The organism is Halobacteriovorax sp. RT-2-4 (assembly GCF_047085445.1).
Taxonomy (GTDB): domain Bacteria; phylum Bdellovibrionota; class Bacteriovoracia; order Bacteriovoracales; family Bacteriovoracaceae; genus Halobacteriovorax_A.
This window is the reverse complement of sequence record NZ_JBKIXY010000001.1, coordinates 531,965-589,635: the sequence shown is the minus strand read 5'-3', so window position 1 is coordinate 589,635 and position 57,671 is coordinate 531,965. Positions and strand designations below refer to the sequence as shown.

The window sequence follows — 57,671 nt, the reverse complement described above, 5'->3', positions numbered from 1 at the left end:
CACCAATTGTAAATTCTCTGTATGTTCCTGAAACGTAATCACCGACAACTATTGTATTATCTAGGCCATTATCCTTACCCCAATCAATTTGCCAAGAAGCCGAAATACGAGCTGATAGAGCACTTTCACCATCACCTGAAGAAGAAAATTGACCTGCTAGGGTAACGATATTACCACTGTCATCTAATGTTCTAATTAGCCCGTGATCATTAAAATAGATTTTACCTTGTTGGTTAACAAAGTAACCTTGAAGGTCTATTGGACATGAAGTCGCTGCCGTTCCATCTGCACATGGTGTGCTCGATGTTGAATCAGTACCAAGAACTCTCGTATACGTATTTGTTACATGATCATAGAGCATTAGGTTGCGGCCATGGTTGTAATCAAAATAGATTTTTCCATCAAGGCCTGTTTTGTAAATTGAGCGATAACCTGTATAGATATCATAAGGTGCTGTGGCATTATATGTCGTTGTTGGTGTACCCGATGCGTAGTCTAGTCTAGCGACACGGTAATGCGTATTTCCTGTGACAGGCTTATGAACACTTACATGCATATGCTCAAGAGCCGAGTTTACCGCATTATAGGCGATGGCCATATTCGTCACACTTTTTCCTGACCAACTATAAGTGTCTTCATTGTAGATACCGACACCATCGATTTGGATACGATTGACTATATTTTCGCTTGCATCAAAGTGAAACCAATTGCGATCAGTATTACTTGAAGTACTTCTAAAGTAGAGGTCGCCATTTGGTAGAGGAACTAGAGTACCTAGAAAGCGATGAAAGCTTGCAATGTCGATAGCACTTGGTGCAAAACTTGTTCCTGGATTAGAGTTTGATCCTCCACCTACTAGAGTCGATATTTGCCAAGGAGTCGTATTCATATCAATTCGTCTAATACTGCCCTTATCGACAATGAGAAGCCCATTGTTATAGTCAAGAGTAATGGCACTTGCAAAGCCAATTGTGGCATTCTCAATTGAACCGCCATCTCCACTTGGTGTACCTGTTGTTGGTAATAATTCTTTGATAATCCCTGTTTCCGGATCAACCCATAAGAGTCCTGCATCAAGGTCACGATAGAAAATATCTCCACGATCAGTGACTACCGTTGAGAATAGATCAATCTCATATGTTGAATTTCCATCTTTAAAAATAACAGAACGCCCACTTCCGCCAATACCTTTTTCTGTACTTCCCGCAATGATTCTAAAATTAGATTCATTTAGAGGTGCAGATGTCATAAAGGTTTCACTACCATCGCTATCAAGGGCAACAACTCTGATCTTATAAACAGAGTCGGTAGGAGAAAGTCCTGTAAGTCTGATACAACCTGTTTCTTGGGCCGTAATTGTACAACCACTTCCTTGAATATTTGCAATATTGTCCATAAGAAGCTGGTACTTTTCTTCTGTTCCATCAAGATAAGAGTAGTAGATACTGATAGGGTTAGTTGCTAGTCCTTCATTATCGATGGCCTTCCATTTTACATAAATATCGCTATCTTTAGGGGCCTGAAGTTGTGACAGAGTCGCTGGTGAACTCGGCGTATTTGTATTTGTTGCAATGATATTGAAAATCTCTGGAGGTGTACCAGGCAGATAATTAATTGAATCAGTATCAACACCTACAACTTGTGTATTTGTTGAAATATTTCCTGCCGCATCGGCGGCCCAAGCGTAAACACTATAACTATTTGTAACAAAACCGATTCTCACATATAAATTATCAGCGCTTGTAATCGTTATATTTTGTGCTCTTTTGGCCTCTGGAAGTGTTGTGAAACATTCATCATTGATACTTGATGGTGCAGTTGTATCATCATATTTAAGGCAAATATATGTAATATCAGATGCAGTATCAGCAGCAACGAGATCGACTTGAATATTATTATTTCCTGTTGTCGTCGCACCACCATTTAATGATATTGAAGAGACAGTAGGAGCGCTCCCATCAATAACAAAATTCTTCTGAACCGTTGTGCTATGTCCGGCCGCATCTGTGAAACTAACTTCAAAGATTGCATTATTGACCTCTGGACCTAAGTTAATATCAGCAGAGTAGCTCTTTGAAATATTCTCACTTGTAACAGCTGCTACCGCTGTCAGATTTTGCCAAGCACTACCGTCGTAAAATCTTAGTGAAAAATTATTTGCAACAGAATCAATATGCTTTTCAGTAAGTGTCCATGTGAATGTTTTTGTTGAATTTTGTCCATACGATGTAAATGAGTCATGCGCAATCTGTGGAGCCGTTGAGTCAATCCAAAAGATATTAGATTCGACTGTATTCGTATTACCCGCTAGGTCACTTAGAGAAACTCTTACTTTAGCATCTTCAATATTTAGGTTTGGAACACTCCATGCTTGAGTGAATGTTGTATTTGTAAGTGGGCCTACACTTGCATTTAGTGATGAAGTGATATTCACCCAATTACTTCCATTCCAATAGTCGATTGTATGAGTTTGGGCCGCAGAAATATTATCCTCAGTTACATCCCAAGAAAGTGTTACGCTATTTGATCCAGCTTGATTCGCTATTGTCGCAATTGAGATCGCTGGGGCCTGTGTATCATAAAAAACAGAGATATCAGTTGATGTCGTTGATACATTACCATTCACATCTTTTGACCATGCCTTAAGTGTGTGTAGACCTTGGTTTGTATTGGCCAGTGTGTATGTAATTGCTGAGGCCGTCGTTGTACAAGACTGCCAAGCACTATCTACTTCAGTAGGCTGAGTTCCTTCATTTATTAGGACAAAGTTAATATCACTACATGAGCTTACTGTTAGATTATTACTTGTAGAAGAAGTATAAAGGGCCGAGCTTAGTGCTATTGAAGGTGGCGCTGAAGGTGTTTTATCTGAAACTGTAATTGATACCGTTGCAGTACTTAGAGCATCCGTAGTTGAGTCATTTGCAATGAATGTGAATGAATCTGTACCATTGAAATTCACATTAGATGTATATGTACAAGTCAGATCAGTTCCATAACTTCCTGTCGTAATACAATCCGAAAGTACTCCATTTGTAGGGAGAGAGACAATCTTATAAGTTAAGCTATCACCATCCACATCTGTCGCATTCGATAAAGTAATACTAAGTGGAGTGTTGTCATCTGTTGAATAGCTCTGGTTGGCCGCCATCACTGGTGCATCATTGATTGAATTCACATCAATTGTTACTGTTGCAGTATTTGAATCAGCAGTGGCATCACTTGCTTTATAAGTGAATGTCGTTTGGCCATTGAAGTTTGTACTTGGTGTATAAGTACATGATCTTGAACTTCCTTGGTCGCAAACAAGACTTCCGCTGGCAGTCGTTGAAACGATTGTATAGGTAAGAGCATCGTTTTCAATATCTGTAGCTGCATTTAGATCAAAGCTAATTGGTGTGTCTTCATTTGTTAAAACGCTTTGAGTTGCCAATAACACCGGAGCATCATTAACAGCAGTTATATTAATTGTAACTGTTGCCTCTGTAGGTGAGTCAACTAATGTATCGTTTGCTCGATATGTAAATGTGTCAGTACCATTAAAGTTTAAGTTTGGTGTATAATCGCAAGTTATATCTGTTGTATAGCTTCCAGTCGTTAAGCAATTTGAAAGAGTACCATTTGTTGGTCCTGTAATAAGTTTGTACTGGAGAGTCTGTGTAGGCATATCAATGTCAGTAGCATTGTTTAGTGTGAAGCTTACAAGTGTGTCTTCATTAGTTGAAATCGTTTGATCATTACCTATAAGTGGAGCATCGTTTTCCGATGATATTGTGATTGTAGCGGTTGCTATATTTGAATCAAGATTTCCGTCATTTACTTTATATGTGAAAGAATCAACACCATTGAAATTAGATGCGGGCATATACTGGCAATCTCTTGAAATACCACCAGTACAAGTCAAAACACCGTTTGATGTTGTTGAGACGATACTATAAGTGAGTGTGTCGGCATCAATATCACTACCTGTATTTAATGTGAAGGCCACTAGTGTGTCTTCAGCTGTTGCTAGGGACTGTGTTGAACTCAGAGTAGGAGCGTCATTTACTGGAGTTGTATTAATCGTAACGGTTGCTTGTCCAACTGAGTCGTATTGACCGTCATTGACAATATAAGTAAATGTATCGCTACCATTGAAATCTGCATTTGGTGTATATGTACAAGTTAAGTCTGCAGTATAGCTGCCCGTTGTGAAGCAATTTGAAAGGATACCATTACTTGGTGGTGTGATTAATTTATAACTTAGTTGTGCACTTGAGTTGTCGATATCAGTTGAATCACTTAATGTGAAATTTAAAGCAGTGTCTTCTGTTGCAGTAAAAATTTCATTTGTAGCAATTGTCGGTCTATCATTAACGTTGGCAACATTTAGATTTACTGTTGCAATATTAGAGTCAAGCTCGGAGTCATTGGCCTTATAAGTAAAGCTATCTATGCCAGTGAAATTCAAATTAGGAGTATATGTACAACTCGTAGTCCCTGGATCACAAGTCAGAGTTCCGTTTGTCGGCTGTGACACTATTGAATAAGTTAGCGAGAACGAATCAGGATCAACAGCTTCAGTTAGACTAAAATCGAGGCCTGAATCTTCTGTCGTATTAATTGTTTGAGGCGTTGCTAAAGTTGGCGCATCATTAACTTGATTTATATCGATCTCGTAACTTTTCTCATGGAATGGTAGAGTTGTATCAACGCGATCGTTATCACTTTGTTTTTTTCCAACTTTTAACGTAATAATTGCTTTAGGAAGTGTATTTGATGGAGGAGTGTAATTCCATACGTTTCCTGTTCCACTTGAAACGCCGTCAACAAACCATTCGTAAGCAATTTGATAAGTCGAATCCCAGTGTTCAGCAAGGGCCGAGAATTCAGAAGAAAGGCCTTCATCCATTAATGTTGCGTATAAAATACTCTTTATTTTAGGCTTAGAGCTTTTTAAAATATCTAAGTTTTCACCCTCTGTTAACTCGTTAAAAGTCGACTGTATTTCAGTATCACTTTCAATCTGCGTGTAGGCATCTTCCAAATTAGTAAGATTATCAGCAAGCGTATTTGCTAGGGCCTCTTCTGCTGCTTCTAGTTTCTTAGTAAAGCTTGCATCAGTTGAATAGTTGATACTCGTTGCAGGTAGTTGTGCCAAAATTGTTGTCGCAGCAGTAATATTTTGATTCTTATAGAAACTTGTTACAATCTTTTCTAGCTCAATATCACAGCCTAGTAGTTTGATCTTATAACGAGCAGGAGCAGTCAGGTCTAACTCTAGTTCACTTATATTAAATTCAAATTGAGTCGAAGTTGATATTGTCTCTAGATCAATTGGATTATCTTCTAGAATTGACATCGTTACCGTATCAAATATTGCAACCTTTGGATCCGTACATGTTGTTGCTGCATACGCACTAAATTGTCGTGTAAAGAAAGTCGTATGAGTAATGACTCCATTAAGTGGTGGAACTAGTCCTTGTAGTCTTGGAGTTGGTGGAATATATGGATTCGATTTCGATTTACTAGAAGACGACGAGCTAGAGCTTGCCTTTGTCTCTGTGTCTTCGCTTTGGGCCATCGTAGATACTTGGTTGTAAAAGCTTACTGTACCAGAGTCATTTTCATTTTCTTCTTGTTTGGTTGTATTGTCATAAGATGGACTAGAGTCAAAAGAATTCGAGTCATATGTACCAGTGCTCTTTGATGGAGAGCTTTTAACTGATTCTGAATTAAGCGCTGTATAACCAACAGAAGTATTTGTTTGGTCCTGAGGGCGATTGTTGATGTAAGCGATTTCTGCTTCTTCACTTACATATTCAGGTGTGTTTGGTAATTTTACCTTAGCTGATTCAATATTCTTAATTTGCCCTGTATTTGAAACTTTTGAGCTAGTGGATGCTAATGTACGTTTTGAATTCTTTTCTTGATCATTTACGATTTTATTTGTTGATGTCGGGTTGTTTGAGCTAATAAGACCTTCGTCTTTGGAATTCTTATTTGTTAATATTAAGACCAACGTTAATATGACGATGGCCGAAATTGCCTTTAGTCTCAAACTTGTTCCTATCCTGTTTACGTTCCGCTTTATTAGCCAAGTTCTTATCGGTTAATTTACATACTTTTTTAGTACTTTTTGATCATAGCAGATCAATTAAATCATAAAGAATTCAGTAGGTTAGGTAGCTCTTTTGGCCACTTCCTATAGAAAATAGCCAAGCTTGTAAGGCAGTGGATTAATATCTAAGACAATAGCTCAAATAGCTCTTCAATTTTTTCATTGAGAACACTCTTTTTTTGGTTAAGGCCTGCAATTAGTTGGTTCTTCTCATCATCCATATTAGAGTAATCAAAACGAGAAAGAAGCTCATCAATTTTAGCAATTTGCTCCTCAATATCCATAATTTCGCTTTCAATTTTATCAGTATCAACATTTGGTTTTATTTCACTGATAACTTGTGTTTCAATTACCTGGTTGGCCTTAGGCCTTGTTTCTTCTTGTTGTTGTTTTTCAAGATTTCTCTCAATTTCTCGTGCCTCAAGATAAGGACGAACAAATGTAAATCCGCTTGAAAATTTAGTCACTGATTGATTTTCAATTAACCACACTCGATTAGTGATATTTTCTAAGAAAGATCTATCGTGAGATATGATAATTACAGTACCTTGAAATTCAGAAAGTTTTTGCTCGAGAATTTCAATTGATTCAATATCTAAGTCATTTGTTGGCTCATCAAAAATCCAAATATCGGCTTCATTTTTTAGATTTAGCGCGAGTTGAAGACGATTCAGCTCACCACCTGAAAAGCTTGAAAGTGGGCGATACAGCTCTCCACGATCAAAAAGAAAGTTTTGAAAATAACTTGCGACGTGGATTGAGCGGCCACTTTTGAAATGAATAAAGTCTTCACCTTCACCAAGTAGATCAAATGGTGATTTCGTTAAATCAAATTCATCTCTTTTTTGTGAAAAAAGACAAACTTTCAAATCATCAGCTCTTTTGATTGTACCTGAAGTATTTGTTAAGCGATCAGCAACAAGCTTCATGAGAGTCGATTTCCCAACTCCATTTTCTCCAAGGACACCAACTTTATCACCTTTAAAAATAGATAGGTTTACGTCTTTAAAGAGTGGTTCATGATTTTCAAAACCAAAAGAGACATCTTTGAATTGGACGAGTTGTTTCGTTTTTCGATTACTATCATTCATTGCAAGATCAAGTTGACTACGTGCCTGATCTTTTAATTTTTGTACTGCTTTTGATAGGTCGTTAAAATTTTCGACACGCTTTTTTGAACGAGTACCACGGGCCTTGATTCCTTGGCGCATCCACGCAGTCTCACGCCTAAGAGAATTTTTTAACTTTGTTAAAGAGTTGACTCTCAATTCTTCCTGGGCCGCTGTGAACTCGAGATATTGAGCATATGTTCCCTTAAATGGAGAAACAATTCCAGCGTGAATATGGAAAATTTTTGTTGTAACTTTTGAAAGTAAGTACCTATCGTGGGAGATGATAACGTGAGTCTTATTTGACTTCATGATTTCATCTTCAAATTGTTCGATTGTTTCAAAATCTAAGTGGTTTGTGGGCTCATCCCAAAGAATGAGGTTCTCTTTTGCTGTTAAGCCTAGACTAAGCTGAATCTTTTTTTGCTCTCCACCTGAGAGACCTTTCACTTTGGCATGGAGATCTGTTAGGCCAAAGGCCTTGATATAACTTTCAAAATTATTCTTAAGCTCCCAGTAGTTCCTATGCTCAAGCTCTTCCATTATTTTGTTTTGCTTCGCTAGTCCTTCTTCAGTAGCTAAGTCGAGAGAGACTAAGTCATCATTTAGTTTTTTTAGATCACGATATTGAAAATAAAAATAATCAGCAATGGTGATATCATCACTTGGAATTGTGAAGTTTTGATCGACTTTGAAAACATTAAATTCTAAGGTCGGCCCTTGTGCCTGTGTTGCTTTTTCAAATGTGAAGGGTGGAGTGCACGAATCCGGTGCAAGCTCTTCATTGATAATCTTTAGCAACGAAGATTTTCCCATTCCGTTTAGGCCAATAAGACCTATTTTATCACCATGCTCAATATAGAATTGTGCGTTATTGAAAATGACTTTCTGCCCAAAGGCAAGATTGATGTTTTTTAAGTTACAAAGGATCGACATGTGTCAAATCTAACCTATTTTTAGTCATTTGGCCCAAAAAATTCTCGCCCATTTTCTAGCCGAAATGTGGCCTCTTAGGTATGATAATGCCTTTAATAACACACACTTTCACATATCTCGGGGTAAATATTATGAAGAATTTATTTAAAATAGCATTGGCCGCATTTGGAATGTTCAGTGCACAAGCGAATTATCAATTACTAGCAAGTAGTGGTGAGTTAAATCTTAACCTACCTGATCAAACATTTTGGATTAGTACTTCACTAAGACTAGAGAATTCAGGCAAGGTTTGTTTCTCTCTAAGTGGTGCGGATAATGGAATTTCAAAATATGGAATTCTATGTGGTGACAATAGTGACAATGTAAAATTATTTGCAGGAAATGGTGATGAGGCCATTAGCGAATTTTATCTTTTCAATGATGCAGCTTCTGGTCAAGATCATGTCGTGTTTGCACCTAATAATGGTTATGAGCACACAGGAATTTATACGATTAACCTTGAAACAGGTAAAAGACTTGAGCACGAAAACTTTGAAGGAATGTTTACTGGTGTCTCTGGTGTCGCAATGAATAGTGAAAACACACTTATCTACCGTCATTCTTTTGGGACAAGTAAAGCAAAAGTTGTGATTAAAACTTTAGATGAGCAAAAAGATGTGTTTACAAGTTTTACAAATGATATGGGTTATATCTTCTCTCCTGTGACAGCTGGCAATTATGTTTTAACAAAAGTTAGAATGGGGAAGTCTACTGCTGAGTCTCAACCAGATCGCCTTTACTTATACAATATCAAAAAAGGTAGTCGTCAAATTGTTATGCAAGATAGAGATGGACAACCTTCATCAAAAATTAAAGCGATTCAAAACCAATACACAGTTAATAAAAAAGGTGACATTGCTGTATGGGCGCAAACAAATGAAGGTGTAAAGCTATTTGCTTCTACTAATGGAATCATTAAGCCAATTCTATCTCTAGGTGAGATGATTTCTAAATTTGACGGATTTGCACCAGCAATGAACTCTAATGGTGACATCGTTATTCGTGGATATGATAAAGCAGGTGTTGCTGCAATCTTTAAATATGTAAATGGACAGTGGTCTAAGCTTATTGGAGAAGGAGATGCTCTTTCTATCAATGGTGTTGATTACGAAGTTGTTGATGCAACAACATCTCCATTTGTTCATGCTCCACGTATCAATGATAATGGAACTATCGCATTTATTGTTTATGTAATAAATCCAAAAACAAAAAAATTATCAACAATGGTACTAAAAAAATAATTTATTAAAAGAAAGTTAAAATGGCATTACTGAAAAAGAAAGATCCGATTACAAAATTTTATGACGTCATCATCGTGGGCTCAGGGCTTGCGGGGATGACGGCAGCTAATAAACTGGCCAAGGATGGAAGAAAAGTTCTTCTTCTTGAGGCCCATAACAAACTAGGTGGTTTTGCTACTTGGTTTAGACGACCAACGAATGAAGGTGAAAGGCATATTTTTGATATTTCTCTTCACGGATTTCCTGTTGGGATGATTAAGACTTGTCGTCGTTATTGGTCAAAAGATATCGCCGATTGTATTGAGCGTGTTGATAAAATTCGTTTTATCAATCCACAATTTGAAATTGATACAGATTTCACGAAAGAAGACTATATCAACATCATGGTTGAGAAATTCAATCTTGATCGTGAGTACGTTGTAGGATTCTTTGATGAGCTTCGTGCAATGAATTTCTATGATGATGAGGCCATGACAAACGGCCAGTTATTTGAAAAATACTTTCCGGGAAGAAATGATGTTGTTCGCTTCCTGCTTGAGCCCATTGCATACGCGAATGGTTCGACTCTTGAAGATGAGGCCATTACATTCGGGATTGTATTTTCAAATTTCATGAATAAAGGTGCATATATCTTTAGAGGTGGTACTGATAAGCTTATCGGTATGATGAAAGATGAACTTCTTGCCAATGGAGTGGATATTAAACTTCATGCAAAAGTTGATGAAATCCTAGTCGAAGACAATATTGCAAAAGGTGTTCGTATCGGTGAGGAGAGCGTTCTTTCAAGATCCGTTCTATCTAACTCGGCCCTTTATAATACGATCTTCAAGATGACTCCAAATGCTAAATACTCAGAAAAGTTTGCAAAGGACGCGAAGGCCGTAAGAGTTAACTCATCTTCTTGCCAGGTCTTTATGGGACTAAAAGAAGGAGAGTCGATCCCAAATATTGGTGAGCTGATTTTCTATTCAAGCTCTGACAAATTTGACACTGATCTTCTGTTGTCTCCTAAAGCTTACTCTCAGACTTTCTCTATCTATTATCCAGATATGAGAAAACATATGAAGCAGAAGTATGCGGTTGTATCAAGTATCAATGCTCGATATGAAGATTGGATGCATTTAACAGATGATGAATATAAAGAACGCAAAGAATATCTTGCTCAAAATGCTATTAATACAATGGACAAATTAGTCCCAGGTTTTAAAGATAAGATAGAGCATGTGAATGTTTCTTCTCCGCGTACTGTAGAGAAGTATACACATCATCACTTTGGGTCTTCGTTTGGAACAAAGTTTGAAGGACTTGCTGTTTCTAAAGAACTTCCAAATGAAATAAAGGGCCTATTTCATGCAGGTTCAGTTGGAATTATCATGTCTGGTTGGCTTGGGGCCGCGAACTACGGTGTTATCGTAGGACATGACTTAAATACTTATTTAGATAGTTCAAAAGAATAAAAAGGGAATTATATGTTTGATTTTAAAGATCAGGTTGCAATTGTTACTGGTGGAACACGCGGAATTGGCCGTGGGATCACTGAAGCTTTCTTAAAAAGTGGGGCACGTGTTGTTGCTACTTATGCTGGAAATCATGATGCTGCAAATAACTTCAAAGCAGAGCTTGGAGAGTTAGGAGAAAACCTTTTTCTTGAAGCGTTTGATGTATCTAATGCTACAGATGTTGAAGCTTTCTGGAACCGCATGAACGAGCAATTCGAGCAAATCCATATTCTTGTTAATAACTCTGGTATTAGGAAAGATAATCTTTCTCCAATTATGCCTGATGAAGATTGGGCAAGAGTACTTGATATAAACTTAACTGGAACTTTCTTAATGACAAAGAGAGCAGTTAACCATTTCTTATCTAAGAGATACGGGCGAATCATTAATATGAGCTCTGTTGGTGGTAGTCTTGGTCTTCCTGGACAGGCCAATTACGCTGCATCGAAAGCGGGGCAAATTGCAATGAGTAAATCAATCTCAAAAGAGGTTGGTAAGAAGGGGATTACAATTAATAACGTATGTCCTGGTTTTATCGAAACTGAGCTTATTGCTGACCTTCCTGCTGAACAAGTTAAAGAGTATAAGAAACAAGTGCCTTTAAAGAGATTTGGAAAAGTCTCTGAAGTCGCACATGCAGTTCAATTTTTAGCTTCACGTGAAGCTGCCTATATCACTGGCGCTTCTCTAGAAGTAACGGGTGGACTTTAATGAGTGATTTAAATGTTAAGGACTTAATCCCTCAAAGAGAACCTTTTCTTTTTGTTGATAAGATTATCGAAAAAGAAGGCAATAAGATCGTAACAAGTTATCAGGTGACTGGTGAAGAGGACTTTTTTAAAGGTCACTTCCCTGGGAATCCAATTATGCCAGGTGTCCTTTTACAAGAGGCAATTTTTCAATCAGGTGCATGTTTAATGGCCGCTGGTGCTGATGGTGGGCTTGGTGTTGTTGCTAAAGTTTCAAATGCAAAATTCAAAAATATGGTTCGTCCTGGTGATGAGCTAGTGATGGAAGTTGAGCTTATTGAACAAATCTCTAACGCTTTCTATTTCAAGGGAAAGACTAAGGTTGCTGGTAAGGCCGTTCTTTCAATCGAATTTACATGTGCAAAAGTATAAAGGTATAAAGTGAGTTTTTTAAATTTTGAAAATAAATTATTTCTAATAACTGGTGTTGCAAATAAGAAAAGTGTTGCTTATTTCAGTGCTAAGACAATAATTGATAATGGAGGAAGTTGCGTATTCACTGTTCAAAGTGAAGAGCATCAAGCAAAGCTTACAAAGCTTTTTCCTGATTCAAAAAGCTATATTGTTGATGTGACTGATAAAGCTCAAATCAAAGAATTAGCAATTAACTTAAAAAATGATGAAGTAAAACTAGATGGCATGCTTCACTCAATTGCTTTTGCAAATCTTACTGAGCCAAGGCCATTTCATGAAACTTCATGGGAAGACTTTGCACAGGCAACACAGATTTCTTCTTTTTCACTAGTGCAACTAGCAAATGAACTCTCTGCTCTTTTTGAGCAAGATGCATCGGTGGTAACAATCTCGATTTCTGACACAAAAGCGACTTCATATGGATACATGGGACCAATCAAGTCAATGCTTGAAACAACTTGTTCATATTTAGCTAAGAGCTTTAGTGAGTTTTCGCGTGTACGATTTAATAGCGTTTGTTCAGGTCCATTAAAGACTTCTGCTTCCGCAGGGATTCCAGGCTATATTGATAATTATATCTTTGCTGAAAAGCTAACGATGAGAAAGAAAGCACTTAAGACTCAAGAAGTAGCAAATACAGTTGTTTTCTTACTATCTAATGTATCAAGTGGAATTAATGCTGCAGGGATTTTAGTCGACTGTGGAATGCGCTCTAATCACTTTGATCAATCAGTGGTTTCCGGTAAATAAGTCCATACAATCGATTTAATTTTTTTAAGTTATAATAGGGGAATGAAGTTTTTATTCCCCTTTTTTATTGCTGTAAGTTTATATGCTAACCCAACCTTCAAATCATATTGTAAGAAGGTTAGCTTTGAAAAAGATGAATCTATTTATAATGAAATCGCAAAACTTAAAGTTGATCTTGCTAATTCAAGGCAAATAGCAGCAGTTGCAGATGAGGCCCTCGGTAGTTTAATTGCTAAGAAGAGTCCTGTTGTTACAAGTTGGATCAAACGTCGAAAACTCGATATTAACGATCCTGTAAATGTCGCGAAACAGTGGCGTCTTTATTATATCGAAAATATTGTTCTATCTTCTGGAACATTTAATGAAAGGCCAAAGGCCATTCAAGATCTTTTGGATAAAGAGTTAACTGATGTCTTTTCACAGCTTTATACAAAGAAGAAAGTTCTCCTTTTAGAAGATAGTTTTAGAAGAGCTAAAAAGAGTGCACTTTCTGTTTTGAAAATTCAATTGGGTGATACTAAGGCATTCAAAGAAATAAAAGAGAAAGTGGAAAACATTAAGATTTTCATACCCAAAAAAGTCCTTGGCACTAAAGTTGCCCAAGCTCCTCGCGATTTTTTAGAGTGGGGATTTGCCTATGATCCAAAGAGTAATGAAATTAATATCGGCCTTGAAGGCTTAAATTTTGCTTTTCCCAAGTATCGTGCAAGCTTAGTGAGTTTAATGGCACACGAGATTGCTCATTCTTTTGATAGCTGTCGTTTCTCTGGTTTTTATAATAGTAAAAATCCATTTGATTCGATTCAGAAATGCTTAAGAAATTCAACGAGTGCAGGAGCGCTCTTTAGAGATGATTCTCAATTAAATTTCTTAGTTCAAAATAAGGTTCTAACAAAAGAAGTTGGAGACAATCTCTTGGCAAACCCTACATGCAATCGATCTCTTTATCCTCTACCTGGAAAACAGCGCGATCAACTTGATGAAGTATTCGCAGATTGGTTTAGTGCAGAAGTGGTGGCTCATAGTGGTATTGACGTTGATAGTTTAAGAAGTGAATTATGTTTAGATAAAGAATTAAGAAAAGGATCTTCCTATATTTCTAACGAAAGAAGATTAACCTCAATTTATTTAACTCAACCTACAATTGCTAAGAAGTTGAAGATAACAGAGAATGAATACCGTCATTGTTCTCACTAGCTTTTCTAAGGCTTTTGAAGGTACTTTTCAAAAACCTGAATACGTTGAAGAATTTTGTTTGATAGATCTAAGAGTGACTGATCAATATTCTGCTGCAGATTTCTAAAGTCTGCCTGCATCTTCTTTACATCGTCAGCATGTTTTAATTCAAGTTTATTTAGACGCTCTTCAATAACTTTAAGCCCATCCAAATTAGTTTCTTTATTTTTGAGTTCTTCGATCTGGGCCTTAAGAGATTTTAGCTCCTTGCCCATTTTGTCATCCATGCCACTTTCAATGCGAGTGATTTCTTCTCTAATCTTTTTAACGTAATTTTCAAGAGCATCAATTCTAAATATTTTAGCGTTACCTGGGCCAGAGTCGAATTCTGCGAGTTCGGCATAAGTGTTTGCTGTGACAGAAAATATTAAAAATAAAAGAATATGAAATCTCATGTATAAATCATATAATACTTTGCAATGACTATGCATTATAAAATTTGGTTGAATTATTTACGCCGCAAAAAATCAGTTTACTTCCTAGGGATTATTTCGATAGTAGTCTGTAACTTTTGTCAGGTATTTTACTCACGTGCCATGGGGGATGTGGTGGATTTCTTCACCCATAAAACCATGCCTTCTTGGACAATTGATTACTTCATTACAGGTGACGATCTAAAGCATAAATTCTTTTTTATTTTTACAGTTGTTCTATTTTCTAGAATTATGCTCTACTTTGGCCGTGTTGGTTGGCGTATTTTTTTAGGTCGCCAGACTCATCATGCAGGTGGTTTTCTAAAAGACGATATTTGGCAAAATGCTCAATATTTTTCAATGGATACTCTTGTTAATAAATATCCAAAAGGAATTCTAATGAGTGCCGCCAATAGTGATGTTGGTCAAGCGCGCTTTGTTTTTGGGTTTACACTTGTAGGAGCTGCAGATGTGCTCTTTTTAGGTGTATTTACAATTATCTCGTTATTTTTAATTAATGTACAAATCACGATTATCTCTTTCTTAGCACTATTAATCGTTCCAATTCTTGTTCGCTACATTTCGACTATCGAAATGGAGCGCTACGATGTTGCACAAGATTACCTTTCATATTTTAATGATGAAACATCAAAGGCCATCTCTACTGTAAGATTACAGAAGCTAGGGAATACGGCCTTCTTTTGGTATAAGAGATTATTTGCTGGTGCACAAAAGTATCGAAAAATGAGACTCGATGCCAATAACACTTCAATGCTCTATATTCCTTCTTCGGGAATGGCCTCGTTGGCAACATACGTTATTCTTTTTACTTATGGTTTCACTATTCTTATGAAAGGCGAAATCACAGTAGGAGAGTTCGTTGCAATCCAAGGACTTGTTCATCTTTTACAAGAGCCATTGATGGAGCTTGGCTACATTATATCTGATTGGAGAAAGTCTTTTACTTCTCTAAGACGTCTTGCAGAGATTTATTCTCACTTTAAGGAAGAGTATTTACTTGATAAGAAAGTTGAGCCTGAACTTACTGGTGATACGGTATTTAGTTTAAAGAATCTAAGCTTTAGATATGAAGAAGGAAATGACATCCTTTCTAATATTAATCTTGAAGTTAAGCGTGGAATGCGTATTGGAATTATTGGCCAGATTGGGACAGGAAAGACAACTCTGCTCAATATACTTAGTGGACTAGAGAGAGATGTAAGGGGAGATGTCGCCTTTTTTGGACGTCCTTTTACTGAGTATGGCCATAAATTTCTAAGATCACATATTACAATGGTTCATCAGAAGTCATTCCTTTTTGCGGACTCTATTCGTAATAATATTTTAATGGATCAAAATTTTGATGACGAAATTTTATGGCAAGTTTTAGAAATTGCAGGTTTAAAAAGTGATATTGAAAACTTCGATGATGGACTAGATACACAACTTGGAGAGTGGGGTGTAAATCTTTCAGGTGGTCAAAAGCAAAGACTAACTCTTGCTCGAGCACTTGTTAGAAAGCCTGAGATACTTCTTTTGGATGATTGTCTTTCTGCGGTTGATACAGTTACCGAAGAAACTATTCTATCAAATATTAATAAATACCTGCCTGAATCAACTCTCGTATGGGTTGCCCATAGAGAATCGACTCTCAAATATTGCGAGAAGGTGATTAACTTAGATCGTGCAGAAGCAGGGACTAAATAATGAGTGATGCAAAACAATTTTTAGCACAAGATGATCAAGATGAAGCTAAGCATAAGGAACAAGGACATTCGGCCTTAAAGACGACAGCATTTCTTTTCAGATTTGCAAAAGGTTATCGTCTTAAGATCTTTGTCTCAATACTGATGCTAATTATGTTTACTGTTATATCAATGCTCTCTGGTCATGCACTAGGGGTGCTTGTTGGTGAAGGTCTAGCAAAATCAAAGTGGGAACTTGCAAAAAAGTGGGCCCTTTATGTTTTAGCACTTGAGCTAGGTGGTGTCCTTATTCACTATATTGGCCGTCGTTATCTAATCGTGCAAACAAGTTATGTTATTTTAAAGATTAGAGATCGACTATTTCAAAAGCTTTCTCACTTACCACTTAAATTTTTTGATTCTTGGCCTCAGGGAAGAATTGTAACGAGAATGACTCATGATGTGGAAGGGATTGAGAAGTTTTTTACAAGCTCTCTAGGGCGCCTGGCCATCTCGATCTTAATGATTATTTCATCGGCAACAGCGATGCTTATCACTGACTTCAAAATCGGTTTAATGGTTATTTCAGGAATGATTCCTGCAGTTATTTTTCTAATTGTTACGCGAGATAAAATTGGCTCTCTAAATAGGGCCATCAGTAAGTACTCTTCAAATATTAACTCAAAGCTTTCTGAGTATATTGATGGTATTCACGTGATTCGATCGTTTGGTGTCGAGGACTGGTCTTATGACAATTTCAAATCAGCAGTAAATGAACAGCAAGTAGTTCAGCTAAGTGCCAATACATACTATGCTCTTACAATGCCGATGCTATCATTCTTATGTGGACTACCACTTCTTATTCTTGTTTGGTTTGGTGGAAGCGCTTACTTAGATGGAACGCTTTCTCTTGCCCTGTTTATTGCTCTTTTACGTTATTGTGAGCGCTTCTTTTGGCCTGTTCTTTCTCTTTTTAGAGAAATGGCAAATATTATTACAGCGTTTACAAGTGTTAATCGTGTGGCAAACTTTATTGATGTTGAAACAGAGAGAGAGGTCTTTGATCAACGAAACGATAGACATCATACAATAAACGGTGAAGTAGAATTTAAGAACGTGACGATGGGCTATAATGATATTAGTACGGCCCTAAATGATGTTTCATTCAAGATCAATAAAGGTGAAAAAATTGGAATTGTTGGGCCAACTGGCTCAGGGAAAACGACGGCGGTTGCAGTTCTTTCTCGCCTTTATGACTATCAAAAAGGTGATGTTTTAATTGATGGTCAAAATCTTAAAGATTTAGATATCGATCACTACCGTGATCAGATTGGAATTGTTTCTCAAGATGTCATTATCTTCGATGGGACTCTTAGAGAAAATCTTTCGGTAAACCCTGATTTGACAGATAAAGACATTCTTTCAATTTGTGATAAAACAGGAATGAGTAAGGTTATGGATTACTCGAAGCTTTCTCTTGATAGTGTCTTAAAAGATGGTGGATCGAATTTATCAGCGGGCGAGAAACAGGTTATTTCGTTGACTCGTGTATGCCTACAGAATCCAAATATTCTTATTCTTGATGAGGCCACGGCCCATGTTGATCCTTACTTTGAAAAGATTCTACACGATGGAATTCACAATGTAATGGAAGGTAAAACGTCTTTCTTTATCGCTCACAGGCTCGATACAATTAAAGAGTGTGATAGAATTCTTGTTTTCAAAGATGCTAAACTTGCTGAATTTGATACTCCTGAAAATTTAATACTTCAAAGGGGTATATTCTACAATCTCACACAAGCGACAAACTCTAGTAATGGCCACTAATTTTACTTAGGGCCATTATAAAGTTATCATTAAATTAATTTAATTAGCTCATGCTTTGCAACCATGATCGTTTCAGTTAAACACATTGGAGGCAACATGAGAGTTTCTCAGTTAATGTTCTTACATTTATTAAAAGGCAAGAAAGGTGATACGAGTGATTTTACGCCAACTCAATTAGCTGGCCTCTACACTAATTCGGCACTCTTAGTCACCATTATGGACTTTCTTAAAGATGAGCTCTGGCTCAAGAAACAAGAAGATAAGCGAAATGGACAAAAGACTTCTTATAAAGATTTTATCTCTCCATTATTTGAAGATGAACTGGAGGCAGTTTCTTTTTTAAGAGAATTTCTTGTTGAGAGTGGAGCTGAGAAAATAAAAGAAATTAAGAAGCGCTCTAAGTCGATTGAAGCACACGTAATCGAATCAATCATTGATAAAAGAGGCCATGAACAAAAAGAATTTCTGATTCAATCTTTGAATACAATGAGTACACACTTTATTAAAGAAGAAAAAGATCAGGAAGGCCGAATACAGCAGATGGGCCATCAAGGTCCTAATTTATACCGTACTTTTGATAATCTCGATGACATTTTTGAACTTAATTATCAATTGGATCAAGAAATGACCTATGATTCAACCACGAAAGAACGTCTATATCAAAGGGCCGGAGTAGGAGTTCAATCGGGCTATTCTACAATACTCTTAGCACTCGAGGGAATTGATGCTAGTGCTGGAGATACTGTTGTTGATCTTGGTTCAGGCTATGGACGAGTAGGGCTTGTTTGTTCTCTTCTTAGACCTGATCTTGAATTTGTTGGCTATGAGTATGTAGATCACAGAGTAGAGGTTTCAAATAATGCCTGCCAAAATTTAGGTTTAGATGAGAGCTTGACCTTTAAAGTTCAAGATTTGTCTTTAAAGTCTTTTTCTATACCGAAAGCAGATATTTACTATCTGTACGATCCTTTCTCTAAAGAAACTTATGACTATGTATTAAATCAAATCTTAGAAATTAGTTACGAGAAAAAAATTACAATTGTCACAAAAGGTAATGCAAATAAATGGTTGATGGATATTGCTAAGGAGCAGCAATGGCCTTCGCCGATTATTATCGATGAAGGCAATCTATGTATTTTTACAAATCGTTATTAGAGTTATTCCCAGAAAGTAGGGTTGATTAGAAGTCCATGGGCCATGTTTACTTTGATAGGCTTTACTTCATCAACTTTTAGAGTCTGCATAAAACCTAGAACTAGTGCCATATTTGTCACGTCTGTCGATGCATACTTGCTGTCTATCTCTTTATCAGTAAGCTTTGCTCTTTCCAGAAGTTTGGCCAGGAGAGTTGACTGGTTGTAAACGCGATTCGCTTTCTTAAATTGCCCACCAATGCTGAAGTAGTGAACACCACCAACTCCATAAACCTGATAGTCTTTTAGATTTCCAAAGTCAGATAATTGTTCTTTTGCTGTTACTCTGGCCAGATCCATCGCTTTTAGAGCGCGCTCTTCTTTTAGTGGGTTTGGTGTCTTAGTCCCTTTTGGATAAAACTCTTTTAAAACAAGATTTTTAAAAGTAACAGATGCAACTTTTAAAAGGGCCACCTGTGTTTGTTCACCTTTTTTATCAATTGGCTTTGTGATTTGCATGCTTCCACCACCAATGTCCCAGATGGCAATCGGAGGATTTTGTGAAACATTCATTGACTTAAGTTTTGAAAGAGCTGCAGAGTAAGCAAACTTGGCTTCATCTTCTTGAGAGATAATCTCTAAGTCTACACCTGTTTGTTCTTTTAATTGATCTGCAACATCATCACCGTTTGCTGATGTTCGAAATGCTGAAGTCGCAACAGCTCTAATATCTTCGGCGCCTTCATTTTTTGCTAGATATTTAAACTCATCAAAAACATCTCTTAGACGATTTTGCATCTCTTCATTAAACTTATTGTCTTTTGAAGATTGTAGTTGATCCTTAAGAGGTACTGCTCTTTGTGCTTCAAAGAGAATCCCTTCTACCATCGCTCGACAAGTATCCACGAGTCCTACAACTAGTTTTGTCGAACCTGAGCCAAGATCAATTGCGGCCCTTTTGACGTGGCAATTAGATTGGCCTACTTTTGTTGAATCATTGCTTGTCGCACATGATATGGTTAGTAGAATTAAAAGTAGTGTCGAGATTCTAGCGATAGACAAATGCTCCTCCTCGAACATCTTCAATAATTGATTTTACTTTTGTTTTCTTTTTTACTTTTCCATCTTCTGTCGATTTAAGATGAGCATTGTGCATCTTCTTGATTGCCGTACCAATTGCTTTACCCATTAACGGAGGAACAGCATTTCCAATCTGTCTCCACTGAGCAGAGATTGGCCCACAAAATTCAAAGTCATTTGGAAAACTTTGAATTTTTGCCGCTTCTCTTTGAGTTAGGTAGCGATGCTCTGTAGGGTGGTAATAACTATGACGATGAGTCATGATTGTTGGAGATACACTTCTCGAATCAAGTCTCTGGTACTTTGTTTGTCTAAATCGCCCCTCGCGCATTGTTTTCCAATCAACACCAAGTTTTAGCGATGGAGTAAGATACATTTTTTCGTCTTTTTCGTAACGAATTCCTTTACCTTCTGGAATACGTTTGATGCGCTTTAAATCTAGTTTAGATTTGATCTTAGCACTATCTAGGTCATGATTTAAAACATGGCCAGCTTTCGTTTCAATATCACTTAGGGCCTCACCAACAGTAACTGGTGGGCGATATGTTTTTGCTACAATTGTATCGTGAGTAATTTTTGGAAATTCAACTTTCTCGTTAACTCGACTTCCAATAAAGATTGTACGGCGTCTTTTTTCAGGTACACCATAGTTCTGAGAACTCATAACCTTAACGTCTAGGTTGTATCCAAGGGAATTGAATTTCTTAAAGATTGCCTTTAATGTTGATTCATTCTTCTTAGCAAGTAGTCCTGTCACATTTTCAATAACAACGAATTCTGGATTAGTTAGTTTCACAACTCTTACGAATTCAAGAAAAAGTTTATTTCTAATATCGTCTGGGTTTCCCGGGCCAACAGTTGAAAAACCTTGGCATGGAGGTCCACCAACAACAAGATTAACTTCAGTGTCACCAAGAACTTCTTTAATTTTTTTGTTACTTAGTTTTGAAATGTCGCCGCAATATGGATAGGCCTTTTTGTGATTATGTGCAAATGTATCCATGGCGTGTTTGTTGAAGTCAATTCCCATGACACACTCAAAACCTGCCATTTCAAGTCCACAAGAAAATCCTCCTGCGCCTGAAAAGATATCAATAAATTTTAGCTTCTTGCTTCTTTTACTATTACCCTTACTCGTTTTCATAATTTGTGTTGTGTCCTCGTGTGTTTTTGCGTCGTGAATGAATATTATCTGATTTTGCGTTGAGTTATGTCAATGAATATATGAGCCTTTTGGTGGGATAAAGTTTTTGATAAATTTAAATTTACCCTGTTTAAATTTCTAAAATCACTTATAATTTAATTATGCAATTTGCTAAGAAAGATATGAAAAAAGAGAGGATTATCGTCGGGATGGATGGCGGTATTGACTCGGCCGTTACTGCGCTGCTTTTAAAAAAGCAGGGGCATGAGTGTATTGGAGTCAATATTTCTTTTTTTGAAAAGATCACTAGTGAAGATGAAGCTTTACTGGAGCAGTTTAAAACAAAGCTTACTCCTGAAGGGCAATTGCTAGAAGAGCTAAGGGGCGATGAGGAACAGTTAGAGGCCTTTAGACAATATGAGAAAATTTCGTGGAATAAGAAGATCAATAGAATTTTTAGTCCTTGGGCAAGTGAATCAGAAGAGAAAATCAGGGATATCTGTCGACTAATAGGAATTCCTTTTTATGTTACGAGTGCTTCTGGAGCCTTTGAAGAGCGCGTTATTTCTAAATTGTTAGAGAGTCGTGTTGCAGGTATTTGGTGTAATCCAACAATTGATAAAGCAACTCTCGTTCTTGAGACTCTCTATTCAAAATTATCTGTTCTTAAGGCCACAAAGATTGCGACAGGACATTTTAGTAAGGTAATCCCTGTTCAAAATCGATTTGTGCTAAGTGCACCAAACGATACTGTCAAAAATGACTGTCATCTCTTAACTCAGGTTAGTAATGAGGTAATGTCTCATTTGAAACTTCCTTTGGCAGATCTAAAGACTGCAGAGGTTGATAAGATTGGCCAACTTGTGGATTCAAAAACAATTTCACGAGTTGAACTTGAAAAAAGAGCAGTACTTCGCTCACAAGCTTATTCAAATGAAGAAATTATCGAGTTAACTGATCGTTATATTGCTCGAAGTTTTATCAAAGAGAACACTATCTATCTTCACGATGACGATAGTGTTGTTGGTGAGCATAAAGGCCAGCATCAATATTATCTTGGACAAACACAGTATAAAACTTTTGATAACAAACCAAAGCTTCCAGATAGTAAAATTGTTTCTATCAATATGTCTCGTGGTTTTATTTACGTTGCAAAGGCAAAGGAATTAACGTTTGAGCGTATCGTTGGCAATCACTTTGTTAATTATGAAGTCGTTGACACATCTAGGCCTGTGGAATGTTATTGTCGAATTAGCTCGACAGGTAAAGGATATAAAGGAAATCTCTATATTTTAAATAATGGAAATATATATTTTGATCTCGATGACAAGTCAGAAGGCATATTGTTTAGAGGAGATCATTTTATCTTTTTAACAAAAAATGGACCAAGTGCTAAGGTAATTGGTCACGCAAAAATTTTTCAAACTGGACAATTCATCGATGGTGAATTCTACCGTCTACCGCTAAATAAGAAGCAAAAAGAAGAGCTTGAAGAAGCGCAATCTCGTCCGAAAAAAAGAGAACTAGGGTTTTAAATGAAGTATTTTATTATTGCATTATCGATGTCACTTTCTGTGACAGCAAAAGAATTTAAAAATTTTAAAGACACGTATAAACTTTCTAAAAGTAAAAGGTCTCCTAAGAAATTACGCTCTCTTTATTACGCCGTATCTAAAAATTCAGAAAAAGATATCGATACCCTAATTAATAGCTTTGTTAAAGAGACAAGACCTAATCGTTTTGTGGGAACTAGTGGTCATAAAACGGCACAGGATTATATTATTAGCTATATTGAAACTAATGTTCGAAAAACAAATACATCTCTTAAGACAATTAAATTTGTTCCAGATGTTGAATATGCAAAATCCCTATTTAAAAAGGATTTAGAGGCCACAAAAGATAAGCTTAGTCCAAAAGATTTACGAAAGTGGCAAAAGCTTACGAATGAAAGAGTTCAGCAGGTGGATGGCCTTAAGTCTGTTAATGGATACAATATTGTTTGGGAAAAGAAGGGGCTAAAAAATCCTCAAGATGTTATTGTCATCGGGGCCCATTACGATACGGCCGCTTATGATCTAAAAAACTTTGCAGTTGTAAATAAAGGACGTCAACCAGGTGCTGATAATAATGCTTCTGGAGTTGTTGCGGCCTTGAGTTTAATCAATATTCTTGCCGAGCTCGATCTTGAAAAAACAGTTCGAGTGGTTTTCTTCGATTATGGTGAAAATGGATTCTTAGGTTCATATGACTATGTAAAAAACCTAAATCTTGAAAAGGGTATCAGGGTCTATTCTTATGTAGAATTGGTTATGCTTGGTTACGATACTCTTACTCAAGATAAAGAGCAGAAGCTTGGGAATATGAGACTCTATTATTCTCCTGCTAGCTCAGGTCTTCATAAGGCCGAAAAGTCTATTGCTCAAAGATTCTATACGAAGTCTTCCGAGGGGACATTTCGTGTGGATTTTAGCATCACGCCATATGATTTCGTCTACGGTGATAATACGTCATTTCAAAAGTTTAATATCCCAAGTGTGGTCTTTACCCAAAATTGGGAGAGTGATTCAAATGCTTCTCGCATCCATACTCCGGCAGATCATGTGAACGCACTCAATATTAAGACTTTACATCACGCCACTAACAATATTGCTATGGCCATTGCTTCATGGGCACTAGACCTATAACCCCTAAATGTGCTAAATAAGGCACATGGAAAATGTAGGTAACGGTAAAACAGTCATTGTCGGAATGAGCGGAGGAGTCGATTCTTCTGTATGTGCAGCTTTGTTAAAAGAGCAAGGCTATAACGTCATTGGCATGTTCATGAAAAATTGGGAAGAGCAGGACGAAAACGGAAATTGTAAAGCATCTCTAGAGTTTGAAGATGTTGTTGCCGTTTGTGAAAAGCTTGATATTCCATACTACTCTGTGGACTTTGTAAAAGAGTATCGTGACAACGTATTTGCAAACTTTCTTGAGGAATATGAACAGGGCTTTACACCTAATCCTGATATTCTTTGTAACCGTGAGATTAAATTCAAAGTTTTCTTCAATAAGGCCATGGAGCTTGGTGCAGATTTTCTTGCAACTGGGCACTACTGCCAGACAAAGAAGATTGACGGTAAGTCTAAACTTATTAAAGGCCTTGATAATAACAAAGATCAAACTTACTTTCTCTACACAATCAAATCAAAAGTTCTAGATAAGGTTCTTTTCCCAGTTGGTGCCATTGAAAAGCCACAGGTAAGAGAGATTGCAAAGAAGTATGACCTTATTACTCATGATAAGAAAGATTCAACAGGAATCTGTTTTATCGGTGAGAGAAATTTTAAAAACTTCCTTTCAAATTATATCCATATCAAAGAAGGCGACTTCGAACTTCTTGATGGAACTAAAGTTGGCCGCCACAGTGGTAGCGCCTTTTATACAATTGGCCAGAGAAAGGGCCTAGGCCTTGGTGGGCCAGGTGAGCCTTGGTTTGTTGTTGGTAAAGATACTGAGCGCAATGTCGTTATCGTTGAACGCGGCGAAAAACACGGTGCACTTTATGCTGACTATCTTACTGCCACAGATCTATCTTGGGTTGATGAGGAATTTATGCCTGAAGTTGGAATGAAGCTTAAGGCCAAGATTCGCTATCGTCAAAAAGATCAAGAGTGTACGATCACTGAAGTTTCTGAAGACTTTGTTAGAGTTGACTTTGATACTCCTCAGCGTGCTATTGCCAAACGCCAATCAATTGTCTTTTATACGAATTTAGAAGGTGAGGAAGTGTGTCTTGGCGGTGGAATGATTCAAGAGGCCGGGCCAACTTATTATGAGCAAGGTATTGAGCTGCCAGACTCAAATCTCTAAGACAATTTCATAGCTTCGCTTTATTGCTTTTAAGAAACTAAGAAATTTATCTTCTTTGTTCACCTTCCTATCCTCAAGCATTTGGGCCACATGAGAGCGTACACTCGACTGGAAGCATATAGGAAGCTTTCCGTTTTGCATGAGTATGTAATCAGCGCATAGCCTTGAAGTTCGGCCATTTCCGTTATCAAAGAAATGAAGACTTACGATCCATTGATACAGGTGAAAGGCCTTCTCATAAAAGCACATATCGACATCATTTAACAGGTTATCAATAAGGAGCACTTTTGCTTCCTTTAGATACTGTGGCCTTATAAACTCGATACCACCCCCGTAGATAGGAGTTTCTCTGATTTGTGAATTCTTAGCATTGTAGATGGAGTTAATTTTCGTGATGATCTCAAAGCTAAGCGTCTTTTCATCTTGTATACATTCGCTGATGTAACGATTGGCCTCATCCCATCTTACTAAGCTATTATCAATTGCTCTTGAAGCAGTGTTTGAAGAGAGCAGACGAGATTTAGCAAGCTTGGCCCAATTAGGATTCATCGATGCAATTAAACGAATCTCTAATTGCTCGATCTCACAAATAACTTCTTTAAAGACATCCCCTTGAGATTGATCAAGGGGAGTTAACAAATATTCTAGAACTTCTTTTGAATTCACAAATTTCTTTCTACTTACTTAGTTTGAACGAAGAAAACGTCTTCATAATTATTTTGTGAAAATACATTCTTAAGATTCTTAATGAGAAGAACTTTCTCACCGCCGATATTCTCAAGAATCATTTCTGTATTGGCGTAATCACTTTGGCAATTAAGTGATGAGTCACAGTTATATAGCTTGAACCTTTTACTTGTTAAACGATCAACACGGTAGTCATTTTCAGAGCTCAGGATATATCCATCTTCAAATACTTGATGGAGAACTAAAAAATACTCCATTTTTAATTCATCTTCAGTGTGAGTCATCGTCTCATCGCTATTGTCTCTAATTTCGATTGCCCATTTAAATTTACGATAGTGTTTAGTGGCATCGTTTAGTTCATCGTTATATGTCCAATAATGACCGTCGAAAGACTTATTAGATTCAAATGATAAATTGGCCAGGGTTTCATAACTTGAAAGCATTTGTGTTCTGACTTCAGTAATCTCTTTTGCTTGTAGGTTTGCTACAGGGTTCATCATAATTAATGACGTTAATAGGATCTCTTTTTTCATTTTGCACCTCACATACTTGATTGATGAGGCTTATATATGATGTTTTTATTTATATTAGAAATAATATTATGGAATAGTTGTTATACTAATTTGATATATTTCGATTACCACAGGCTTGGGTCATTAAGATCGTCTAATTTACTCTTTTTCTTCTTTAAGTGTTCTTTTTGTTCAAAGAAGCTGCAATCCGAGCCACTCGATTGGCGAACGAGGATGTAAGGCATACTTGCAGATTTCATATTAAATTTACGACATCCACGAGGAGCATCCTTGTCCCAAGTACTAAAATAATATTTGCATTGCATACAGTTGATTCTTTTCACTTCAATATTGTACCACGCTCATGATATCTCGCAAGTTGGGGACTAAATAAAATATGACTAAGTGATTGATATTGCGAGAGAAATTTGTCTAATGAACACCTTGCCTGACCAAATAATTGACGTTCATTTTTTGTAACCTTCCAAATTTACATAGCTTATCCCAATTATTCTTGGCCTAGGTTATGCTTTATAAATAGCGACGGCAATTGAACGCTATAAATGCTTATTATGAGGAATTAAATTTAATGAAACTAATTGATACAAATCCACAATCAGAAAACGATGTTCTAGTGATGTTCCCTGCTGCTAAAAATTTTCCAGTAGAAGAAGAGCGCACAGCTAAAGCACCAACACCTCTAAATAAGCTTATCGAAGAATTCGAAGAACAGGTCGCTTTACAAAAAGAACAGGAAAAAAGACCAGTTATGAATATCCCATCTAAGGAGGGGATTGAATCTATCAAAACTCGCCGCTCATGTAATACGGCCATTGAAATTCGCCTTGCTGCCCTTGAGGAAATTGAGCAAAGACTAAAGTTCTATCTTGAAGATATTGGGACTGCTAAAAGAAAAGTTTAAATAGAGAAGGCGCGGCTTTCGGTTAGTTGGCAAGTACGCGCTGGACTTGGCCGACTCTCGGCTCCTGCCTTTGTAGCTCTCTTTGTGGTATGCTCTGGCCTTGTTCTTCGGGGTCTCCTGACCCCTCGAATTTGTTCGGCATCAATTTGCCATCGTGGCAATTGACGCCTCCAAAACCATCAAGCTACGCTTGCTTTTAACATCGTGCGAACAAAGGTTGCCCAAAGGCAAGCTTTGGCGAACAGATGTATGTGACTCAAGAAAGCGAGCCGAAGGCGCGGCTTTCGGTTAGTTGGCAAATACGCGCTGGACTTGGCCGACTCTCGGCTCCTGTCTCGTAACTCACTTCGTGGTATGCACTGGCCTTGTTCTTCGTCAGCTCCTGCTGACTCGAATTTGTTCGGCATCAATTTGCCATCGTGGCAATTGACGCCTCCAAAACCATCAAGCTACGCTTGCTTTTAATTAAGCAGTAATATACTTCGAAAAATGTATGGGAGTTTGAATGAATGGTGCCTAGAACTGGACTTGAACCAGCAAGCTCGAAAGCACACGGCCCTCAACCGTGCGTGTTTACCAATTTCACCACCTAGGCACATTGAAATCACTTGAATTCTTTAGATATATTAATCACTTAGAATTTGATTGGCAATGAAAAATCTTGCTCGATATTGACCCGCTGTGGCATCGTCCAGTAAACTAGTTCAGTGAGGATTATTCTAATATTTGTGCACTTTGCACTATCATTTACCCTGAATGCTAAAGAGTATACGAGGCCTATTGATTACGCTGAGTATACAGTTGAGATTAACGCTCCAATTGAAGCTGTGTGGGACTATAACTCAAAAAATGAACACGCACGTCAGTGGTCGACCTACTTCTATAAGATTGTCTCTTGCCCAAATTCGCAGTGTCCGTGGAATCAGAAGTTAAAGCAAAGTGATATTGGTTTCACTCGACGTTGTTATCGAAGAGAGAGTGAGCAGGGGACTTTTTGGGACGAAACGACAACAATGGTTTCAAAAAGTGAAAACGAATACTACAAGCAGATCAGGGCCTATAACTTCAACGAATTTATGGATTTTATGAATTACAACGAGAAGGGAGAGTTTCTTGTTGAACAATTTTACAAGAAGCTTGGTGACAATAAGACGTCATTAACTTTTCGCTCTGGCTATATTCGTCGCCATGAACTTGCAAGTGCTCCGTCAAAATTTGAGTTCTTTTTATGGGAACAAATCTTTCACTTCATCACTAAGCGAAGTGTAACGAATACTTTTAAATGGAATCTTGAAAATATTAAGGCTCATATTGAGCAGGGTGAAAACTATAAGAGAATCCACCCGTATAGCTCAAATGATGCTGATTTTTATTAATTAGATTACTTTGAATACTTCATCAAAAGAGAAACGTACTTTTTCAAGATCCTTGTACTTGTCTTCATCTGATCTATAACCAAGCGCTACTGTTCCAAGAGTTTTATACTTTGTCCCTTCAAGCCCTAAGATCTTATCGTATTCTTCTGGAACGATCCCTTCGATTGCACATGTATCAATACCTTGAATGGCCGCAGTCATTAGAAGCTGTCCCATTGCAATATATGTTTGGCGTTGTGACCACTCTGGAATCGTTTTTGAACGTGGCCCATCAATTAATGCCGCCTTCATAACATCAAAATATCCTTGTAGACTTTCACGTTCTACATTTCTTTGCTCAGCAATTGATTGCACAAACTTTTCAACATATTCTTCATCTAACTCTGTAAGGTAAGTAAGAACAACGTAGTGAGAGGCATCAGTTACTTGAGATTGGCCCCAAGAGTGCTCTCTTAGCTTTTGGCGTGTAGCCTCATCATTTACTAAAATGAACTTCCAAGGTTGTAGTCCAAATGAACTGGCCGCAAGTCTTAAAGATTCATTTAAAACGTGTAAGTCCTCATCTGAAATTTTTTTTGTTTTATCAAAAACTTTTGTGGCATAACGCCAATTAAGTGCTTTTATAATTTCTTCATTCTTCATGTGTACTCCACTGGTTATATATTTTATCTGCTTCAGCCTTTAGCTTCTGTATTTCTTTTAGATCAACATTATTTGAACAAAGAAGCTTTTGCGGAATTGATTTTGCTTTTTTCTTTAGTTTCTTTCCACTTGTCGTTGTTGTGATATAGACAATCCTTTCATCTTCAATACATCTCTTTTTCTCAACTAGGCCCTTTTCAATGAGGCGCTTAATCAGGGGAGTTAGAGTCCCGTTATCAAGAGAAAGCTTTTCTCCAAGCTGAGACATATTCACTTTGTCAGTTTCCCATAAGGCAAGCATGACAAGGTACTGTGGATATGTAAGATTGATCTCATCGAGATATGGCCTATATTGACTAGTAATGAGTTTACTTAGTCGATAGAGGCTGAAACAAATCTGATTGTCGATTAATAGAACTTCATCATTCATTATTTAAAGCTCTTTTCGATATCTTTTTCTAAACTTTCTGGTTTATCAATTGGTGCATATCTCTTAACAGGATGGCCTTCACTATCTACTAAAAATTTTGTGAAATTCCATTTTATTTTCTTGCTACCAAGTAGTCCTGGTAATTCATCTTTAAGATATTGATATAGTGGGTGTGTGTTATCTCCATTAACATCAATTTTTTCAAAAAGCGGAAATGAAGTTTTGAAAGTTAAGTCACAAAATGATTGAATATCCTCTGAGTTTCCTGGCTCTTGTTTGCCAAATTGATTACATGGGAAGGCCAAGATCTCCAGTTTTCCTTGATACTTATCGTATAGCTTTTGAAGTCCTTCATACTGAGGAGTAAAGCCACACTTACTTGCTGTATTTACGATCAATAAGCTTTTTCCCTTAAATTCAGATAGTGATCTTTCATTACCTCTAATATCAATAGCTTTGTAATCATAAATACTCATTTCAATCTCCTTTGATTTATTTGATAAGTAATATGTATCACAAAACTATATTGTGCACAATCTAATTGTAAAAAATAAGATATTGAAAAGATTTCAATATCTTATTTATATTGACGATCATATAGAGGAGGTCTGGCATGGCGCTCCATGTATTCATTTCCTCTGTAATCATCATCATTCATTTCTTGTATTTCTTGCTCAGACGCTGGATTTCTCTGTTTCTTCTCTTCACGAGATTGTTTTCGGTCCTGAGTTGCATTTTGCTCCTCTCCGTGAATCAATCGCTGAACTGAAGGATCATTTTCATCAACAATGGCAGTATACCGCTCTCCATAAACTTCAAAGCCGAAAGCAAGAATTGCAAGTGTGATTATAATGTATGTGAGTGTCTTCATCTTATAACTCTTTTTGCCTCTCTTTTAACCTTGCTCTTACTCGTAGATTAAGTAGTGCATGTTGTTTAGAGAAGCATCTGCTTTTGCATCGCTTGAGGCAGGTGTACGCTCCATACGATGCTTCATTTTGGATTTCTTATCCTTTTTCATTTCTTTACTCATTTGATGACTTTCTGTCTTTTTTGACTTTCTCTCGCCCTTATCTCTCGCTGCAAATGTAGACGTGCTAAGCAGTAGAACGATTAAAGTCATAGGAATCAATTTCATATCATACCTCTTGTTTGTGTTTAGGCTTTTCTAAGCTCTTTGGTTGATTATGAAACTGTACTTTGGTTTTTTTATGTAATTATTGTGGAGATTGTTTGATATTTTTTTTACTTGAATGGACGCTTATATTTTCCATCACTATCATGAGTATGACCATTTTCATCATCGCTTGGAATGCTTGCTGGATAGCGACTGCGTTCATATTCTTTTGGGATTATTGGGCCCATTCCGTCATCATCAATTTCAAAGATTTTTGCCTTCAAATCCTGTGTCTGAGTCTTATTAGGCGACTGTCCCTCTATAGCTAAGGTGTCGTAGGCACTTACTTTTACGGCCATTAATATAGAGAACAAAATGAGTAAGGATATTGCTTTCATTGGCCTTGTTACCTTTCTTTGATTAAAATGCTGATCATAGTTTTACTAATTTTAACTATCGGAATTTTATTTATATACTTTATTTAATAAATACTTTTCCTTGTAAATGTAATGGGTTAGACCTTGTCCAAATCAATAGCTGAATTCATTCATCAAAAACGACTCTCATCAATGCAATCATTCTTTGATGTGGGAATTAAACGCTTCTCTCGCATTACGCTGGATGAGCTTCGTCGGGCCATGGATCTTATTGAAGGCGAGTATAAGAATCTTGTCAATTGCTCTATTCAAAAGCTCAATGACCATACTTGCTTAGTTTGGGGCGAGCCTAAAGCTCATTGTATTATTCATCTACACTCAGGAGGCTATGTTACTGGCCATGAGTATACTAGTGCTCAATTTTGTCAGGCCCTTTTCGATTTCCACGAACACTCTTCCTATATCGTTTGTCCTGATTACCCTTTATCTCCAGAATCAAGTATTCCTGAAATCACAAATTGGTGCCTCGCTCTTTTAAATGATCTTCATCTTAAAGGTATAAAGAGTTTTACGTTAACTGGTACTTCTGCTGGTGCAAATCTTGCGACATTAGTTACATTGGCCAATAATCATTTAGGTAGTAAAGCATTTAAAATCTCTGATTTACATCTCTTAACAGGTCATTATCAAAGTGATTTTGAAACGACGTCGGCAAATCGATATGAGAGTGGCGAAGAAAGTGGTTTATCTAAATCTATGCTTTTAAAGCTATTGGATTATGCAATCTCAAATCGTGAAGTGCATATGAAAGACCCTGCGATTTTTCCTCTTTATAGTGATGAGCTTGAGGCCCTTCCTAAAACAATTATCTATGCCGCTAAGTATGATGTTCTCTACGATGACAGTTTAATGTTTTATGAGAAGTTATTGAGAGAAGGAGTTGATGTAACTTTCAAGGAGTTCTCACATGGATTTCATGCTTGGTCGAATCATATCCTTGAGAATGAAGAACTTCTAAATTATGCAAAAGCAAAAATCTTCACTGAAATCAAAGATTCGTAGATTCCTGAATTATCTAATCTTTCTCAAATAAGCTCTATCGAGATGGCCACTTTAATGGCCATAATTTTGACTTATAAGGATTCAAAAGCACGATAAATAGGTGTATTTAGAACATTTGTTGAGTAGCGATAAACTCTTATTAGAGAGGATTTTATGAAAGCTCAATTGGGTTTCTACAGACGTCACTTAGCATTAGGAGAGTTGGTTTCTTTCGAGGGCCTGCTTATGTTGGTTACGTTAATTTCTCTTTTCTTTTTTATTAGTCTTGCGCTTCTAATTACTATCGTCTTACTTGATTATATTCCTTACTCACCAAATGTAAGCATTGTGCTTGTTGTTTCACTATTAGTATATCAGCTTCGATTTACTGGCGATTCGCGAGAGCTCTTTGGTGATTTTCTATTTCCTACTAAAGCACTAAAAAAGTGGTTTGAAAGAAGCTTTATGATCTGCTGTCTTTCACTCATTATTTCCTTCTTCTGTCTTTCTATGCTCAGGTACTTTCGTTATTCATCAATGAATACGCAGCAGCTCCTTTCGTATTTTCATATGGCAAAACCTGTCTATGCTTTTGTTTTTATCAAGCATCGTCCAAATGATTTTTTAGCTTATTATGATAAAGGAATGCCTCTGGATAGAGACTTCCGTTGGCTTAATGACCAAGTGCTTATTAAGGCAATGGTCGTTAATAATAGGCATGAGCTTTTGGCAAAATTTCTCTCTAAAAAAGAAGGATATAATATTTCTTCGGCACAATAGTAAATTCTTATATCTTGTGTGAGTAAGTTTAATTAGTTAAAATTTATCCATGGCACGTATAAAATTATCGACACCTCAAAGAGAAGCTGATTTTAAAACTAAAATTGAGCTAACAATTAACTTCGTCAATTATGGAAATCATATGGGAAATGATGCTGTGGCAACACTTTGTCATGAAGGGCGTCTGCGCTTTCTTAAATCCCTTGGTCATGATGAACTAAATTGCTTTGGTAAGTCACTAATTCAAGCTGATGCTGCTTATATGTACCGTGGAGAGGCTTTCCATGGGGACGTTTTAGAGGTTGAAATGTTTGTCGAAGATATTAGTGAGTACGGCTTTGACCTTCTATATAAATTCACATGCGGTGATCGTCTTATCGCTTATGCTAAAAATGGCCTAGTCTTCTTTGACTATGAAGAGCGCAAGCTTGCCAAGGCCCCACAGGGTTTTCTTGACCACTTTAAGAAATAGGCTGCCTATAATTTGAGGAAGTCATACCACGCTAATTAGTTGATTTTTGTATCTACTTGAACCACCAGTACAATTATTATTTATAATTGAATGGAGGGCATATGGACGCTTATTTAAATAGTCCATTAGTTGAGATTAAGAACTTAGATTATACTTTCCCTGATGGCGAAGTTATCTTTAAGAATGTTTCCTTAAAAGTTGGTGCCGGTGAGTTTGTTATTTTACTGGGAAAGAATGGTTCCGGTAAAAGTACATTTATCAATCTTGTTCTAGGTGCCTACAATCCACTAAATGGTCATGTGAATGTTTTTAATATGGCCCCAACACACAATCGTTCAAAGATCTTCAAGAAAATGTTCTTTAACTCACATGATTTTGATTTTGATGAAAACTCTCGTGTTGGTTTCATCTTAGATAATTATCGAATTCTTTATCCTGATTATGATATCGATAAAGAAAAAAGACTATTAGCTGATTTTGAGTTAGATCGAGATAAGTGCATTCATGAGCTTTCTACTGGAATGAAGGTTCGTGTTCAAATCATTGCGGCCATCGCATCTGGAACACCTCTTATCTTAATTGATGAGATTACTGCCGTTCTTGATCGAAAGGCACGTAAGATGTTAGGGGAGCTTTTATCAAAAGAATGTGCATCTGGGCGAAGTGTTGTGATGGCAACAAATATACCTGAAGATACGACATTAAACAGTAATAGAGTTCTTACAATTAGGTCTCATGGGATTGTCGATTATGAAGCAGCATAGTGTTCTTGGAAATCTTGTTATTAATAATATCAAAGAGAATAAGAATGTCTTTTTTCTTAAAACTCTATTCTTTCTTCTTTGTCTATTTTCATCTTGGATTGTTTATTTAAAATTTGAACTAAATATTCTACCAATTACTGCATTTTCAGTTATTTTTATTTCGATTGTTTTAAATAAGAGTCGTTCTCAGACCATTAGGTCGCCGCATAAGTTGACTGGGAGTCTATACAATTTAACTCTACCAATTAGTCTGTTTCACAAAATGTTGCTTCAAGCTTTTGGATTTATCTTCTCTTATTTTTATAGCATCATAGCAGGTCTTTATATGGCCAATTACCTTTTATTAAATTCTTCTCAAAACGATATGAAGGATGAAAAGGTTATATTATCTACTATCCTATTATTTATATTTTTTGCTAATTCATTTATTGTAAGAACTTTTGCCTTTCAAGAGCGTCATCAATTTAATCGACTTTTTAGAAATCCTCTTATTTCTTTAACTAATATTCCTTTTTTATTTCTAAATATTATATTTATTGGTACTTCGATGCTTCTCCTAGGTGTTTTTATTTCTGAAGATAGTGCAGTTTGGATTTTACCACTATTTCTAAGCTTTTTTATCATTCATACATTTGTAAGAGTTTATAAAGATGATAGGCCATATAACGAGCATAAGAAGTTTCGCTTATTACAAACAAGTTTAAAGAAGCAGCTGATCCTTAACTTAAAGCTCTCATCAAGTCTTGGGATAGGTACTGTTTTACTTTTCTACTTTATCTCAAGCTTTAATCACATAAATTATAATTCATATATCGTTTATTCTGGATTTGGATTTATTAAAGAAGCAAAATTCATAACACTTTTAAGAGATAAAGATTCGAGTAAGTTTATTAAATATTACGATAGTGGAATGCCTGATGATAAGCAGTACGCATGGCTGAATGAAAAGGTCGTTTTTGATTTTGCGACAAGGTTTGATCGAAAGGATATTATCCTTCATCTTCTTCCTAGTAAGATTTCTGAATATGATAGTTATATCTGTAAATTAAATGAAGACAAAAAATGTCACCCAGGAAGTTTATTAAACTTTATGGTGGTTATGAATAGCCAGAAGTTTCTAACTTATCTCTTAAAGAATAATGAGTATAAAATTGAAGATCATACTCTTAGTCATAATCTTTTAATGGCCGCAAAGGATTGTAAGGGAAGGTCTATTGCATCTATTCTAGATTCAGACTTAATAAAAAATGATAAGGATAAGAGTGAGCTTTTTAATACCTTAGGAGAGTCAAGTGAGCCTGAGTGTAAGAAAGTGATGAGAGATATATTAAGTAGAGCATATCTTAAAAAATAAAAAAGGCCTCAAACGAGGCCTTTTCTTTTATTTGAATTAATCAATTTTTTGAATTTGTTGAATATATTCTCTGTACTCTTGAATATTATCATTTTGAGCTTGGATATTATCTAGCTCTGGAAGTTCAACGTTATCGAAGATATTTTTAACTTTCTTATCGATCTCGTGCTTAACACCAATTGATAGAAGGAAGTCATAACACTTAAGTGCTTCTTCGATCTTCTTATTCGCTTCGTGCATCGTTGCTGCATTTGAAGTTTCAAAAGTTGAAGGAAGTTCTAACTTACCAAGTTTTCCACCTGAGATAACGTGAAGAAGTCCTGGCCAAAAAGATGCTTCGTCAGCATCCATAGAGTCATTGATTGCAAGAGCAAGAATGATATCAATACGTGCTTTTAAAAGCGCGATTGAAATTTCACGGTTGTGACCTGCTACGATATATTCTTCTGACTTACTTAGTGTTGCACCTTGAGAGTCTTTAATAAGTGCATCTTTCATAAGTGTGTACATCGACATTTCAGCAAAACCATTATTTTTTGCATTGAAAGTTTGACGGTGGTGAACCTTGTGAAGGGCCGCAGCTACAGCATAGAAAGATTGCTCGTAGTTACGTTTTTTTAGTGACCACTTTCCTGTATGGATTGGAGTCATCTTACCTTTCTTCATTGCTTTTTTAACGTTGAATTCACCTTTAATATCTGTTTCATAAACAGAGGCCATATTCTTGTAAAACTCTTCTACTGCATCATAGAAAAGCATGTCACGAATTTCTAAATTATCGTAAGGCTTAATTCCTGTATAAAGGTTGTATTCAAATGCCATAAAGAATTTTGCAGCATTTGTAAGCTTTTGACCCATTTCAATATTGTCATTTAAGATAAGTGCGAAAGCATCACGTCTTTCAACTGAAGACTGTGCCGAACGAAGCTGTGAGTATAGTTGTGATGTTGTATCACTCATACCGTCAGTCGTCTCACCAAGCTTATCCATTTTTTCTGGCATTTTGATGGCCTCTTTAACTTCCTTACAACCTGTAAACAGTGTAAGTAGCATAAGAGGAATTAAGAATTTTTTCATGACTCTCTCCCTAATTTTCTATATAAAAGTAGGTCTTTGTATGATGAGGGTCACTAAAATGAAAGTGTTTATCTTGACGTGTGAAAGAAGTAACCTGTCTAACTAGCTGAATTAACACTCAGTGACGTTAACAGCAAGGCCTCCACGGCTTGTTTCTTTATACTTCGTTTGCATATCAGCACCAGTTTCTTTCATGGTTTTGATAACTTTATCAAGACTCACAAAATGACTTCCGTCCCCACGCATGGCCATTCTGGCCGCATTAATTGCTTTTACTGCACCCATCGCATTTCGCTCAATACATGGAATTTGCACAAGGCCACCGATTGGATCGCAAGTTAGTCCTAGGTTATGTTCCATTGCAATTTCTGCGGCGTTTTCGATTTGTTCGTTTGTTCCACCAAGTACTTGTGCAAGCCCTGCTGCCGCCATTGAGCAAGCAACACCAACTTCGCCCTGACAACCAACTTCTGCACCTGAAATCGAAGCATTCTTTTTATAGAGAATCCCGACACAACCGGCGACTAAAAGGAAGTCCACAACTTTATCAATTGAAGCGTCCTTAACAAATTTAAGATAGTATTTAATAACTGCTGGAATAATTCCGGCCGCTCCATTTGTTGGTGCTGTCACAACTTTTCCACCAGAAGCATTTTCTTCGTTAACAGAAATAGCAAAGAGATTTACCCAATCCATAATCGTTAGGGGATCAAGGTTCTTCTCACAGTCTTTTTTCGAAAGAGCTTCGTATAACTTCTTTGCTCGTTTATTTACTTTAAGGCCACCTGGAAGTTGTCCTTCTGCTTTAAGGCCCCTACTTATGCAATTATCCATTGCCTGCCAAATTTCTAAAAGGCCTTTATTAATCTCTTCTTCACTTCGCCATGATGTTTCGTTTGTCTTAATTAAATCACAAATTGAAATATCATTTTCATTAGCGATTGCTAGAAGTTCATCTCCACATGTGAATGGATATTTAACCTTGCTTGTGTGTTGAGAGAAAATATCGCCTTCGTTATTTTCGCCTTCAGCTACGATGAAGCCACCACCAATTGAGAAGTAGACTTTCTTATATAACTCACGTCCATCTTTATCGATGGCCTGGAAGCACATTCCATTCGAGTGGAAGTCGAGAGTTTGTTTGCGATGGAATAAGATATGTTCACGTGGAATATAAGAGATCACTTTTGCGTTATCTCTACCTTCAAAGAAAGTAAGCTTTTCTTGGTCGTGTGCTAGATTTAAGATGCGATCAATTTGATCTGGGCAGATATCTTCAGGAGTGTAACCACTAAGTCCTAGAATGACGGCCTTGTCTGTGCCATGTCCTTTACCTGTTAAGGCAAGAGATCCATAGAGTGCTGTCGAAACGACTTGCGTCTCATCAAATAAGCCCATTGAAACGAGTTTATCCATAAATTCTTTAGCGGCCCTCATAGGCCCTACTGTATGCGAGCTACTAGGCCCAATTCCGATTGAGTAGATATCAAAAACACTTAAATTCATGAGGAATTTATATCAGATGATTATGATTTGAGCTAGCCTAGTTCCACTTATCTTCAAGATATGTATGAATTGTGTTCACTGTTGCTGCATCAGGTGGATCATTAAAGAGCATAAATTCCATAACATCACCGTTAAAATAGCCACCATTTCCACTAAGAGATCCTGTATGGGTGTAGCTATCACTAAGGTATGAACCTAAAGAGATTGCCCCCGAGTGAGCATATAGGAGTGAAGTTGAAGTTGTAGAGCCAATTGAGCTTCCATTTATATAACAAGTGAGATCACCATCTGGCCCGGCCGCTCCCGTATAATTTGTGTAATCAAAAACCCAAGTAATATGATAAATGGTATTTATTGCTATCGGCGCGCTGACAGAAATGAATGGCTGGCTACCGTCTCCGTCATCGTTTATATTCCAGAATCCACAGTACAGATTTCCGCCTTGAATATAGATATTCATTCCACGACTGGCCCCGCCTTCCTCGTAGATAATTTGCAGACTTGTGATATCGGCAGAGGTCTCAATAGACGCTGTGATATTTCTTTGATTAGTCGTGGCCGTATTTAGCTCTGCATGGTTTGCAACAGTTAGATACTGATTAGTTCCATTAAAAACAACATGATTATCGACGCCATCAAAAGTTGGAGCGCCTCCATTTTGATAAAAATTATGTGTATTGGCACTACCGGAAATATCAAGCCAATCTTCGACAACTCCATTGAATGCACCATTGCTCGCAATTTTTCCCGTGTTGTCTAGGATGGAGCTTAAGTCGCTAGCAACTAGTCTTGCAACCATATTAGGGAGGGATGTTGCTGGATTGAAAACCTGAAAGGCCACTGAGTTTTGTGTGATACTTAGACCTGCACCATCAACTGCCCTTAATGAGATATAGTAATTAGTTGCTTCATTAAGTGAGAAGCTAGCGCCATCAACACCACTAACTAGCTTATAACTTGTAACATTGCCGATGTTGATCCAGTTCTGAATATTTGTGAAGCCCGGATTGGTTCCGATTGCAATTTCATAATGATCGATTTGGCAGTTATCTGTTGCTGCTACCCAAGTTGTTGTCGTAGACGATGCGGCCGTGGCGTCATCTGCTGAAACGTCTGGTGTACCAACAGCACTTGGTGCCGTGTTGTCCCAATAGAAGCTAGTGCTTGCTAGAGTCGTCGAGGTTTGTGCTGTTGCACTTACTGCACGCACCGAAGGGTAGTAAGCTTGGCACTCTGTTAATCCAACAAGACCTGTGTGCGTGTAATTTGTTACTGTGCCAATATTTGTCCAGGCCGTATGCTCGGAACCAGCCGATGTTGTTCCTAGAGTGTAGTCGATATGATCGAAACTTGCTGGATTAGTCCATGAGACTGCTGGAGCATTTTGCGGTAAGGCGCCCGTAATCACGGCCTGGGCCGTTGAAATTGCGCTGGGAGCCGCCTGACCAACAGGAGCTGCCTGGATACCATCTGCACCTTCTGCTCCACCTGAGCAAGAAGTTAGGATGAGGCCAAGAGATGTTAATATTATTGCGGACTTAACAAGTTTCATTCTAAATAAATTATAGAATGAATGATCTTTAATTAATTTAGGAAATAATTTACCTAGTTTAAGTTGTTGAAATTACTTACCACGAGAGTCCGGATAGATGCAACGGTCTCCACAATGTTCTTCGATGTCCTGCCATTTGGGATTTTGCTCTAATTCGTACTTATATTTATAGATCTCTTCAGATGATGGCCTTCGAATTTTTCGTTCATCTTGATTGGCCGCTTCTTCATAAGGGTTTGTTGTTCCAAAGCTATCCATACGGTATGGGCCGCTTTGATTGTCTGAGTCTTCTTGTGCATAAGCACCAGAGAATAATAGTGATATAATCAATATCCTTAGAAGTTTCATACAGTCTATCATTACCAAAGAAGATGAATCTTTAATGAAAGACTGTGAATAGAAATTCTTATTTATTTTAGTCTTTCTTATCAAGGGCTTGATAGAGCTTTAATGAAATCCAAGCATCAGTTGCAGCGTAGCGAATTTGGGCATCTGTTAATTTGTTATTTTCCCAATTTGTTAGCTTTGCCTTCTTAGAGATTTTCTTCTCTAAGAGAATTCCCGTTAAGGACTGTAGACCAAGAGTAATATAGCCTTGCGCTTTTGCAAGGTCTTGAACATCGACAACGCCTTTTGCGTTGATATGGTATTGCTTCTTAAGATCACGACAATCGTCTTTAACCGCAACCCCTGTTTTAATTAGATTCTCGTCTTCTAAATATTCGACTAGATAGTCAGGGCATTGAATCTTATTTAAACGAAAAAGGAAGCACTCATCTTCAAATGAAACTTGAATAAGACTTATGCGAAAATTGTCGGTCTTTTTAAAAGAAGGCCTTGATTCAGTATCAAGGCCCGTGCAATTGTATTTTTGATTTAATTCTTGAAATCTTTTAGAAATATCTTGGGCCTTTTGTTCAGTATCAATTAAATGAATCTGGCCCGTGTAATCAATCATCTCGAAAGAGTTGATTTCTTCTTTAGTAATTCTAGCTTTAATATTATTCGTATTCTTCTTCGTATTCTTCAATGACTTCTTCCACTTCTTCTTCGCTCTTAGCGCCTTCTTCAAAGATATAAGGCCCTAAAGCTTCTTTTAATTTGTAATCAGTGTAAGCAGAGACAACTTTTGTAACAGTTTCACCACTGCCTCCAAGTGGAGATGATTGACGTTCACACTTTCCACCTTGCTTCTTACATACGTTTACTTTATAGCAACCTTTGTCAAAATCAAAGGCATAATCGATTTCACCAGCTACTAATATACCAATAACCTCATCTTTCTTATTTAAAACAGGAGATCCTGAGTTACCTGCAAAAGTATCGAGGTCTGTGATGATCTCTTTGCTGTAAATTGGGTTTGAGATAACCTTGGCTCCGTCTGCAACTTTAAGAGGGAGTCCTGTAGGGTAGCCGGCCACATAAATATCTGTACCTTTTGCTGTTGCATTCGTTGACATGTTTAGAGTTAGTGGCTTCTTATCTGTCGCTTCTCGTTCAAGTTCAACAACTGCATAATCTAGTGTACCTGTGTAAGATGCCGCTACAACGCGCTTACAACCATAGACGTCATTCTTTTTAATTTCTAATTGCCCATCTTTATTTACTGATGTTGAGTTATAATTGAATACCCATTTATTATCTCTACACTTTGATGTTACTTGGTCAGAAACTTCTGTTCCACCTGAGATCATACAGTGTCCGGCCGTCATAAGAAGATTCTTTCCTATTAAGAATCCACTACAACTTGCAATCGTAGGCTGATCTCTAAATCTCATGTCACCACAAGTAGGGTAACCTCTATGGTATTTTAATGTAGGAAATCTAAGAAGTTTTGTATCTGCAACCTTTCCTTTTTCATCTTTCAAAAAAGCATAGCTTGGAACCATTGCTGCAACACTATCAACTAGGAATTCTTTATTTGATTCGTGAACATCAACTCTGTTATCGTTTCCATAAATAACTTTATTAATGGCCATCGAATTTGTTGAAAGTAGCGCTGAAAATAATGCGATTTGCGTAAGATTTAACTTCAAATTTCCCTCTCTTTTGCTTTTTGTAAGTTTTTGCAGTTTTCTTTACATTTGAATATAAGAAAGTTGTGATTTGAAAAACTTACATGATGACGATTACCTAATTTCACGCTACTATCGGGACCTATGAATCAAGTAAATAAAGTAAATAGAGACGATTTGCAGCTGTCATCTTACGACTACGATCTGCCTAAAGAACAGATTGCTGAGCGCCCAATTGAGGGACGTCATCACTCAAGATTATTAGTTTATAATTGTAAAACAGATACAATTTCTCATCATAAGTTCAATGAATTAATTAACTTTCTACCGAAAGAAACAACTTTGGTTTTAAATCAAAGCAAGGTTTTCCCTTGTCGTCTAAAAGGTCACAAGGAAAGTGGTGGTAACGCTGAAGTTTTCTTTCTAAGTGTTGAGGCCGATGAAAATGGCCACTACCGTGCACTTGTGAAAGCGCGTGGCAAGAAGAAGGCCGATGACAAGTATATTTTCGCTAACGGTCTGACGATTTCAATTGTCGATAATATTGAAGGTGAGTTCTTGATCGCTCCTTCAATTGTTGGCAATGATCTTATTGACTACTTAAATGCAAATGCACTTGTTCCAATTCCTCCTTATATTCGTGGGGGAGAGTCAGACGAACAAGATAAGAAAGATTATCAAACGGTCTTTGCCAATGAATTAGGAAGTGTTGCTGCTCCAACGGCCGGACTGCATTTTTCTGATGAGCTATTAGAGCAGATTAAAAGTCAAGGCCATGACATTGCCAAAGTTACTTTACATGTTGGTCTTGGTACTTTTGCTCCAGTTAAAGTTGATAATTTAGAAGATCACAAAATGCACTCTGAAAATTACTTTGTTGATAAAGTTAATTTTGAAAAAATAAAAAATGCTAATAAGCGCATTGCCGTTGGGACGACGAGTTTAAGAACTCTTGAAACAATTTGGCAAAATGGAGTCGATAATTATACTCCGGGAGAGATGAAGGATACTTCAATCTTTTTACACCCTGGAGTTGATGTGAAGAGTATTGATGGTTTGGTAACTAACTTTCACCTTCCTAAATCAACGCTACTTATGCTTGTGAGTGCGCTAATTGGCCGAGAGAAAACATTAGAGATTTATAATATTGCAGTTAAAGAGGGATATCGTTTCTTTTCATATGGTGATGCGATGTTAATTTTAAGGTAAATGAATATGATTAAAGTTGAAGGTTATAGCGGTAAGGCCCGCGCAACAACAATAACAACGGAGCACGGTGAGATTAAAACACCAATTTTTATGCCTGTTGGAACTCGTGCATCTGTTAAGTGTATGTGGCAAGAAGATCTTTACGAGATGAATGCTCAAATCATTCTTGGTAACACTTATCACTTATACCTAAGACCTGGGCATGAGCTAATTGAAAAAGTAGGTGGCGGCCTTCATGGTTTTATGAATTGGGATCGTCCAATTCTTACAGACTCAGGTGGGTTTCAAGTATTTTCCCTTTCAGACATTAATAAGATCACAGAAGAAGGAGTAACTTTTTCTTCACATATTGATGGGTCAAAACATCTAATCTCTCCAGAAAAGAGTATGGAGATTCAAAAGGGCCTTGGCTCAGATATCGTCATGGCATTTGATGAGTGCCCTAAACTTCCTGCAACGAAAGAAACTCTTCGCGAGAGTATGGAGTTAACTCTTAGATGGGCCAAGCGTTGTATTGATTATAAGCTTCGCGACTACCAAAAACTTTTTGGTATTGTTCAAGGTGGCCTACATCATGATCTTCGTACTGAGTGTATGCAGCGCCTTGAAGAAATGGACTTTCCTGGTCTTGCTCTAGGTGGACTTTCGGTTGGTGAAAAGAACGAAGAGATGGTTGATTTCCTAAATGGATTTGTTCACACTATGCCTGATCAAAAACCAAGATACTTAATGGGTGTTGGAAAGCCTCTTGATATTCTTAATGGGATTCGCGCCGGTATTGATATGTTTGACTGTGTTCTTCCAACAAGGAATGCACGTAACGGACAATTTCTAACACACGATGGACCTCTTAATATTAAGAATCTTCGTTTTAGAGAGGATACACTTCCGCCAGATCCAAGTTGTGATTGCAAAGTTTGTAAAACGTATTCACGTTCATACATTAGACACCTATACACAACTGGAGAGTTTCTTTCTGGTAACCTGATCACTTATCACAATCTTTATTTCATGATTAAGATGACTCAAGATGCACGAGAAGCAATTCTAGCGGATAGGTTTGACGATTATTATAAAGAATTTTATAACAGATACACTTCACGAAAATGGGCCTCAGGCCAATAAAGAAAAAATAAAAGTTAGGAGAAACAAATGTTACAACTTTTTATATCAAATGCTTATGCTCAAGGTGGCGCAGCTGCTGCTCCAGCTAACTCAGCGATGAACTTTGTTCCAATTATTGCTGTTGTTGCTATTTTTTATTTCCTTGTTTTCAGACCACAAAAGAAACAAATGGAAGAAGAAAAGAAAATGCTTGATACACTTGAAAAAGGTAATCGTGTTTACACAAAATCAGGAATCTTTGGTACAATCGTAGGGATGACTGAAAAAGTTGTGGACCTTGAAGTTGCTGAAGGTACACGTATTAAAATCCTACGTTCACAACTTGGTGGACTTGAAGAAAGCATCCTTTCTAATAAAAAAGAGGCGTAATTATGTTTGGTGGCTTTGGAGCTGGTGAGTTACTTATTATTTTAGTTTTTGCCCTGATTTTTATCGGGCCTAAAAAACTTCCTGAACTTGCAAAAGGTTTAGGTAAGGGACTACGCGAATTTCAAAAGGCCAAAGATGATTTAATGGATCACGTCAACGATGCTGCAGAGACCAATTCTCACAAAGAGGAATCTGTGGCATCACAAATCACAGAGTCACCAGAAGCTAGCGTTGCAGCGCAAGGTGATGCCGAAATTAAGAATTCTAATAATTCTGAAGAAGAAAAAGACCAAGTAATTGAGTCGGGAAAATCGAAGCAATCGTAAGTTTTTGAAATTAATATTCTCTTAATATTGTTTTTAAGTAGTTAATCTCATATAATTTTTGTAGTTTATTTAACTCAATTATTCGAGAAAACCAAAAGAAACCCAAGGATTAGGAGAATCTAATGAGAAGAGGCTGGTGGTATCGCTTCGTATTTCTACTTATCGTAGCGATCATTTCAGGTATTTCGATTGTACCTACTGCATTCAATTTTAAAGAAACGGACAATTTTCCAGTTAAGTCTAAGATCAACTTAGGACTAGACCTTCAAGGTGGTCTATACATGATCTTAGGAATTGACTTCAAAAAGGTCTACAAAGACGAGGTTAAAGGATACGCGCGCCGTTTAGAATTTAGCTTCAAAGACAAAACTGGTAACGGTTTTGAGATTGGTGACCTAGATTCATCTGATGAACTGGATCCACGCCAAGAGATTATCCTAGGATCAGCTACTGATGTTGAGACACTAAAGGATATTATTCATGAGCAATACAATGGATTCCTAAGAGTAACTAAGGATACTGGAAATTCAATCTCTGTTGCCTTAACGAAAAAAGTTAAGACTGATATCGAAGATCAATCAGTAAAAAGATCAATCGAAGTTATTCGTAACCGTATTGATGAATTCGGTGTTACTGAGCCAGAGATTATCTCTCAAGGTAAAGACCGTATCGTTGTTCAGCTTCCAGGTGTTAAAGATATCGAAAGAGCAAAAGAGCTAATCGGTAAAACAGCTAAGCTTGAATTTAAAATGGTAAACTCTGAAGTTGCTCCTATTACAATTCAAGGTTGGGTATCAAAAGCTAAAGAGCAAGGTGTTGATTATAAGAAAGGTGACAGGTTCTCTGACTACGTTTCTAAAGTTAATGAAATCGTTGCTTCTGATCTTCCAAAAGGTCACGTTCTAGCATTTGAAAGAGTTACAAACGCTAAAGGTGATATCCTTCAGCTTGTTCCATACTTAATCGAATCTGTTGCTCGTCTTACAGGTGAAGACCTTGAAGATGCAAGAGTTCAATTTAACCCACAAAATAACAACAACCCAGAAGTAGGACTTAACTTTAAGTCTCGTGGTGCAAAAATCTTTGCAGATGTTACTGGTGAAAACGTTGGACGTTTAATGGCGATTACTCTAGATGGTAACGTTTATTCTGCTCCACGTATCAATGGTAAAATTGCTGGTGGCCGTGCAACGATCTCTCTTGGTGGTAAGAGTTACAATGAGCAACTTAAAGAAGCAAAAGACTTAGCTCTTGTTCTTCGTGCTGGTGCCCTTCCTGTTCAGCTTGACTTCCTTGAGCAAAGAACTGTTGGTCCATCACTTGGTGCTGACTCAATTGATAAAGCAAGATTTGCTGCAATCATTGGTTGTGTTTTAGTATTTGGTTTCATTCTTGTTTACTACAGAATCTCTGGTGTTTTCGCTGTTACAACACTTGCGCTAAACGTTCTTATTATTCTAGCTATGCTTGTTGGTCTTGGGGCAACTCTGACTCTTCCAGGTATTGCAGGGATCGCTCTTACTGTTGGTATGGCCATTGATGCCAATATCATTATTTACGAGCGTATTCGAGAAGAAATTCGAAATAACGTTGGTTTCTATAAAGCTGTTGAAAACGGATTTAACTCTGCTTTCTGGACAATTATTGATGCAAACATCACGACAGCTCTTGCTGGTATCTGTCTACTAAACTTTGGTACAGGTCCAATTAGAGGTTTCGCTGTTACATTATTAATTGGTATTTTTGCAACTGTTTACACTTCTTACTTTGTTTCAAAGCTTTTCTTTGAATTCTATATGAATAAAGTTGAAGGTCAGGACTTAAGCATTTAAGGATTGGAGTTTAAGATGTTTGAAATTATAAAAAGTAATACAAAATTCAATTTTGTTAATAAATTCGGAGTTGCAGGGGTTATTTCTGCACTTCTAGTTATTGGTTCTCTTGTTTTAATCGGTACTAAAATGAAATACGGGGTAGACTTCCGTGGTGGTGCTGAGATCCAAGTTAAGTTCCAAAAAACTGAAAACCTAGACGAGCTTCGTCGTGAAATGAAAGCCGCTGGCTTCAACGGGGTTACAATCCAAACGATTGGTGAGCCTCAAATGAATGAATATCTACTTAAAGTTAGTGCAAACGAAGGTAACCTTAATGAAGTTACTGAAAAAGTTTCTCAAACTCTAACAACTAAGTACGAAAAAGATGGTGTTGAAATCAGAAAAGTTGATATCGTTGGTCCAAAGGCCGGTGCTGAACTTAGAAAATCTGGTTTCCTAGCAATGCTTTGGGCACTTCTTGCAATCATGATCTACGTTGGTCTACGCTTTGACTTCAAATACTCACCAGGTGCAATTGTTGCTCTTTTCCACGACGTAACTATCATTCTAGGTGTATTTGCTCTAACTGGAACAGAGTTTACTCTTCAGACAGTTGCTGCAATCCTTGCGGTTATCGGTTACTCGGTGAACGATACAGTTATCGTTTATGACCGTGTACGTGAGCATGAGCAGAAGTTTGTTGGACGTGATATTAAAGAACACATCAATAATGCAATTAACGAAACACTATCAAGAACAATCCTTACTTCTGGTACGACACTTTTCGTATCGGCAACGATGTTCTTTGTAGGTGGTCTTGCAATTCGTGATTTCTTTATGGCAATCACTCTTGGTGTTGTTGTTGGTACTTACTCATCTAACTTCGTTGCAGCACCAGTTGTACTTCTATTTGATAAATTTAGAGGGGAGCAGGCGAAAACTGCAGATGCAAACGCTTAATTCAAAGTTTAGTTTTATTAAATACTTAATTGCCCTGTGTGTACTTCTTAGTACACATGGGGTTTTTGCGTATGGAGATGAAGATTACGATAGTCGTGATAAAACATCTTCATCTCAAGACGTCGAAAATCTTCAAGAGTCAATTGAGACTCTTAATCAAGAAATTGAAAAAAATGGTGGGCAAGGGGTTAATATTGTCTCGATGCCAACACAAGGCCTTACTCTTAAAAATGGAAAGGCCGACCCCGAAATGATGAGACGTGCAATTAAGATGATTAATGCACAATTTAAGAATGTTCCTGATGCACAAGTGGCACAAATGATTCGTGACAGTGCCTCTCAAAACCAAATGATGCAATTTTTTACTAATAGCGATAGGTTTGTAAACTTTGCTGTTGGTATTGTAAAAGATGATAAGGCACTGCTTTACTTATTTGAGTTAACTCAAGATAAGGATGTGCTAAAGCTTGCTTTAGGCGTTGTGATCTTTCTTTTCATTCTAAGCTTCTTTCTTAAGAGGGCCTTTATCAAAAAAGATGAATTCTTTGTCTTTCGCTATGTAAAGTCGCTCATCTTCTTTGTTTTTTCGACTGGATTCAAAGCAGGTGTTCTTTACTTTATTTATAAAGATTACTTAGATCCAAGTGTTGATGTATTCATAAAAAGAGTTCTCTAGTTTCTAATTACTACTTGTTACTGGAATACAGCCCATCTTACGATCAAGTGGTTTGATCGTCGTAGGAATTGATGTCGTGTAACCACTACTTGCTAACTCACTTGAGTGCATTACCTGATAAAGCTTCTGGTACCCACGTTTTTGAACGTATGGTGCATCTTCATCCGCTGGCCAGTAGAAGTAAGTTGGTTGCGACTGAGTATCACTTGTAGGCTTGTAGTGAATTCCATCATTAGTTAAATGAAACCAGATTTTTTTCAGCTGTCCTTCTCTAATAAACATAACGTCAGCTGGCTTAATCTCTTGCTTATTACCATCACCAAGATCTATTACTTCACGAGGGCCTTTGGCAAAGTAGAGGCCTTCTGTTGGCGTTCCAATAATTTCACCAAGGGCCTTAAATTCAATATTTGTTGAATTGTATTCAGTATATCCTGGACAAATTGCGCGTCCACTATTGTCAGTAAAGAATGGAATCATAGCAAGCCCAGATTGAATTAGCCCTGACTCAGCTCCTGAACAGGCTTCAGGGAAGCCTCCGTCTTCAACGCTAACATTTGGTGCCACACATGTCTCAAGAGGTGCAAAGTATGATTTAGTCCCGCTAACGTTGGCGCCCATTTCAATCATGCGATCTTTAATTAGGAAATCAACCTTGCGGTTTTCACCATCTGCAATAAAGCGCACATCATTTATATCCCACAGAGAAAAGTGATCAGGCACTAGCTCTAAACGTGGAAATTGTGGAGCATCATCGTTTTGCCCTGTCTTAATATAGTCGTGACAAAAGATTGTATCTGAAACACCTGGTGGAAGATATGGAGTCGGGTAGTCAACAGGCATGTAGAAGTGTTTTCTAACAGTATCTAAGTAGATTTGATCTCTTGGATCGTAGTTAGAGCTTGTGGCCGTCGCACGAATCATACAAGTGTATTGTGAGATAAGTTTTATCTTAAGATTACCTTCGTATTCGTCATCATCACCTGGCTCAAATAATTTGAACTGCTCGTAATCACTTTTTGCATTCTCAACACCACTTCCAGTTTCTTCAATATGAAAAGTATAAGCTTCACCAAAGTTTACTGTTGTGGCCTCAAGATTTGCTTCAAAAATATTTGTTCCTTGATAAGTCTTAAGATCGGCCGTGTAACGGCGTCCATCAATATCTGTTGCAACTAATTTACATGAAGGTGGATTTTGAGCACCATTTTCAATTGAGTTGTTACAAAAACCAAAGAGGTTTTGTAGTTTAGAGTCGTCTTTAATTTTTGGCCCAACTGTCACTGTTCCGTATAGGGTAGCAACTGTGGCCGTCTTTTCCTGGCAAGTAGCTGCACATGAAGCACCACTTGTTACCGAGGCAACTTTTTGATTCTTACAAATACAAAAGTCGTCATCAATGAATACAGAGTCACTTGGACGAGCAATCACTTCTGGTGCTGTAATACAAACACCTGCAGAGGCTTCAATATTTTCTCGAGTAAAGTCATCAAGGGTTTCATCGGCCAGAATTTCTTCTAATTGCGCTTCGTCTGCAACGACTTCTCCTTCACCACATGAACTTGCACATACATTTCCTTCGTTCAAAAGAAAGAATAGATCTTCACAAGTATCGATATTATTGACGTCGTCAAAGAATCCATCTGGACGCGCAACCTGTGGAACACAGGAAGATGTGATAAATAAGAATACAATTAAATATATTACCTTCATTGGCCTATTTCCTTAATTTTCTACTTACTTAATCGCCAGTTTTCGTTGACTTCTTTAATTTTAGGTTAATTTCTTACATTTCATTGAAATTCTGTAAAAATAAACGTAATTTTAAGTAGTTATACTGTTAGGAAATAAAATCTAGTGTATAATGATAGTAAAGTTTTTGTGGCACAATAAATATTCCTAATGTTTTTAGCGACTTGGACGATAAGTGAGGTAACTAAAAATCATAGGATTGAGTTTGTGCTCGAAAGAGTTCTCATATCGAGAGGAGATTAAAATGACAAAAGCAGATTTAATTGCAGCAATCGAAAAGCAAGCAAATGTAACGCACAAGCAGGCCGAGACTGTTGTTAATATTTGTTTTGATGACATGATCAATGCTTTATTCAATGATGAAAGAATCGAAATCAGAGGTTTTGGATCTTTCGCCAATCGTAATTATAAAGCGTACGAAGGTCGTAACCCAAAGACTGGTAAGGTAGTAAAAGTACCACCAAAAAAGGTTCCATTTTTCAAAGTTGGTAAAGAGCTAAGAGAAATGGTTGATGAGGGGAAAGACAAGTACGTTATCCGCGAAGCTTAACGGCCACGCATCCTGTTTTTTTAATACTTAAGTATAGGCCTGCCGCATCAGCGGCAGGTCAATATTTTTAAGCATTTAAATTGACTTATTAAAAAATATCCATATTATAGGAAATCTAAAATCATTCTGCGGACGGGTGCTAGAGTGGTCTAATAGGGCAGTTTGCAAAACTGTTTTTCACCGGTTCAAATCCGGTCTCGTCCTCCAAATTCAAAAAGAAAAACCCAGGCTTGTCCTGGGTTTTCTTTTTTAACCTGAAGATAAGCTCGATTTAAACATGTATTCTCCCGGTTTGGGAGGCGTTAAATACCACGACGGTATTTAATGCCGAACTATCCAGCGACGACCAGGATGGGAGGAGTCGGGCAAATCTTATGCATAGAAACTAACCCATACCTATCTCTATTGATCAAAATAAAATTTAGTGAACAAGTTCATTTTTTGTATATAATTATATTACGTTGCTACTCAAACGATTTGTGCTGGTTTAGCTGCATTACCGATACCATAGGAAGATGCCTTCATGACATTTCTTATTTTAACTTTACTATATTTTACAGTTTTAAGATCTAACCCTAGCTTCCGCTAATATTTCTGGTTCAGCTTTAGTATTTGGTAATGCAGTTTTAAAAGGAAAGAAGAAGGTTTATCGTGAAAAACTTATTCATTATCAAGAATAGTATTTTAATTTTTATATTATCTTTTTTTGTTTCAATCGCTGTCTACTCTCAGGATGGGATTTATTACGATGCGTATAAGATTGAATATCGTGGTAAGCTAAAAGAAGAAATAAAGAAGCGTGTAAAAGACTTTGAAGCAAAAGTAAAAGAAATCAATCGAAACTATGTTTCAATTGTATCTAAGTGCGATAATTTAAAAGGTAAAGATTTTCGTAGGTGCGTTTATGAGCAAAGAGGTTTGTTCAAGAAAAAGTATGGGGGGAATCCCATTGAACTTGAGAGGAAGCTAAGATTTAAGGAACAGTTTATCAGCGTGGCTTCAATATATAGTGATTCAATAAAAAAAATAAAAGTTGCAGGCATTGGAGTTCTATTAAGGATAAATTCAAGAAGCATTCCAGGCGAAATAGTAAAAATGCTGGCATTTAAGTCAACATCTTCTAGTGTCATATCTGAAATTCCGTTTAAGTATTCTCCATTTGCTAAAGACTTTCGTAACAACAGGATAAAACTTTTTCATAAAGACGATCTTTGGTTAGATGTAGATGAAGCCAAAGATTTAATTGTTTTTGATAAAAATATTTTTAAAATGACAAAAAGTGATCTTGATAAGAAGTTTTCTTTAATTGGTAGATTTGTTGATTGTAGCAATGGTGTTGGTTGTGATGATTATTGTAAAATTGATAAAATCGAGGATGGCTTTTTAACATATACTGGAGAGTTTCATGGTGAAAGATATAGCTATGAAGTAAAAACTGTCAAAATCAAATTCGAAGATATTCTTACTGAAGATGGGACTGTAAGTTGTTCAGTCCGAGAGAAGAGTGAGTAAAAAAATTACTCTCAGCAGGGAGGTTTGAATGAATAAATTAATAATAGTCAGTTTAGTTGCTTGTTTATGCTCTAGCGTGTACGGACGTGATGATTTGTATGGAGCTTTTGAGCAACTATCTCAAGAAATATAAACTGATGAAAATATGTCTTAATTAAAAACTATAAAGTGTAACAAAACTCTTTTCATTTTTTTCATAAGTGATTAAGGGCCCTACTCGCCAGGAGCAGACGCAAAAGTTTTTGGAAGAGCAAGAATTCAACAACATGCAAGAGTAAATGGTAATGCTAAAGTATATGGCAATTCTCTTGTGAAGGGAGTCGCTAATATTTCTGGTTCAGCTTTAGTATTTGGTAATGCAGTTTTAAAAGGAAAGAAGAAGGTTTATCGTGAAAAACTTATTCATTATCAAGAATAGTATTTTAATTTTTATATTATCTTTTTTTGTTTCAATCGCTGTCTACTCTCAGGATGGGATTTACTATGGAGCCTATAAGATTGAATATCGTGGTAAGCTAAAAGAAGAAATAAATAAGCGTACAAAAGATTTTGAAAATAAAATAGAGGGCATTACACGGGACTTTGTTGCGCTTGTCTCTAAATGTGATAATTCAAAAAAAGAGGATCGTGACAAGTGTAATTATGAACAAAGAGTCCTGTTCGAGAAAAAATATGGAGGTAATACCCATGAACTTAAGAAGAAACTAAAGTTTAAAGAACAGTTTATTAGTGTGGCTCCAGTTTATAAATATCCAAATAAAAATGAACAAATTGCAGATATTGGAGTTTTATTGAGAAAGCACTCAAGAAGTTCTCCTGGTAAAATTTCAAGAAGATTAGCAATAAAGTTAACATCTTCTAGTATCATATCTGAAGTTCCGTTTAAGTATTCTCCATTTGCAAAAGACTTTCGTAACAATAGAATAAAGCTTTTTCATAAAGACGATCTTTGGTTGGATGTGGATGAAGCTAAAGACTTGGTTGTTCTTGATAAAAGTGTCTTCAAAATGACAAAAAATGAGCTCGATAAGAAGTATCCTTTAGTTGGAAGACTCGTTCATTGCTCAAATGGAATTAGCTGTGATACGAGTTGTACTATAAAGAAAATTGAAAATGGTGTCATTACGTATTCTGGGGAATTTTCTGGTGAAAGGGATACTTATAGCACAGAAACTATCAAGATTAAGTTACAGGAGGTTCTATATGATGATGGAACTCTACATTGTAATGTCTATGAAGGTGAGTAATCACAAGCTATGAGTAAAGTCGGCTATTGTGGGAGCTCTCTTAGGATGTGCGACAGGTGGATTATCTTCTCCTTCATGTAAACCAAAGAAGCCAAAATTTCCAGGATACGGGTCTCCATATGATCCTGACAATCCAAAAGAGGATGAAGACCCGAATACGCCTATTGTCCCAGACACTCCTGACTTCGGGCCAGATGTTCCTGATAAGCCAGAAGATGGGCCGACTAATCCGGATAAACCAGACGACGAACCGAAGCCTTCAAACAACCCGATTGAGAACCCTGTATGTGAAGGAGATAATTGCATAGATACTAGAAATAGAGATTTAATTAATAATACGAGAGATGGAAACTATAATTTGTATACAATACCGGCTAATATACGTTTAAAGCCTAATGATATACAAAATGATATTAATAAGGGGTCATTTTGATTACTAAACTTAAGAATAAAAATTTTATTCAAAACTTATTATTGTACATTATTTTAGCTTTGACCTTATTTATATTAAATATAAATGTATATGAGCAATATTGGATTTATATTAGTCTCTTATTTTTATCGACATTTATTTATGTTGTTATACCTTTTCCATTTGAGAAGGAGAGAGTATTTATTTCTATTGGTGACGCCTTCTCGCGAAGGAGTATATTAATTTTTGTATATGCTATTTCAGTTAGTTTGATATTTACGTATTATAAAAAAGGCGAATTTGATTATTTAGAGGCATTCTATTACTTTTTACTTTTTGCTTATTGGCCAATATTTTATGCACCTATTAAAGATGATAGTAGTGGTAAAAATTGATGAATTTTCATCACGTAGGGCCGTGCTTACATGTGTTTAATTGAATACTTAACTTATTGATATATTGTAGAATCTATCGAATCCTCCAAATTCAAAAAGAAAAACCCAGGCTTGTCCTGGGTTTTCTTTTTTAACCTGAAGATAAGCTCGATTTAAACATGTATTCTCCCGGTTTGGGAGGCGTTAAATACCACGACGGTATTTAATGCCGAACTATCCAGCGACGACCAGGATGGGAGGAGTCGGGCAAATCCTTCGTATACCAGCTAACGGAAGTACTCAGCTTCAAGTTTTATTAATAAAGATTAAGATCTTCTTATCTATAATGTGACGTATGTCATATTCGAGTACTATTGTATAAAGAGATAATATCGATATCAGAACAAAGGGAGGTTCCATGAGTAAGCTAATGATTTGTGTTGATATAACTGATGAGTCTATCAATGCCTATAAGAATCAATTAAAGGATTTCGACTGGAATCGCTGGGATGAAGTTCATCTAGTGCACGGTTTTGAAACACTAGTCTATGCAGATACTTTCTATTTTGCTTCTTATCCGCTTGAAGGACAGATGGGTGATATTGAAAAGTCTGTTTCAGATCTCTTACTGGGTCTTTCTAATCAAATTGTTTCTGAAGATTATAAGGGAAAGGTCTTTGGTAAATGTCTCTTTGCTAGTTCTGCAAAGGTTGCACTAAAGGAATATGCTGAAGATAATAAAATTGATGAAATGATCATTGAAACTAGAGGGAAGCACGGAATCTCAGCACTATTTTCCAGCTCGTTTGCGGAATACATGGTAGGCCATGCCCCTTGTCGTCTCATGATTTTACGTGAAGTTAAATAAGAGGTGATTGTGAGGAATTTTATATTACTTTTTATTCTATTTTTAGCTTACTCATCATGCTCAAGCGTTAACACTGAATCACGTCAGTATTATGAAGATAAGAGCATGAGGCATGGAGTTGTTCCAGTGGCAGAGAGTGAAAATAAAACACCTGTGACTCGTATTTATAGTGCCGAATCAGTTCTTAGGGGCAGGCGTATTTATATGAATAAGTGTTCTCAGTGTCATGGTGAAAATGGAAGGGGTGTTGAAAAAGTTGATCTTCAAAAATTATCTAAAGAAATCCCTAACTTTAATTTCTACTTATTGGTTTCTAGTTATAAACAGAAGATGCCTGGTTGGAAGAATGTCTTAACTGAAAAAGAAATTAAAGATCTTGAGAATTATATCTATTCGCTTGCTAAGAAATAAGAAAGGCCCCAGTTTAAACAGGGGCCAATATATTAGTTTAATTATCTATTTGAGTGACCTTGGTGTCTAGGACGATAACCTAGGTCCTTAAATTCTTCTTTTAATGCTTTTTTTAGTTTCTTCTTATCGATTACTTGTCCAAAAGTCGTATAATCAAAGTAAGTGTAACGGTATAAAAACCATTCTTTGTATTCTTGTGTTAAAACTGAATCAACACCATCAATTGTTAGAAGATCCATCCAATTAAGCTTAACTCCTACCTCGACACTTTTTCTTTCAAGTTCTCTAAGTCCTGCTTCTGATATTTTGTGAACTCTATCTCTAAAGCCTTGCTCATTACAAAGACTTCCATCTTCATCCATCTTAGTAAGAATAGACATTAAGTCTTCATTTGAAACATGCTTATAGGCCGGAAGATAATTCTTAATTAACCATAGATCTCTTGTGTTACCTGAAAGTACACTGTAGAGACGACTACTTAATTTAAGTTGGCGCTTGTGATCAATACCTGAAATCCCATTCTTATCTTTATTTCCATTTTCCATCACGAGTACAATTCCCGCAAATATTGGAGCAAGAATTGGTAATCCTGCACCTATTGCTACACCAATAATTGAACCCGGGATATAGGCAGCAAATCCACAATAAATAAGATTCTCTTTTAAGTTCTTCTGCTTTGAGAAGCACTCTTTAATCATCTCTCCAGGTATTTTTGATGGGAGATAGCTTGTAGACTTTGTTCTAATTTGAATATCTCTTGCGAGTTCATTTTTACAGTTAAAGGCAAAAGTTTGAGTTGCCAGTAGTAGTGATAAAGTAAGTGCTAATTTTTTCATTTCTCGTCTCCATTTTTATTTTTTTTGTTATGGAGGCAAGGTAATGGATATCAGAATTTATCTCATTTACATGAGGTGACGTTTTTAAAAATCATGAATTTATTTCTTACTTAATGGTGGTGGTAAGAGCTAAGTTGTTAGAAATACATTTGTTACAATTAACTCATTCAACACGATGGCGCTTTCTCTTCTTGTTTCTGTCTGTCATTTCAAAATCAAGCTGTATCCATTTAGTAATTGTATCGAATAGGCTGATTGTCTCTTTTACATCCAGATTATTTGGGAAGTGAAAAGGATATTTTTTCTCTAATGAAACTTCATTTCCTAGGGGCATTTTTGAATCATTCAAATATTGCCATGTAAGGTACTCTAGAATCTCTGCATCTCCATCAAAATAGATATGCTCCCATGTCGTCTTTATTTCTTGATTGGCAACTTGAGCAATGTCCAGATCAGATAGAGTAAGGCCTGCTTTATTAAAGTAATAATTAAGCTTTTCTTCTTCTAACCAGTATCTTTTTGATTGAATTATTCTAAAGAGCGCATCCAATTCAGTATGTGTTAAGGCATCTCTTAGATCATTGTATATGGATAGAGTATGGTGCCTTGCAAATAATTGTCCAAGGCGCATATTTGGCCTGTGATCGGCCTGCGAGTGTTCTCTGTGGTCAAAGTATTCTTTTGTGGCAACTCTATATGGAAATGGTGCACCTTCGCGCTTTATCTTTCTTCTTACTGCCTCGCCGCGAGGCTCTGAGCTCTTTAAAAAGTTACTCAGATATTTACGATCTCTGATATTCATTAAGTCATTTCGTTGGCCAACAAAACCGTTCCATGTTGGATATTCTCCCCACAATGGCCTTGGACGCTGCCCGTGGCACTCAAGGCACTTGGCTTGATTTATGAGCCACTTTTTGTTTTTAAGGTCTAAGACAAGAAGCTCATAGCGGAGCTCTTCTTGATTCCAAGCGATGGCCTCAATCGAATCTTCTTCGTGTTGATCTGCTTCAAATGTTGAAAAGGTAATAACAAATGAATTTTTCTCATTCCAAATCACAGGCCTTAGCTTATTTGGTGCTGCTGGTAGTAGCGCCCCTGACTTATAGGCCAATGTCATATTTTGATAGTCTTCCTCCGGGATACTTTCAATAACTTGTGTAAGTGTTTGAAAGTCATTTGATTTGACCCAGTTGAGAAAAGCATCTTTGTCGAGGACCGTGGCCCTCGACATTGATGTGATAAATATCGTTAGAATGATATATTTAAGCATTGTGACTACTATCTTCTGTCATTGTAAGAATCGTAATCAAAGTTTTCAAAAAGTACGTCAATTTCTTCTGGTGTCCCGTAACGAACTTCAGATTTAATACTACAACGAACATCGTAGCTCGTTTCG

General features: G+C 36.9%; 57 protein-coding genes and 2 tRNA genes (2 of these 59 running past the window's edge). 34 read left to right on the top strand and 25 right to left on the bottom strand.

All coding sequences use genetic code 11. The features are described from left to right. Both ACMAYL_RS02720 and ACMAYL_RS02715 read right to left on the bottom strand, forming a co-directional pair. On the bottom strand, positions 1-6,040 hold the 5' portion of the coding sequence (locus ACMAYL_RS02720; RefSeq protein ID WP_412470705.1) for a tandem-95 repeat protein. The gene continues 785 nt to the left of window position 1, outside the view; 6,040 of the gene's 6,825 nt are visible here — the first part of the coding sequence; its start codon is at positions 6,038-6,040; its stop codon lies beyond the left edge, outside the window. 185 nt (positions 6,041-6,225) lie between these two features. After that, the gene (locus tag ACMAYL_RS02715) at positions 6,226-8,145 is read right to left on the bottom strand and encodes an ABC-F family ATP-binding cassette domain-containing protein (RefSeq protein WP_392991687.1); all 1,920 of its coding nucleotides are present in this window, start codon (positions 8,143-8,145) and stop codon (positions 6,226-6,228) included. 131 nt (positions 8,146-8,276) lie between these two features. On the opposite strand from ACMAYL_RS02715, the gene ACMAYL_RS02710 reads away from it, so the two are divergent. Genes ACMAYL_RS02710 through ACMAYL_RS02685 form a run of 6 tightly spaced genes read left to right on the top strand, consistent with a single transcriptional unit; the run spans position 8,277 to position 14,034 of the window. Further along, positions 8,277-9,425, top strand: coding sequence for a hypothetical protein (locus ACMAYL_RS02710; protein WP_412470704.1), 1,149 nt, complete (start codon positions 8,277-8,279; stop codon positions 9,423-9,425). Between the two features lie 20 nt (positions 9,426-9,445). Then, the gene (locus ACMAYL_RS02705) at positions 9,446-10,882 is read left to right on the top strand and encodes a phytoene desaturase family protein (protein WP_412462688.1); all 1,437 of its coding nucleotides are present in this window, start codon (positions 9,446-9,448) and stop codon (positions 10,880-10,882) included. Positions 10,883-10,894: 12 nt separating this feature from the next. Further along, positions 10,895-11,635, top strand: coding sequence for a 3-oxoacyl-ACP reductase FabG (gene fabG, locus ACMAYL_RS02700; RefSeq protein WP_392991691.1), 741 nt, complete (start codon positions 10,895-10,897; stop codon positions 11,633-11,635). After that, entirely contained in the window at positions 11,635-12,045 is a 411-nt protein-coding gene (gene fabZ / locus ACMAYL_RS02695) for a 3-hydroxyacyl-ACP dehydratase FabZ (protein ID WP_392991693.1), read from the top strand. Before fabG ends, fabZ begins: the two co-directional genes overlap by 1 nt. A 9-nt stretch (positions 12,046-12,054) precedes the next feature. Beyond that, on the top strand, positions 12,055-12,837 hold the full coding sequence (locus ACMAYL_RS02690) for an enoyl-ACP reductase (protein WP_412470703.1): 783 nt from the start codon (positions 12,055-12,057) through the stop codon (positions 12,835-12,837). Positions 12,838-12,879: 42 nt separating this feature from the next. Beyond that, positions 12,880-14,034, top strand: a complete 1,155-nt coding sequence (locus ACMAYL_RS02685) for a hypothetical protein (RefSeq protein ID WP_412470702.1) — start codon at positions 12,880-12,882, stop codon at positions 14,032-14,034. A 5-nt stretch (positions 14,035-14,039) separates the two neighbouring features. On the opposite strand, the gene ACMAYL_RS02680 is transcribed toward ACMAYL_RS02685, so the two are convergent. After that, entirely contained in the window at positions 14,040-14,468 is a 429-nt protein-coding gene (locus ACMAYL_RS02680; RefSeq protein ID WP_103217436.1) for a hypothetical protein, read from the bottom strand. Positions 14,469-14,516: 48 nt separating this feature from the next. Between ACMAYL_RS02680 and ACMAYL_RS02675 the strand changes: the two genes are divergently transcribed. The 3 genes from ACMAYL_RS02675 to ACMAYL_RS02665 all read left to right on the top strand — a co-directional run bounded on the left by ACMAYL_RS02675 (position 14,517) and on the right by ACMAYL_RS02665 (position 19,153). Continuing rightward, positions 14,517-16,193 carry an ABC transporter ATP-binding protein gene (locus ACMAYL_RS02675; protein WP_412470701.1) on the top strand — a complete coding sequence of 559 codons (1,677 nt, stop codon included), beginning with the start codon at positions 14,517-14,519 and terminating at the stop codon, positions 16,191-16,193. Beyond that, a complete protein-coding gene (locus ACMAYL_RS02670) occupies positions 16,193-17,998 on the top strand; it encodes an ABC transporter ATP-binding protein (protein WP_392991698.1) in 1,806 nt (601 codons plus the stop codon). Before ACMAYL_RS02675 ends, ACMAYL_RS02670 begins: the two co-directional genes overlap by 1 nt. 96 nt (positions 17,999-18,094) lie before the next feature. Further along, positions 18,095-19,153 carry a methyltransferase domain-containing protein gene (locus ACMAYL_RS02665; RefSeq protein ID WP_392991700.1) on the top strand — a complete coding sequence of 353 codons (1,059 nt, stop codon included), beginning with the start codon at positions 18,095-18,097 and terminating at the stop codon, positions 19,151-19,153. Between the two features lie 2 nt (positions 19,154-19,155). Here ACMAYL_RS02665 and ACMAYL_RS02660 read toward each other — a convergent pair whose 3' ends face one another. Both ACMAYL_RS02660 and ACMAYL_RS02655 read right to left on the bottom strand, forming a co-directional pair. Then, a complete protein-coding gene (locus ACMAYL_RS02660) occupies positions 19,156-20,193 on the bottom strand; it encodes a Ppx/GppA phosphatase family protein (RefSeq protein ID WP_158246829.1) in 1,038 nt (345 codons plus the stop codon). Further along, the gene (locus ACMAYL_RS02655; protein WP_103217431.1) at positions 20,180-21,355 is read right to left on the bottom strand and encodes a DNA cytosine methyltransferase; all 1,176 of its coding nucleotides are present in this window, start codon (positions 21,353-21,355) and stop codon (positions 20,180-20,182) included. Before ACMAYL_RS02655 ends, ACMAYL_RS02660 begins: the two co-directional genes overlap by 14 nt. A gap of 161 nt (positions 21,356-21,516) precedes the next feature. Here ACMAYL_RS02655 and ACMAYL_RS02650 point away from each other — a divergent pair, with 161 nt between their 5' ends. Genes ACMAYL_RS02650 through mnmA form a run of 3 tightly spaced genes read left to right on the top strand, consistent with a single transcriptional unit; the run spans position 21,517 to position 25,210 of the window. Next, positions 21,517-22,890: a hypothetical protein gene (locus ACMAYL_RS02650; protein ID WP_103217430.1), complete on the top strand. Its 1,374-nt coding sequence runs from the start codon at positions 21,517-21,519 to the stop codon at positions 22,888-22,890. Next, a complete protein-coding gene (locus tag ACMAYL_RS02645; protein ID WP_103217429.1) occupies positions 22,891-24,039 on the top strand; it encodes a M28 family metallopeptidase in 1,149 nt (382 codons plus the stop codon). 25 nt (positions 24,040-24,064) lie between these two features. After that, a complete protein-coding gene (gene mnmA / locus ACMAYL_RS02640) occupies positions 24,065-25,210 on the top strand; it encodes a tRNA 2-thiouridine(34) synthase MnmA (RefSeq protein ID WP_103217428.1) in 1,146 nt (381 codons plus the stop codon). On the opposite strand, the gene ACMAYL_RS02635 is transcribed toward mnmA, so the two are convergent. The 3 genes from ACMAYL_RS02635 to ACMAYL_RS02625 all read right to left on the bottom strand — a co-directional run bounded on the left by ACMAYL_RS02635 (position 25,199) and on the right by ACMAYL_RS02625 (position 26,753). Beyond that, a complete protein-coding gene (locus ACMAYL_RS02635) occupies positions 25,199-25,876 on the bottom strand; it encodes a Fic family protein (RefSeq protein ID WP_412470700.1) in 678 nt (225 codons plus the stop codon). The two genes, mnmA and ACMAYL_RS02635, sit on opposite strands and share 12 nt — an antisense overlap. 14 nt (positions 25,877-25,890) lie before the next feature. Then, the gene (locus ACMAYL_RS02630; protein ID WP_392991704.1) at positions 25,891-26,430 is read right to left on the bottom strand and encodes a hypothetical protein; all 540 of its coding nucleotides are present in this window, start codon (positions 26,428-26,430) and stop codon (positions 25,891-25,893) included. Between the two features lie 104 nt (positions 26,431-26,534). Next, on the bottom strand, positions 26,535-26,753 hold the full coding sequence (locus ACMAYL_RS02625; protein WP_412470699.1) for a uracil-DNA glycosylase: 219 nt from the start codon (positions 26,751-26,753) through the stop codon (positions 26,535-26,537). A gap of 245 nt (positions 26,754-26,998) precedes the next feature. Between ACMAYL_RS02625 and ACMAYL_RS02620 the strand changes: the two genes are divergently transcribed. Beyond that, entirely contained in the window at positions 26,999-27,331 is a 333-nt protein-coding gene (locus tag ACMAYL_RS02620) for a hypothetical protein (protein WP_103217424.1), read from the top strand. A gap of 510 nt (positions 27,332-27,841) precedes the next feature. Here ACMAYL_RS02620 and ACMAYL_RS02615 read toward each other — a convergent pair. After that, positions 27,842-27,926: transfer RNA gene (locus ACMAYL_RS02615), tRNA-Leu, on the bottom strand. Positions 27,927-28,059: 133 nt separating this feature from the next. Here ACMAYL_RS02615 and ACMAYL_RS02610 point away from each other — a divergent pair. Continuing rightward, positions 28,060-28,707 (top strand): hypothetical protein, encoded by a 648-nt coding sequence (locus ACMAYL_RS02610; RefSeq protein ID WP_412470698.1) that lies wholly within the window; start codon positions 28,060-28,062, stop codon positions 28,705-28,707. Here the strand turns inward: ACMAYL_RS02610 and ACMAYL_RS02605 are convergent, their stop codons facing one another. The 6 genes from ACMAYL_RS02605 to ACMAYL_RS02580 all read right to left on the bottom strand — a co-directional run bounded on the left by ACMAYL_RS02605 (position 28,708) and on the right by ACMAYL_RS02580 (position 31,255). After that, positions 28,708-29,349 (bottom strand): NAD(P)H-dependent oxidoreductase, encoded by a 642-nt coding sequence (locus ACMAYL_RS02605; RefSeq protein ID WP_412470697.1) that lies wholly within the window; start codon positions 29,347-29,349, stop codon positions 28,708-28,710. It lies immediately after the preceding gene. After that, on the bottom strand, positions 29,339-29,779 hold the full coding sequence (locus tag ACMAYL_RS02600) for a MarR family winged helix-turn-helix transcriptional regulator (protein WP_412470696.1): 441 nt from the start codon (positions 29,777-29,779) through the stop codon (positions 29,339-29,341). Before ACMAYL_RS02600 ends, ACMAYL_RS02605 begins: the two co-directional genes overlap by 11 nt. Continuing rightward, the gene (locus tag ACMAYL_RS02595; protein WP_103217420.1) at positions 29,779-30,255 is read right to left on the bottom strand and encodes a glutathione peroxidase; all 477 of its coding nucleotides are present in this window, start codon (positions 30,253-30,255) and stop codon (positions 29,779-29,781) included. Before ACMAYL_RS02595 ends, ACMAYL_RS02600 begins: the two co-directional genes overlap by 1 nt. Before the next feature lie 101 nt (positions 30,256-30,356). After that, positions 30,357-30,650: a hypothetical protein gene (locus tag ACMAYL_RS02590; protein WP_103217419.1), complete on the bottom strand. Its 294-nt coding sequence runs from the start codon at positions 30,648-30,650 to the stop codon at positions 30,357-30,359. Between the two features lie 36 nt (positions 30,651-30,686). Continuing rightward, positions 30,687-30,917, bottom strand: a complete 231-nt coding sequence (locus tag ACMAYL_RS02585) for a hypothetical protein (RefSeq protein ID WP_103217418.1) — start codon at positions 30,915-30,917, stop codon at positions 30,687-30,689. Between the two features lie 107 nt (positions 30,918-31,024). Continuing rightward, complete coding sequence (locus ACMAYL_RS02580) at positions 31,025-31,255, bottom strand: hypothetical protein (RefSeq protein WP_103217417.1); 231 nt, start codon at positions 31,253-31,255, stop codon at positions 31,025-31,027. 162 nt (positions 31,256-31,417) lie between these two features. On the opposite strand from ACMAYL_RS02580, the gene ACMAYL_RS02575 reads away from it, so the two are divergent. From ACMAYL_RS02575 to ACMAYL_RS02555, 5 genes are all read left to right on the top strand, one after another. After that, complete coding sequence (locus ACMAYL_RS02575) at positions 31,418-32,335, top strand: alpha/beta hydrolase fold domain-containing protein (RefSeq protein ID WP_146037813.1); 918 nt, start codon at positions 31,418-31,420, stop codon at positions 32,333-32,335. 153 nt (positions 32,336-32,488) lie between these two features. Then, positions 32,489-33,094 (top strand): hypothetical protein, encoded by a 606-nt coding sequence (locus tag ACMAYL_RS02570; protein WP_103217415.1) that lies wholly within the window; start codon positions 32,489-32,491, stop codon positions 33,092-33,094. Between the two features lie 49 nt (positions 33,095-33,143). Then, the gene (locus tag ACMAYL_RS02565) at positions 33,144-33,566 is read left to right on the top strand and encodes a thioesterase family protein (RefSeq protein ID WP_392991712.1); all 423 of its coding nucleotides are present in this window, start codon (positions 33,144-33,146) and stop codon (positions 33,564-33,566) included. A 101-nt stretch (positions 33,567-33,667) separates the two neighbouring features. Next, positions 33,668-34,330 carry an ATP-binding cassette domain-containing protein gene (locus tag ACMAYL_RS02560; RefSeq protein ID WP_392991714.1) on the top strand — a complete coding sequence of 221 codons (663 nt, stop codon included), beginning with the start codon at positions 33,668-33,670 and terminating at the stop codon, positions 34,328-34,330. Then, complete coding sequence (locus ACMAYL_RS02555) at positions 34,317-35,684, top strand: hypothetical protein (RefSeq protein WP_412470695.1); 1,368 nt, start codon at positions 34,317-34,319, stop codon at positions 35,682-35,684. The genes ACMAYL_RS02560 and ACMAYL_RS02555 overlap by 14 nt, the downstream gene beginning before the upstream one ends. A gap of 36 nt (positions 35,685-35,720) precedes the next feature. Here ACMAYL_RS02555 and ACMAYL_RS02550 read toward each other — a convergent pair whose 3' ends face one another. From ACMAYL_RS02550 to ACMAYL_RS02525, 6 genes are all read right to left on the bottom strand, one after another. After that, positions 35,721-36,761, bottom strand: a complete 1,041-nt coding sequence (locus ACMAYL_RS02550) for a hypothetical protein (protein ID WP_103217413.1) — start codon at positions 36,759-36,761, stop codon at positions 35,721-35,723. 111 nt (positions 36,762-36,872) lie between these two features. Continuing rightward, positions 36,873-38,267, bottom strand: a complete 1,395-nt coding sequence (locus ACMAYL_RS02545; protein ID WP_392991718.1) for an L-serine ammonia-lyase — start codon at positions 38,265-38,267, stop codon at positions 36,873-36,875. 37 nt (positions 38,268-38,304) lie between these two features. After that, positions 38,305-39,819 carry a hypothetical protein gene (locus tag ACMAYL_RS02540; RefSeq protein ID WP_412470694.1) on the bottom strand — a complete coding sequence of 505 codons (1,515 nt, stop codon included), beginning with the start codon at positions 39,817-39,819 and terminating at the stop codon, positions 38,305-38,307. Positions 39,820-39,891: 72 nt separating this feature from the next. Beyond that, on the bottom strand, positions 39,892-40,149 hold the full coding sequence (locus tag ACMAYL_RS02535; RefSeq protein ID WP_392991722.1) for a hypothetical protein: 258 nt from the start codon (positions 40,147-40,149) through the stop codon (positions 39,892-39,894). A gap of 85 nt (positions 40,150-40,234) precedes the next feature. Next, a complete protein-coding gene (locus ACMAYL_RS02530; RefSeq protein WP_103217409.1) occupies positions 40,235-40,849 on the bottom strand; it encodes a 3'-5' exonuclease in 615 nt (204 codons plus the stop codon). Continuing rightward, positions 40,821-41,855, bottom strand: coding sequence for a trypsin-like serine peptidase (locus ACMAYL_RS02525; protein ID WP_103217408.1), 1,035 nt, complete (start codon positions 41,853-41,855; stop codon positions 40,821-40,823). Before ACMAYL_RS02525 ends, ACMAYL_RS02530 begins: the two co-directional genes overlap by 29 nt. Before the next feature lie 123 nt (positions 41,856-41,978). Here ACMAYL_RS02525 and queA point away from each other — a divergent pair, with 123 nt between their 5' ends. The 7 genes from queA (at position 41,979) to ACMAYL_RS02490 (ending at position 48,313) form a co-directional block, all read left to right on the top strand. Further along, the gene (gene queA, locus ACMAYL_RS02520; RefSeq protein WP_199177523.1) at positions 41,979-43,043 is read left to right on the top strand and encodes a tRNA preQ1(34) S-adenosylmethionine ribosyltransferase-isomerase QueA; all 1,065 of its coding nucleotides are present in this window, start codon (positions 41,979-41,981) and stop codon (positions 43,041-43,043) included. After that, entirely contained in the window at positions 43,044-44,168 is a 1,125-nt protein-coding gene (gene tgt, locus ACMAYL_RS02515) for a tRNA guanosine(34) transglycosylase Tgt (protein WP_412470693.1), read from the top strand. A 27-nt stretch (positions 44,169-44,195) separates the two neighbouring features. Next, positions 44,196-44,537, top strand: a complete 342-nt coding sequence (yajC, locus tag ACMAYL_RS02510) for a preprotein translocase subunit YajC (protein ID WP_103217406.1) — start codon at positions 44,196-44,198, stop codon at positions 44,535-44,537. A gap of 2 nt (positions 44,538-44,539) precedes the next feature. Next, positions 44,540-44,863, top strand: a complete 324-nt coding sequence (locus tag ACMAYL_RS02505; RefSeq protein ID WP_412470692.1) for a twin-arginine translocase TatA/TatE family subunit — start codon at positions 44,540-44,542, stop codon at positions 44,861-44,863. Between the two features lie 122 nt (positions 44,864-44,985). After that, the gene (gene secD / locus ACMAYL_RS02500) at positions 44,986-46,695 is read left to right on the top strand and encodes a protein translocase subunit SecD (RefSeq protein WP_103217404.1); all 1,710 of its coding nucleotides are present in this window, start codon (positions 44,986-44,988) and stop codon (positions 46,693-46,695) included. Between the two features lie 15 nt (positions 46,696-46,710). Next, on the top strand, positions 46,711-47,637 hold the full coding sequence (gene secF / locus ACMAYL_RS02495) for a protein translocase subunit SecF (protein WP_103217403.1): 927 nt from the start codon (positions 46,711-46,713) through the stop codon (positions 47,635-47,637). Continuing rightward, positions 47,624-48,313: a hypothetical protein gene (locus ACMAYL_RS02490; protein ID WP_412470691.1), complete on the top strand. Its 690-nt coding sequence runs from the start codon at positions 47,624-47,626 to the stop codon at positions 48,311-48,313. Before secF ends, ACMAYL_RS02490 begins: the two co-directional genes overlap by 14 nt. Before the next feature lie 3 nt (positions 48,314-48,316). Here ACMAYL_RS02490 and ACMAYL_RS02485 read toward each other — a convergent pair whose 3' ends face one another. After that, positions 48,317-50,026: a hypothetical protein gene (locus ACMAYL_RS02485; protein WP_103217401.1), complete on the bottom strand. Its 1,710-nt coding sequence runs from the start codon at positions 50,024-50,026 to the stop codon at positions 48,317-48,319. A 283-nt stretch (positions 50,027-50,309) separates the two neighbouring features. On the opposite strand from ACMAYL_RS02485, the gene ACMAYL_RS02480 reads away from it, so the two are divergent. The 8 genes from ACMAYL_RS02480 (at position 50,310) to ACMAYL_RS02445 (ending at position 55,439) form a co-directional block, all read left to right on the top strand. Beyond that, positions 50,310-50,615 (top strand): HU family DNA-binding protein, encoded by a 306-nt coding sequence (locus tag ACMAYL_RS02480; RefSeq protein ID WP_021266755.1) that lies wholly within the window; start codon positions 50,310-50,312, stop codon positions 50,613-50,615. A 130-nt stretch (positions 50,616-50,745) separates the two neighbouring features. Further along, positions 50,746-50,822 (top strand) — tRNA-Cys (locus ACMAYL_RS02475). 444 nt (positions 50,823-51,266) lie between these two features. Next, entirely contained in the window at positions 51,267-52,127 is an 861-nt protein-coding gene (locus ACMAYL_RS02470; protein WP_412470690.1) for a hypothetical protein, read from the top strand. A gap of 389 nt (positions 52,128-52,516) precedes the next feature. Further along, positions 52,517-53,374: a hypothetical protein gene (locus tag ACMAYL_RS02465; RefSeq protein ID WP_412470689.1), complete on the top strand. Its 858-nt coding sequence runs from the start codon at positions 52,517-52,519 to the stop codon at positions 53,372-53,374. 28 nt (positions 53,375-53,402) lie between these two features. Continuing rightward, positions 53,403-53,807 (top strand): hypothetical protein, encoded by a 405-nt coding sequence (locus tag ACMAYL_RS02460; RefSeq protein WP_412470688.1) that lies wholly within the window; start codon positions 53,403-53,405, stop codon positions 53,805-53,807. Beyond that, positions 53,804-54,181: a hypothetical protein gene (locus tag ACMAYL_RS02455; RefSeq protein ID WP_412470687.1), complete on the top strand. Its 378-nt coding sequence runs from the start codon at positions 53,804-53,806 to the stop codon at positions 54,179-54,181. The genes ACMAYL_RS02460 and ACMAYL_RS02455 overlap by 4 nt, the downstream gene beginning before the upstream one ends. Before the next feature lie 397 nt (positions 54,182-54,578). After that, positions 54,579-55,028 carry a universal stress protein gene (locus tag ACMAYL_RS02450; RefSeq protein WP_103217396.1) on the top strand — a complete coding sequence of 150 codons (450 nt, stop codon included), beginning with the start codon at positions 54,579-54,581 and terminating at the stop codon, positions 55,026-55,028. 9 nt (positions 55,029-55,037) lie between these two features. Further along, positions 55,038-55,439: a cytochrome c gene (locus ACMAYL_RS02445; RefSeq protein WP_412470686.1), complete on the top strand. Its 402-nt coding sequence runs from the start codon at positions 55,038-55,040 to the stop codon at positions 55,437-55,439. A 41-nt stretch (positions 55,440-55,480) separates the two neighbouring features. Here the strand turns inward: ACMAYL_RS02445 and ACMAYL_RS02440 are convergent, their stop codons facing one another. The 3 genes from ACMAYL_RS02440 to ACMAYL_RS02430 all read right to left on the bottom strand — a co-directional run. Next, positions 55,481-56,275 carry a hypothetical protein gene (locus ACMAYL_RS02440; protein ID WP_103217394.1) on the bottom strand — a complete coding sequence of 265 codons (795 nt, stop codon included), beginning with the start codon at positions 56,273-56,275 and terminating at the stop codon, positions 55,481-55,483. Between the two features lie 163 nt (positions 56,276-56,438). After that, positions 56,439-57,545, bottom strand: a complete 1,107-nt coding sequence (locus ACMAYL_RS02435; protein WP_412470685.1) for a hypothetical protein — start codon at positions 57,543-57,545, stop codon at positions 56,439-56,441. Between the two features lie 8 nt (positions 57,546-57,553). Continuing rightward, positions 57,554-57,671 carry the 3' end of a hypothetical protein gene (locus ACMAYL_RS02430; protein ID WP_392991746.1) on the bottom strand. Its footprint extends 446 nt past the window's final position, so the window shows 118 of its 564 coding nt (coding positions 447-564); its start codon lies off the right edge, out of view; it ends in the stop codon at positions 57,554-57,556.

What these genes read in the sequence shown, in the direction of transcription:
- ACMAYL_RS02715 (WP_392991687.1), bottom strand. Translation starts at nt 8,145, where the DNA reads ATGTCGATCCTTTGTAACTTAAAAAACATCAATCTTGCCTTTGGGCAG.
- ACMAYL_RS02710 (WP_412470704.1), top strand. Translation starts at nt 8,277, where the DNA reads ATGAAGAATTTATTTAAAATAGCATTGGCCGCATTTGGAATGTTCAGT.
- ACMAYL_RS02705 (WP_412462688.1), top strand. Translation starts at nt 9,446, where the DNA reads ATGGCATTACTGAAAAAGAAAGATCCGATTACAAAATTTTATGACGTC.
- fabG (WP_392991691.1), top strand. Translation starts at nt 10,895, where the DNA reads ATGTTTGATTTTAAAGATCAGGTTGCAATTGTTACTGGTGGAACACGC.
- fabZ (WP_392991693.1), top strand. Translation starts at nt 11,635, where the DNA reads ATGAGTGATTTAAATGTTAAGGACTTAATCCCTCAAAGAGAACCTTTT.
- ACMAYL_RS02685 (WP_412470702.1), top strand. Translation starts at nt 12,880, where the DNA reads ATGAAGTTTTTATTCCCCTTTTTTATTGCTGTAAGTTTATATGCTAAC.
- ACMAYL_RS02680 (WP_103217436.1), bottom strand. Translation starts at nt 14,468, where the DNA reads ATGAGATTTCATATTCTTTTATTTTTAATATTTTCTGTCACAGCAAAC.
- ACMAYL_RS02670 (WP_392991698.1), top strand. Translation starts at nt 16,193, where the DNA reads ATGAGTGATGCAAAACAATTTTTAGCACAAGATGATCAAGATGAAGCT.
- ACMAYL_RS02665 (WP_392991700.1), top strand. Translation starts at nt 18,095, where the DNA reads ATGAGAGTTTCTCAGTTAATGTTCTTACATTTATTAAAAGGCAAGAAA.
- ACMAYL_RS02655 (WP_103217431.1), bottom strand. Translation starts at nt 21,355, where the DNA reads ATGAAAACGAGTAAGGGTAATAGTAAAAGAAGCAAGAAGCTAAAATTT.
- ACMAYL_RS02650 (WP_103217430.1), top strand. Translation starts at nt 21,517, where the DNA reads ATGCAATTTGCTAAGAAAGATATGAAAAAAGAGAGGATTATCGTCGGG.
- ACMAYL_RS02645 (WP_103217429.1), top strand. Translation starts at nt 22,891, where the DNA reads ATGAAGTATTTTATTATTGCATTATCGATGTCACTTTCTGTGACAGCA.
- mnmA (WP_103217428.1), top strand. Translation starts at nt 24,065, where the DNA reads ATGGAAAATGTAGGTAACGGTAAAACAGTCATTGTCGGAATGAGCGGA.
- ACMAYL_RS02630 (WP_392991704.1), bottom strand. Translation starts at nt 26,430, where the DNA reads ATGAAAAAAGAGATCCTATTAACGTCATTAATTATGATGAACCCTGTA.
- ACMAYL_RS02620 (WP_103217424.1), top strand. Translation starts at nt 26,999, where the DNA reads ATGAAACTAATTGATACAAATCCACAATCAGAAAACGATGTTCTAGTG.
- ACMAYL_RS02605 (WP_412470697.1), bottom strand. Translation starts at nt 29,349, where the DNA reads ATGAAGAATGAAGAAATTATAAAAGCACTTAATTGGCGTTATGCCACA.
- ACMAYL_RS02600 (WP_412470696.1), bottom strand. Translation starts at nt 29,779, where the DNA reads ATGAATGATGAAGTTCTATTAATCGACAATCAGATTTGTTTCAGCCTC.
- ACMAYL_RS02595 (WP_103217420.1), bottom strand. Translation starts at nt 30,255, where the DNA reads ATGAGTATTTATGATTACAAAGCTATTGATATTAGAGGTAATGAAAGA.
- ACMAYL_RS02590 (WP_103217419.1), bottom strand. Translation starts at nt 30,650, where the DNA reads ATGAAGACACTCACATACATTATAATCACACTTGCAATTCTTGCTTTC.
- ACMAYL_RS02585 (WP_103217418.1), bottom strand. Translation starts at nt 30,917, where the DNA reads ATGAAATTGATTCCTATGACTTTAATCGTTCTACTGCTTAGCACGTCT.
- ACMAYL_RS02580 (WP_103217417.1), bottom strand. Translation starts at nt 31,255, where the DNA reads ATGGCCGTAAAAGTAAGTGCCTACGACACCTTAGCTATAGAGGGACAG.
- ACMAYL_RS02570 (WP_103217415.1), top strand. Translation starts at nt 32,489, where the DNA reads ATGAAAGCTCAATTGGGTTTCTACAGACGTCACTTAGCATTAGGAGAG.
- ACMAYL_RS02565 (WP_392991712.1), top strand. Translation starts at nt 33,144, where the DNA reads ATGGCACGTATAAAATTATCGACACCTCAAAGAGAAGCTGATTTTAAA.
- ACMAYL_RS02560 (WP_392991714.1), top strand. Translation starts at nt 33,668, where the DNA reads ATGGACGCTTATTTAAATAGTCCATTAGTTGAGATTAAGAACTTAGAT.
- ACMAYL_RS02555 (WP_412470695.1), top strand. Translation starts at nt 34,317, where the DNA reads ATGAAGCAGCATAGTGTTCTTGGAAATCTTGTTATTAATAATATCAAA.
- ACMAYL_RS02550 (WP_103217413.1), bottom strand. Translation starts at nt 36,761, where the DNA reads ATGAAAAAATTCTTAATTCCTCTTATGCTACTTACACTGTTTACAGGT.
- ACMAYL_RS02545 (WP_392991718.1), bottom strand. Translation starts at nt 38,267, where the DNA reads ATGAATTTAAGTGTTTTTGATATCTACTCAATCGGAATTGGGCCTAGT.
- ACMAYL_RS02540 (WP_412470694.1), bottom strand. Translation starts at nt 39,819, where the DNA reads ATGAAACTTGTTAAGTCCGCAATAATATTAACATCTCTTGGCCTCATC.
- queA (WP_199177523.1), top strand. Translation starts at nt 41,979, where the DNA reads ATGAATCAAGTAAATAAAGTAAATAGAGACGATTTGCAGCTGTCATCT.
- tgt (WP_412470693.1), top strand. Translation starts at nt 43,044, where the DNA reads ATGAATATGATTAAAGTTGAAGGTTATAGCGGTAAGGCCCGCGCAACA.
- yajC (WP_103217406.1), top strand. Translation starts at nt 44,196, where the DNA reads ATGTTACAACTTTTTATATCAAATGCTTATGCTCAAGGTGGCGCAGCT.
- ACMAYL_RS02505 (WP_412470692.1), top strand. Translation starts at nt 44,540, where the DNA reads ATGTTTGGTGGCTTTGGAGCTGGTGAGTTACTTATTATTTTAGTTTTT.
- secD (WP_103217404.1), top strand. Translation starts at nt 44,986, where the DNA reads ATGAGAAGAGGCTGGTGGTATCGCTTCGTATTTCTACTTATCGTAGCG.
- secF (WP_103217403.1), top strand. Translation starts at nt 46,711, where the DNA reads ATGTTTGAAATTATAAAAAGTAATACAAAATTCAATTTTGTTAATAAA.
- ACMAYL_RS02490 (WP_412470691.1), top strand. Translation starts at nt 47,624, where the DNA reads ATGCAAACGCTTAATTCAAAGTTTAGTTTTATTAAATACTTAATTGCC.
- ACMAYL_RS02485 (WP_103217401.1), bottom strand. Translation starts at nt 50,026, where the DNA reads ATGAAGGTAATATATTTAATTGTATTCTTATTTATCACATCTTCCTGT.
- ACMAYL_RS02480 (WP_021266755.1), top strand. Translation starts at nt 50,310, where the DNA reads ATGACAAAAGCAGATTTAATTGCAGCAATCGAAAAGCAAGCAAATGTA.
- ACMAYL_RS02450 (WP_103217396.1), top strand. Translation starts at nt 54,579, where the DNA reads ATGAGTAAGCTAATGATTTGTGTTGATATAACTGATGAGTCTATCAAT.
- ACMAYL_RS02440 (WP_103217394.1), bottom strand. Translation starts at nt 56,275, where the DNA reads ATGAAAAAATTAGCACTTACTTTATCACTACTACTGGCAACTCAAACT.
- ACMAYL_RS02435 (WP_412470685.1), bottom strand. Translation starts at nt 57,545, where the DNA reads ATGCTTAAATATATCATTCTAACGATATTTATCACATCAATGTCGAGG.